The 57,671-nt window shown below is 56.7% G+C and carries 52 protein-coding genes (2 of these 52 cut by a window edge); 8 read left to right on the forward strand and 44 right to left on the reverse strand.

Going from position 1 to position 57,671, the window contains the following annotated elements:
• The 4 genes in view from B3K78_RS13845 to B3K78_RS13860 are tightly spaced (at most 50 nt apart) and all read right to left on the reverse strand, a layout consistent with a single transcriptional unit that may run on beyond the window.
• A protein-coding gene (locus B3K78_RS13845) for a TonB-dependent receptor (protein WP_286695898.1) crosses the window boundary here: on the reverse strand, window positions 1-266 show its 5' end (the start). It extends 2,062 nt beyond the left edge of the window; only the first 266 of its 2,328 coding nucleotides appear in the window; the start codon lies at window positions 264-266; its stop codon lies off the left edge, out of view.
• Window positions 267-316: 50 nt separating this feature from the next.
• Window positions 317-1,708, reverse strand: coding sequence for an FAD-linked oxidoreductase, L-gulonolactone oxidase family (locus tag B3K78_RS13850; RefSeq protein ID WP_286695899.1), 1,392 nt, complete (start codon window positions 1,706-1,708; stop codon window positions 317-319).
• Between the two features lie 2 nt (window positions 1,709-1,710).
• On the reverse strand, window positions 1,711-2,076 hold the full coding sequence (locus B3K78_RS13855) for a c-type cytochrome (RefSeq protein WP_286695900.1): 366 nt from the start codon (window positions 2,074-2,076) through the stop codon (window positions 1,711-1,713).
• A gap of 40 nt (window positions 2,077-2,116) precedes the next feature.
• A complete protein-coding gene (locus B3K78_RS13860; RefSeq protein WP_286695901.1) occupies window positions 2,117-3,400 on the reverse strand; it encodes a DSD1 family PLP-dependent enzyme in 1,284 nt (427 codons plus the stop codon).
• Between the two features lie 230 nt (window positions 3,401-3,630).
• Between B3K78_RS13860 and B3K78_RS13865 the strand changes: the two genes are divergently transcribed.
• Window positions 3,631-4,680, forward strand: coding sequence for an AraC family transcriptional regulator (locus B3K78_RS13865; protein ID WP_286695902.1), 1,050 nt, complete (start codon window positions 3,631-3,633; stop codon window positions 4,678-4,680).
• A gap of 20 nt (window positions 4,681-4,700) precedes the next feature.
• Here the strand turns inward: B3K78_RS13865 and B3K78_RS13870 are convergent, their stop codons facing one another.
• The 9 genes from B3K78_RS13870 to dapA form a co-directional block, all read right to left on the reverse strand.
• Window positions 4,701-6,017, reverse strand: a complete 1,317-nt coding sequence (locus tag B3K78_RS13870) for a dicarboxylate/amino acid:cation symporter (RefSeq protein ID WP_286695903.1) — start codon at window positions 6,015-6,017, stop codon at window positions 4,701-4,703.
• Window positions 6,014-9,070, reverse strand: a complete 3,057-nt coding sequence (locus tag B3K78_RS13875; protein ID WP_286695904.1) for an efflux RND transporter permease subunit — start codon at window positions 9,068-9,070, stop codon at window positions 6,014-6,016. Before B3K78_RS13875 ends, B3K78_RS13870 begins: the two co-directional genes overlap by 4 nt.
• Window positions 9,067-10,167, reverse strand: coding sequence for an efflux RND transporter periplasmic adaptor subunit (locus tag B3K78_RS13880; RefSeq protein WP_286695905.1), 1,101 nt, complete (start codon window positions 10,165-10,167; stop codon window positions 9,067-9,069). Before B3K78_RS13880 ends, B3K78_RS13875 begins: the two co-directional genes overlap by 4 nt.
• A gap of 67 nt (window positions 10,168-10,234) precedes the next feature.
• Window positions 10,235-10,933, reverse strand: a complete 699-nt coding sequence (locus B3K78_RS13885; RefSeq protein ID WP_204995976.1) for a VIT1/CCC1 transporter family protein — start codon at window positions 10,931-10,933, stop codon at window positions 10,235-10,237.
• Between the two features lie 96 nt (window positions 10,934-11,029).
• A complete protein-coding gene (locus tag B3K78_RS13890; protein ID WP_286695906.1) occupies window positions 11,030-11,422 on the reverse strand; it encodes a putative signal transducing protein in 393 nt (130 codons plus the stop codon).
• Window positions 11,423-11,581: 159 nt separating this feature from the next.
• Complete coding sequence (purC, locus tag B3K78_RS13895; RefSeq protein ID WP_204995978.1) at window positions 11,582-12,301, reverse strand: phosphoribosylaminoimidazolesuccinocarboxamide synthase; 720 nt, start codon at window positions 12,299-12,301, stop codon at window positions 11,582-11,584.
• Between the two features lie 18 nt (window positions 12,302-12,319).
• Window positions 12,320-13,078, reverse strand: a complete 759-nt coding sequence (locus B3K78_RS13900) for an MBL fold metallo-hydrolase (protein ID WP_286695907.1) — start codon at window positions 13,076-13,078, stop codon at window positions 12,320-12,322.
• Entirely contained in the window at window positions 13,078-14,085 is a 1,008-nt protein-coding gene (bamC, locus tag B3K78_RS13905; protein WP_286695908.1) for an NlpB/DapX family lipoprotein, read from the reverse strand. The genes B3K78_RS13900 and bamC overlap by 1 nt, the downstream gene beginning before the upstream one ends.
• Before the next feature lie 40 nt (window positions 14,086-14,125).
• The gene (gene dapA / locus B3K78_RS13910; protein ID WP_027873567.1) at window positions 14,126-15,001 is read right to left on the reverse strand and encodes a 4-hydroxy-tetrahydrodipicolinate synthase; all 876 of its coding nucleotides are present in this window, start codon (window positions 14,999-15,001) and stop codon (window positions 14,126-14,128) included.
• 184 nt (window positions 15,002-15,185) lie between these two features.
• On the opposite strand from dapA, the gene B3K78_RS13915 reads away from it, so the two are divergent.
• Together B3K78_RS13915 and B3K78_RS13920 are read left to right on the forward strand one after the other, a co-directional pair.
• On the forward strand, window positions 15,186-15,671 hold the full coding sequence (locus B3K78_RS13915) for a DUF3806 domain-containing protein (RefSeq protein ID WP_286695909.1): 486 nt from the start codon (window positions 15,186-15,188) through the stop codon (window positions 15,669-15,671).
• 118 nt (window positions 15,672-15,789) lie between these two features.
• Entirely contained in the window at window positions 15,790-16,575 is a 786-nt protein-coding gene (locus B3K78_RS13920; RefSeq protein ID WP_286695910.1) for an enoyl-CoA hydratase, read from the forward strand.
• A 34-nt stretch (window positions 16,576-16,609) separates the two neighbouring features.
• Here the strand turns inward: B3K78_RS13920 and B3K78_RS13925 are convergent, their stop codons facing one another.
• From B3K78_RS13925 to npdG, 7 genes are all read right to left on the reverse strand, one after another.
• Window positions 16,610-17,497 carry an AEC family transporter gene (locus B3K78_RS13925; protein ID WP_286695911.1) on the reverse strand — a complete coding sequence of 296 codons (888 nt, stop codon included), beginning with the start codon at window positions 17,495-17,497 and terminating at the stop codon, window positions 16,610-16,612.
• Window positions 17,498-17,580: 83 nt separating this feature from the next.
• Window positions 17,581-18,342: an SDR family oxidoreductase gene (locus B3K78_RS13930; protein ID WP_286695912.1), complete on the reverse strand. Its 762-nt coding sequence runs from the start codon at window positions 18,340-18,342 to the stop codon at window positions 17,581-17,583.
• A gap of 23 nt (window positions 18,343-18,365) precedes the next feature.
• On the reverse strand, window positions 18,366-20,816 hold the full coding sequence (cofH, locus tag B3K78_RS13935) for a 5-amino-6-(D-ribitylamino)uracil--L-tyrosine 4-hydroxyphenyl transferase CofH (RefSeq protein ID WP_286695913.1): 2,451 nt from the start codon (window positions 20,814-20,816) through the stop codon (window positions 18,366-18,368).
• Window positions 20,816-21,538, reverse strand: coding sequence for a 2-phospho-L-lactate guanylyltransferase (cofC, locus tag B3K78_RS13940; RefSeq protein WP_286695914.1), 723 nt, complete (start codon window positions 21,536-21,538; stop codon window positions 20,816-20,818). The genes cofH and cofC overlap by 1 nt, the downstream gene beginning before the upstream one ends.
• Before the next feature lie 3 nt (window positions 21,539-21,541).
• Window positions 21,542-22,498 carry a 2-phospho-L-lactate transferase gene (gene cofD, locus B3K78_RS13945; RefSeq protein WP_286695915.1) on the reverse strand — a complete coding sequence of 319 codons (957 nt, stop codon included), beginning with the start codon at window positions 22,496-22,498 and terminating at the stop codon, window positions 21,542-21,544.
• Window positions 22,498-23,268 (reverse strand): coenzyme F420-0:L-glutamate ligase, encoded by a 771-nt coding sequence (gene cofE, locus B3K78_RS13950; protein WP_027873559.1) that lies wholly within the window; start codon window positions 23,266-23,268, stop codon window positions 22,498-22,500. The genes cofD and cofE overlap by 1 nt, the downstream gene beginning before the upstream one ends.
• A gap of 9 nt (window positions 23,269-23,277) precedes the next feature.
• Window positions 23,278-23,952: an NADPH-dependent F420 reductase gene (npdG, locus tag B3K78_RS13955; protein WP_204995987.1), complete on the reverse strand. Its 675-nt coding sequence runs from the start codon at window positions 23,950-23,952 to the stop codon at window positions 23,278-23,280.
• Between the two features lie 279 nt (window positions 23,953-24,231).
• Here npdG and B3K78_RS13960 point away from each other — a divergent pair, with 279 nt between their 5' ends.
• A complete protein-coding gene (locus tag B3K78_RS13960; protein WP_286695916.1) occupies window positions 24,232-25,011 on the forward strand; it encodes an SDR family oxidoreductase in 780 nt (259 codons plus the stop codon).
• Window positions 25,012-25,048: 37 nt separating this feature from the next.
• On the opposite strand, the gene pyk is transcribed toward B3K78_RS13960, so the two are convergent.
• The 6 genes from pyk to B3K78_RS13990 all read right to left on the reverse strand — a co-directional run bounded on the left by pyk (window position 25,049) and on the right by B3K78_RS13990 (window position 31,678).
• Window positions 25,049-26,470, reverse strand: coding sequence for a pyruvate kinase (gene pyk / locus B3K78_RS13965; RefSeq protein ID WP_286695917.1), 1,422 nt, complete (start codon window positions 26,468-26,470; stop codon window positions 25,049-25,051).
• Window positions 26,471-26,568: 98 nt separating this feature from the next.
• Complete coding sequence (locus tag B3K78_RS13970) at window positions 26,569-27,426, reverse strand: flagellar motor protein MotB (RefSeq protein ID WP_204995990.1); 858 nt, start codon at window positions 27,424-27,426, stop codon at window positions 26,569-26,571.
• Entirely contained in the window at window positions 27,426-28,196 is a 771-nt protein-coding gene (gene pomA / locus B3K78_RS13975) for a flagellar motor protein PomA (protein WP_204995991.1), read from the reverse strand. Before pomA ends, B3K78_RS13970 begins: the two co-directional genes overlap by 1 nt.
• A 217-nt stretch (window positions 28,197-28,413) precedes the next feature.
• Window positions 28,414-29,562 (reverse strand): acyl-CoA dehydrogenase family protein, encoded by a 1,149-nt coding sequence (locus B3K78_RS13980; RefSeq protein WP_286695918.1) that lies wholly within the window; start codon window positions 29,560-29,562, stop codon window positions 28,414-28,416.
• Window positions 29,563-29,655: 93 nt separating this feature from the next.
• Entirely contained in the window at window positions 29,656-30,567 is a 912-nt protein-coding gene (locus B3K78_RS13985) for a VOC family protein (protein ID WP_286695919.1), read from the reverse strand.
• A 46-nt stretch (window positions 30,568-30,613) separates the two neighbouring features.
• The gene (locus B3K78_RS13990) at window positions 30,614-31,678 is read right to left on the reverse strand and encodes a 3-ketosteroid-9-alpha-monooxygenase, oxygenase component (RefSeq protein WP_027873552.1); all 1,065 of its coding nucleotides are present in this window, start codon (window positions 31,676-31,678) and stop codon (window positions 30,614-30,616) included.
• Window positions 31,679-31,961: 283 nt separating this feature from the next.
• Between B3K78_RS13990 and B3K78_RS13995 the strand changes: the two genes are divergently transcribed.
• Entirely contained in the window at window positions 31,962-32,897 is a 936-nt protein-coding gene (locus B3K78_RS13995) for a sensor domain-containing diguanylate cyclase (protein ID WP_286695920.1), read from the forward strand.
• A gap of 164 nt (window positions 32,898-33,061) precedes the next feature.
• Window positions 33,062-33,910 (forward strand): methylated-DNA--[protein]-cysteine S-methyltransferase, encoded by an 849-nt coding sequence (locus B3K78_RS14000; RefSeq protein ID WP_286695921.1) that lies wholly within the window; start codon window positions 33,062-33,064, stop codon window positions 33,908-33,910.
• Window positions 33,911-33,962: 52 nt separating this feature from the next.
• Here B3K78_RS14000 and B3K78_RS14005 read toward each other — a convergent pair whose 3' ends face one another.
• The 9 genes from B3K78_RS14005 to aceE all read right to left on the reverse strand — a co-directional run bounded on the left by B3K78_RS14005 (window position 33,963) and on the right by aceE (window position 44,783).
• Complete coding sequence (locus B3K78_RS14005; RefSeq protein ID WP_286695922.1) at window positions 33,963-34,343, reverse strand: hypothetical protein; 381 nt, start codon at window positions 34,341-34,343, stop codon at window positions 33,963-33,965.
• 33 nt (window positions 34,344-34,376) lie between these two features.
• A complete protein-coding gene (locus tag B3K78_RS14010) occupies window positions 34,377-35,501 on the reverse strand; it encodes a hypothetical protein (RefSeq protein WP_204995998.1) in 1,125 nt (374 codons plus the stop codon).
• A 190-nt stretch (window positions 35,502-35,691) separates the two neighbouring features.
• Window positions 35,692-36,720 (reverse strand): 4-hydroxy-2-oxovalerate aldolase, encoded by a 1,029-nt coding sequence (dmpG, locus tag B3K78_RS14015; protein ID WP_286695923.1) that lies wholly within the window; start codon window positions 36,718-36,720, stop codon window positions 35,692-35,694.
• Window positions 36,721-36,730: 10 nt separating this feature from the next.
• A complete protein-coding gene (locus B3K78_RS14020; protein WP_286695924.1) occupies window positions 36,731-37,639 on the reverse strand; it encodes an acetaldehyde dehydrogenase (acetylating) in 909 nt (302 codons plus the stop codon).
• A gap of 73 nt (window positions 37,640-37,712) precedes the next feature.
• The gene (locus B3K78_RS14025) at window positions 37,713-38,498 is read right to left on the reverse strand and encodes a fumarylacetoacetate hydrolase family protein (protein ID WP_204995999.1); all 786 of its coding nucleotides are present in this window, start codon (window positions 38,496-38,498) and stop codon (window positions 37,713-37,715) included.
• Between the two features lie 3 nt (window positions 38,499-38,501).
• Complete coding sequence (locus B3K78_RS14030) at window positions 38,502-39,335, reverse strand: alpha/beta fold hydrolase (RefSeq protein ID WP_286695925.1); 834 nt, start codon at window positions 39,333-39,335, stop codon at window positions 38,502-38,504.
• 148 nt (window positions 39,336-39,483) lie between these two features.
• Window positions 39,484-40,344: an SDR family NAD(P)-dependent oxidoreductase gene (locus tag B3K78_RS14035; protein ID WP_286695926.1), complete on the reverse strand. Its 861-nt coding sequence runs from the start codon at window positions 40,342-40,344 to the stop codon at window positions 39,484-39,486.
• Between the two features lie 92 nt (window positions 40,345-40,436).
• Window positions 40,437-42,122 carry a dihydrolipoyllysine-residue acetyltransferase gene (aceF, locus tag B3K78_RS14040; RefSeq protein ID WP_286695927.1) on the reverse strand — a complete coding sequence of 562 codons (1,686 nt, stop codon included), beginning with the start codon at window positions 42,120-42,122 and terminating at the stop codon, window positions 40,437-40,439.
• Window positions 42,123-42,137: 15 nt separating this feature from the next.
• On the reverse strand, window positions 42,138-44,783 hold the full coding sequence (aceE, locus tag B3K78_RS14045; protein ID WP_286696203.1) for a pyruvate dehydrogenase (acetyl-transferring), homodimeric type: 2,646 nt from the start codon (window positions 44,781-44,783) through the stop codon (window positions 42,138-42,140).
• A gap of 103 nt (window positions 44,784-44,886) precedes the next feature.
• Between aceE and B3K78_RS14050 the strand changes: the two genes are divergently transcribed.
• Window positions 44,887-45,066, forward strand: a complete 180-nt coding sequence (locus tag B3K78_RS14050; RefSeq protein WP_286695928.1) for a hypothetical protein — start codon at window positions 44,887-44,889, stop codon at window positions 45,064-45,066.
• Window positions 45,067-45,118: 52 nt separating this feature from the next.
• On the opposite strand, the gene B3K78_RS14055 is transcribed toward B3K78_RS14050, so the two are convergent.
• Genes B3K78_RS14055 through B3K78_RS14065 form a run of 3 tightly spaced genes read right to left on the reverse strand, consistent with a single transcriptional unit; the run spans window position 45,119 to window position 49,360 of the window.
• Complete coding sequence (locus B3K78_RS14055; protein WP_286695929.1) at window positions 45,119-47,962, reverse strand: insulinase family protein; 2,844 nt, start codon at window positions 47,960-47,962, stop codon at window positions 45,119-45,121.
• A gap of 22 nt (window positions 47,963-47,984) precedes the next feature.
• Window positions 47,985-49,076: an AI-2E family transporter gene (locus B3K78_RS14060; protein WP_286695930.1), complete on the reverse strand. Its 1,092-nt coding sequence runs from the start codon at window positions 49,074-49,076 to the stop codon at window positions 47,985-47,987.
• Window positions 49,077-49,129: 53 nt separating this feature from the next.
• Window positions 49,130-49,360: a sulfurtransferase TusA family protein gene (locus B3K78_RS14065; RefSeq protein ID WP_286695931.1), complete on the reverse strand. Its 231-nt coding sequence runs from the start codon at window positions 49,358-49,360 to the stop codon at window positions 49,130-49,132.
• A gap of 167 nt (window positions 49,361-49,527) precedes the next feature.
• On the opposite strand from B3K78_RS14065, the gene B3K78_RS14070 reads away from it, so the two are divergent.
• Window positions 49,528-50,979: a M48 family metalloprotease gene (locus B3K78_RS14070; RefSeq protein ID WP_286695932.1), complete on the forward strand. Its 1,452-nt coding sequence runs from the start codon at window positions 49,528-49,530 to the stop codon at window positions 50,977-50,979.
• A 67-nt stretch (window positions 50,980-51,046) separates the two neighbouring features.
• On the opposite strand, the gene nadA is transcribed toward B3K78_RS14070, so the two are convergent.
• From nadA to B3K78_RS14100, 6 genes are all read right to left on the reverse strand, one after another.
• Window positions 51,047-52,099, reverse strand: coding sequence for a quinolinate synthase NadA (nadA, locus tag B3K78_RS14075; protein ID WP_286695933.1), 1,053 nt, complete (start codon window positions 52,097-52,099; stop codon window positions 51,047-51,049).
• An 88-nt stretch (window positions 52,100-52,187) separates the two neighbouring features.
• Window positions 52,188-52,913, reverse strand: coding sequence for a 6-phosphogluconolactonase (gene pgl / locus B3K78_RS14080; protein WP_286695934.1), 726 nt, complete (start codon window positions 52,911-52,913; stop codon window positions 52,188-52,190).
• Complete coding sequence (zwf, locus tag B3K78_RS14085) at window positions 52,906-54,357, reverse strand: glucose-6-phosphate dehydrogenase (protein WP_286695935.1); 1,452 nt, start codon at window positions 54,355-54,357, stop codon at window positions 52,906-52,908. The genes pgl and zwf overlap by 8 nt, the downstream gene beginning before the upstream one ends.
• The gene (locus B3K78_RS14090) at window positions 54,347-55,009 is read right to left on the reverse strand and encodes a bifunctional 4-hydroxy-2-oxoglutarate aldolase/2-dehydro-3-deoxy-phosphogluconate aldolase (RefSeq protein WP_286695936.1); all 663 of its coding nucleotides are present in this window, start codon (window positions 55,007-55,009) and stop codon (window positions 54,347-54,349) included. Before B3K78_RS14090 ends, zwf begins: the two co-directional genes overlap by 11 nt.
• Window positions 55,002-56,840, reverse strand: coding sequence for a phosphogluconate dehydratase (gene edd, locus B3K78_RS14095; RefSeq protein WP_286695937.1), 1,839 nt, complete (start codon window positions 56,838-56,840; stop codon window positions 55,002-55,004). Before edd ends, B3K78_RS14090 begins: the two co-directional genes overlap by 8 nt.
• 168 nt (window positions 56,841-57,008) lie before the next feature.
• Window positions 57,009-57,671, reverse strand: partial view of a CaiB/BaiF CoA transferase family protein gene (locus B3K78_RS14100; RefSeq protein WP_286695938.1) — the 3' portion only. Its footprint extends 477 nt past the window's final position; 663 of the gene's 1,140 nt are visible here — the last part of the coding sequence; its start codon lies off the right edge, out of view; its stop codon occupies window positions 57,009-57,011.

Below are 57,671 nucleotides of genomic sequence, written 5' to 3' on the forward strand. Positions count from 1 at the left end.
ATAAAAATCTGCGGAGAACCGGGGTCGTTATCGTCCATGCGAACATTGGGAACAAAAACCGACAGCTCCTGCAAATCGCCGATTGCGGCATCCTGCATAAACTCGCCGTCGACAGCGGTCACCGAAATAGGCACGTCCTGCAGACTCTGCTCGGTTTTTTGCGCGGTGATAATCACCTCTTCCAAGACCCGCGGCTGAGCCTGCACGACGCCAGCCGAGGCAATACCAACCATACACAGCAGAGGGCGAATAAATGCGGATTTCATCAATAATTTCCTTATTAGCAGCAGCTAGCTAAGCGGTTTAGCACGCCGTATTAGTTGCGCATGCGCGTCCCAAAAACAGAGGCCAGGTGACCATTCAAAAAGCGCCCATCGGGATCGAGTTCTTCACGCAGCGCCGTAAAGTCCTGCCACTGGGGATACAGCTTGGAAAGCTGCGCCGCATTCAGGCTATGCAGTTTCCCCCAGTGCGGGCGGCCCTCATACTTCCAGAATATGGGCTCAACCGCGGCGAAGAAATTGTGGTAGTCCAGCTCGTAAGACTGGTGCACAGAGATCGCACAGCCGTCGCGACCGCTGAACATTGACAGCGGTATATCATCGGCCTTGATATAGCGGTACTCCAGCGGCAAAAAGCTGTTCAAGTTCTTCTTGCGCACCAGCGCCATGATCTCTCGCAAGCAATCCGGACCAGCCTCGGCGGGCACGGTGTACTCCATTTCGTTAAACCGCTGATCGCGCACATTGGCAAACACCTTGTATGACTGGTCGATCACGTCGGGAAAATCCATCTGCTTAGCCAGCGTATTCACCAGCGATGCCCGAGCATTCGGAAAGCCCCCTGCGTATTTATGCACATTGCGCAACAAGCTCACTTTGTCGCCATCACCACCGCCCTCTTTGGGCAGCGTGTTCGGATCGTTAGTTTCGTTCAGTGTCACGCACAGCGAAACATCCGAATGCAGTATGGGAATAAATTCAAAGCGATCATTCTCTTTGCGCAAGCGGTCTACATCTTCGAGCAGTTCGTTGGTGTCCTGCACCCAGGTTTGCTCATGTACGCGGAACGGTTGCCGGTTTTTCATGCGAATGCGGGTAATTACCCCCAAGGCGCCCAACGAAACGCGAGCGGCGGAAAAAATCTCGGGATTATTTTCCGCATCGCAATCGAGTACGTCACCACTGGCGGTAATTAAGCGCAGGCCGCTGACATACGCCGAATAGGAACCGTAGTCGATGCCGGTTCCATGGGTAGACGTTGCAATGGCTCCCGCCAGCGTTTGGTAATCAATATCCGCCATATTGACCAGCGCCTGCCCCGCCTCATGCAGCGGCTGCCCCATCTGCGACATGGGCGTTCCTGCCCAAAATTCCGCTTCTAGGGTGTCAGGGTTATGGCCGATCATGCCCGTTAATTGCGCCAGTGACACCAGCGTGCCATCGGTCGGAACCAACGCAGAGAAGGAGTGTGAGGCCCCAACCGGCCGCACCACGCCGCGGCTGTTTTCCAGCAAGTCGGCAATGGCCGCTTCGCTGGTGGGCGCGACCCGTTGCGCGGGAATACAGCGCTGGCCACCGGACCAGTTCGACCACGGAATCAGTCTTCGACGCCGCGCGGCCGCCGATACGGGGCTCCAACTTGTCACCGCACCCAGGGCGGCGGCCGTTGAGAGTTGCTTAAGAACGGTTCTGCGAGTAACAGCCACAACTATTCTCCCTGTACACCAGCCATCAGTTCGATCAGTGCGACAAAGTCATCCTCTGAGCACTGGGGACACATGCCCATCGGCGGCATGGAATTAAAACCATCTATGCTGTGATCCAACAGGGTGTCCATCCCCTTGGCCATTCGCGGCGCCCAGGCCTCGACATCACCACTGATCGGCGCGCCGGTACCGGCAACACCGTGGCAATTCATGCAGGAGCTTTCGTAGGTACGGCGCAACACATGGTCGTTAATTTGCAGCGCTGCAATCGGTGCGGCTGCCTCGGCGGCACTTTCACCCGTTTCTGAACTGCAGGCAACCAGGCCGGAAAAACCGGCAAGCAGCAGCAATGCGATACGTTTTTTCATTGTTTTTTCCTCTTAGTCCGCCGGGATGCTCGCCAGCGCGTCAAACGTTTTGCGACATTACCGGCCACTGGTCGATGATTTTGCCACCGCGCAGTACCAGTAGATCGCCAAATTCAAGTAGCACACTCTCACTAATCATCGGCCTTAAGAACACGTGGTCATCCACCTGCAAATTGGTTGCCGGGGAGCCATTGACGATTTCCTGGTTGGCGCTGTGGCCAAAGTTAGCGTTGAATTGCAGCCCCTGCGGCGCTTCGTAGTCTGCGCGCCAATAGCCGCCGTAAACGAAATACGTCTGACGCTGATTGACATCCCACCACGAGAAAATAGCCGACTTATCGTCCAGTGCAGGCAGGCGAATTGGCCCTTCTGCCTTGAGCACCGGCGTGGCAATAAACGCCGCGGGGCGATGCCCTTCCAGGGTGGCAAGATCATAGTGGCTGGGCTTGAGCAGCGCCGTTCCCACACTCACTTCGGTACTCAATGATTCTCGCTCGTGCAGGCGATAACTCGGACTGCCGCCAGTGTTTAAGGTAAGACTGCCCTGCCACATCGCCGGGTAGCGTTGCCGGGCGAGGTCAACATAGTGCTGATAGCTTGCCATGGCTTTATCGAGCAGCTCCTCGGGGCTCCCCAAAATACCCGGCACCCCCGCGCCAACATGGGCGTCGTAACCCATAAAGCCGCTAAAAGTCAGTTGCTCGGGGTGAGCGTGGATCAGGTCGAGAATAGCGATCAGCGCCTCATCACTATCAACACCACCGCGGTGAAGGCCAACGTCGATCTCAACGTTTACCAACATGGAGGTGCCCAAACGGTTTGCCAGCTCCAGATATTGTTGCAGCCGCTGTGGGGTATCTATTAACCACTGCAGCTGGCGAGAGGGGTCAAAACTACCGCGATGGCGCGCGTAAAATTCCTCGGCCGACTTAACCGGCAATGGCTTACCCAGCAGTAGATCAGCGTCGGGGATATTTCGTGCATCGTGATTTAAAAAGGGTTGGTGGAAACTCATGAATCGCTTACTCCCCGACTTGGCTGACACATAGTCAAGGAGCTTCATGCTGGGCAGTGACTTTTCTACAATGCGATAGTGCTTGCCGGTTTTGGCCAGACTGTCGGTGACCAAGGCCAGGTTATAGTCAATGCGATCCAGGTCTATCACCATCACCGGGCGCATAGGACCATTGCGCTGTAACTCGTCGTTAAGGCGGCGAAAATAGGCGTTATAAGGCTCGCCGTTGTCACCGGGGCGCAACCACAAGCCGCCCAGCCCTGCCGCCATTGTGGCGCCAGCGGCCGCTAATACCCGGCGGCGCTTCATAGCCTGCCTTCCTGAAATTGCCCGAACGTCCACACTGTATTCATTATTATCATTGCCTCTCCGTTGCTGGCTGCACAAGGGGTAGTTAGTGCATAGCATAGCTCGCTCTGACAAGGGCATCTTGACCTTAATGCCTGGAAATTGACCCAACTGTCCACGGTTGGCAGATGATCAGCGCGCCGGACTGTAGTACCTTAAGGCAACGATTCACAGTTCACACACGCCAAACCATGCACAAGGCCAGCCCAGACAACGATGCAATGCAGTACACCGTTGCGGTGCACTTCCTGCGATTGCTCACCGATTACTGCGACGCCAACGGTCTGCCTGCCTCAAAGCTACTGGAAAGCCACGGCCTGCCTGTTGAACTGCTGGAACAACCCGAAAAACGCATCCCCTACCTCTGTTATGCAAGCATGCTCGACAGTGCCGCAGCGCAGTTGCGCGACCCGCACTTAGGCTTGCATATGGGCCAGTTCGTGCGGCCAGGACATGTGGGGGTGGGCGCGCTGGCGCAGTTCGCCTGCGCCAATGTGGAACAGCAGGTACAGCGCTTAGTGCGTTACTCGGGTTTAGACTACGACGCTTTCCGGGACGAGGTGGTGCACGAAAACGGCGATATTGTGCTGCGCTGGCATTGTCTGTTGCCGCCGGAAATCGCCCTTAGCCACCACCATGCCGAGCTCAACTTCGCCGTTGTCAAAACCCTTGCTCCTCAGTTTACCGGCAGCGATATTCGCGCCACGTGGATCCGGTTTCGGCATCCAGCACCGGAAGACAGCGAAGAATTGCAACGCTTCTTCGGCTGCCCGGTATATTTCGATGCCGACGTCGACAGCCTCGCCTTCCCGGAGGCGGCACTGGATTTGCCGATACAAATGGCCAATGTTCAGGCGCTGGCCATGCTCGACGACATTTGTGAACAGCAACTGAAGCAGCTAAGCCGGGCGCAGCCGCCGCAATGGCTGAAAGATTGCAAACGCAGCATTGCCGAGCAACTGCATAATGGCACCCCGGACCTAAGCCACATCGCACAGAAACTGGAGGTCAGCCCACGCAAGCTGCGGCGCCTGCTGGCTGAGCAAGAGTTGAGCTTTCGGCAATTGATCGACGAACTGCGTCAAACCCTGGCCGAGCAGTATATGGCTGACCCGGAACTGAGCCTGGCGGATGTCGCAGCACTGCTGGGGTTCTCAGAACAAAGCTCATTCCAGCGCGCCTATCGCCGCTGGACAGGCGAGTCACCGGGGAAAAGTCGCCGCTCGGCGCGCAGTGAATAAGCCCGGGCGTGCTGGGCAATTCAGTCGCTGACCTTGTCATCGAGAAACCTTTCCATCACCACACAGGCCGTCAGGTCACCACTTACATTCACTGCCGTGCGACTCATATCTAAAATGCGATCCACGCCTAAGATCAGTGCCAGCCCCTCGGCCGGTACCCCCATTCCCTGAACGATTGTCGCCAATATCACAATACCGACGCCCGGCGTACTCGGCGAACCGATAGACGCACCCACGGTGGTCACCGACAACAACAGCAACTGGGCAATGCTCAGTTCAATGCCATATACCTGAGTAAGGAAAACCGCCGCTATGACTTGGTAAAGCGCTGTGCCGTCCATGTTCACCGTAGCGCCCAGGGGCACCACAAACTGTGACACCGCCGGTTTTACCCCCAGTGATTCTTCCGCTGTTTTCATCGACAGGGGCATTACCGCTGCCGAACTGGACGTGGAAAACGCCAACAGCTGAACATTGGATATTGACCGCAGGAACGCCAGGGGTGAGCGGCGCGCCAGCACGGTGACAATCAGCAGATAGAAGCCCAGCAATATCACCAAGCCCAACAGCACCGTTGCCACGTAGGTCGCCACGCCAATAATGGCATCGAAACCCACCTGCACACTGATTTGCGCCAGCAAGCCGAATACCGCAATCGGCGCCAATGCCATCGCCCAACTGACGATTTTCATCGACACATCCTGCACCGACACACATAAGTCCAGTAGGGGTTTTGCACGCCGCTCGCTGATCGACACCATCGCCACAGCGATAAAAATAGCCAGTACAACAATCTGGAACATTGATCGCGACAACAGCGCACTGGTCGGGTTAGCGGGGATAATTTCAATCAGTCGGTCTGGCAACGAGGCCACGGCAACGGCAGATTCAGGCGCCACAGCCGTGGCCAGCTCTGCGCCGACATCGATGTACTGACCAGGCTGTAACCACAGCGCCACAAGACAGCCAATGAAAACCGCCACGCTGGTCGTAAGAATAAAATACGGCGCAATGCGCAGGCCTATCTGCTTCAGAAATTTGGGGTCGCCACTACTGGTAATCCCCAAAATAATGGAGGACAGCACCAGTGGCACCACCACCATTTGAATCATGGCGAGGAAAAGCCGCCCCGGCAGGGCCAGCCATGCGGCGAGTAAGCTGGCGGTATCGCTGGCTACCAGCGCGCCACCGCTGGGTGACAGACACAAGCCGAGCGCCACGCCGAGCACCATTGCCAGCAGAATCTGCGCCCACAGTCGCCCCCGCAGCAAGTAGTCGAGCCGCGAAGCCAGGCGGCGCGGGCTGCTGGGTGTTAGTGCCGCAGGGAACAGACTCATGACAACGCTCCGTTGTTACCAGAGGGCGCGCTGACTGGCGGCTCAAGCAAGTAATATGACGCAGGCACAAATACCAAACTGAGCACCGACGACAAGGACAGCCCACCGATAATCACTGCCGCCAGCGGCGTCCACAGCGGCCCGCCAAAAAAGAACAATGGCAACAAGCCCACAACAGTGGTGACCGAGGTTAACAAAATCGGCCGAAAACGCTGCTGCGCCGCCTCGATAATCGCCATTTTCAGGTCGCTGTTCGCCCGCTCGATATCAATCTGATCGATCAGCACGATCGCATTGTTAATGATGATACCGGCCAAACTTATTAAGCCTAGTGTGCCCATAAAAGACAGCGGCTGCCCGCTGGCCATAAGGCCCAGAGGGGCACCGATAATCACCAGTGGCACCGTGGTAAATACGATTGCCGCACGGCGGAAAGAGTTAAACTGAAATACCACCAACAGCACCATTAAGGCAAAAGCCGCGGGCAAACCGGCAGCCAACTTTCCATAGATTTCATGGCTATCGGCAATTTCCCCGGCGATTGACAGGCTGTAGCCCTCGGGCAGGACGATGCTGTCCAAGTCATTTTGCACACGCTCCAGCAGCGCTTCGGCGGTGAAGGCCTCGCTCTTCGCTGTGATCGTAATCATGCGCTGTTGATCTTTTCGGCGCAGCTGTGAAAACTCGAGTTCGGGCCGGATAACCGCGAGCTGCCCCAACGGCACCACGGCTCCGCTGTCAGAGAGTACAGAGATATCGCGCAGATCGTCGATGCTATCGCGGTCCTTCTCGCTGGCACGCAGGACGATGGGCAGAGAACGGTCGTGGTCGTGAAACACAGAGATCGCACTGCCATCAAAGTAGGCGCTGAGTACCCGGCTCAACGACGCCGAGCTAACGCCTAAGCGCCGCGCTTTATTTTGGTCGACATCGATCATCACCTTGACGATTTTTTCGCCCCAGTCGTTTCGGTTGTCCACCATTGCGGGCACCGGGTAAAACACCGCTTCAACATCACGCGCCAATTCCAAAAGCCGGTCGGCGTCTGGGCCGGTCAACTCAAGCTGCAAAACCCCCGATTCCTTGGCCCCCATCGCCAGGCGTTTTACCGTAAAACGCGCTTCCGGAAAGTATTGATGAGCATGGCGGCGAACACGCTCCTGCACCGTCAGCGAACTCTGCATATCATCGGTATTCAGCAAAAAGAAGGCGCTGGTTGGCGAGCGCTCGGCGGGGTTGAGCGTAAGATAAAAACGCGGGCCGCCGTCGGCGATGTAAGCGGTATAGTTGCGCAACTCGGGGTTGGGCTCATCGTCAGCAAGCCAGTCGCCAAACGCCTTGGACAGCCGCAGTGTCTCGTTGATATTGCTACCCATTGGCAGCTCCATATATACCAGCACCTCACCGCGATCAGAGGGCGGAAACAACTGGCTCGGCAAACGAGAGAACAGTAGGGCTCCAGCAACGACAAGAAGTGCAGTAGCCGCCAATACCCAGGGCGCACGCGGCAGGCAGAATGCTAAAAGGCGCCGATAGTAATTCGCCCCCGCCGCGGGTTTATCCACGCGCGAGGTTTTAGGCTGCACGAAGCGCGCCGCAATCAACGGTAGAAAATACATCGCGCTCAGCCACGAGCCAAGCAAACTCAGCGCAACCACGCTGGCCAGTGAATAGGCGTACTCGCCCTCCGGCCCCTCCAGCAAAAAGAACGGCAGAAACGCCGCCGCGGTTGTACCCGAGGCGATCGCCAGTGGAATGGCAAACTGCTTGGCTGCGGCGCGCGCCGCCAGCGTCCGCGCCTGCCCTTGCTCGACCCGGCGCAACACGTCCTCGACGACGACCACGCCATTGTCGACAAGTAAGCCCAGCGAGATAATCACCGCCGCTATCGACACCTGCTCTAGCGCAATCCCCAGTACGCGCATCCCCATCAGCGCAAACAACACCGCAAAGGGGACAATCGCGGCAATAACCACCCCGGTTCTTAGCCCGAGAAAGACCATCACCACCAGCAAGACCACCACAAAGGTCTCGGCGACATTGAGCAAGGCACCGCGCACGGAACGGCGCACCTCATCGGGCTGAAAGCTGACAAAGTCAAAGGCGTAGCCTATCGGCTGCTGTTGCTCAAAGGCGGCAACCTCGTCGCGAATACGCTTACCCACCTCGAGGATATCTTCGCCGCTTTGCATTTCGACAGAGATAGCGATCGCCGGCTTGCCATTGGCGTATACCGGTCGCGTCAATGGGTCGGCAAAGCCTCGCCTCACGTGAACAATGTCGGCCAAACGCACAAAGTTGTCACCAATGCGCGTTTTGCTCAGTAACGTGGCAATATCCTGCTCACTGCGAAAATCGCCGCTGGTTTCCAGCAAAAGGCGTTTACCGCCGGCATTGAGCTGCCCTGAGGGCAGGATGATGTTTTGCTCTCGCAACTCATCTATAACAACAGCCAACTGCATGCCGACGGCAGCGAGACGGTTGGCATCGAACTCCAGCCATATCTTTTCTGCCTGCCGCCCGTAAAAGTTCACTTTGGAAATGCCGGCAATGGTGTACAAACGGCGCTGCAAATCCTCTGCCGTATCGAGCATTTCAGCGTAGTCAAAGCCCTCGGCAGTCATCGCGATCGTCGCAATGCTGACATCGCCGTAGTCGGTGTTCACGAACGGGCCAAGGGTATCCGGCGGCAGCTCGCGGGTGACTTCGCTCATTTTATCGCGCAGCGCCTGCCAAATATCTTCGAGGTCATCGTAGCGGTCGTAGAGCGTCACGCGAAAACTCACCTGGCCGGTAACCAGCAGCGTCTCTATTTCTTCCACCTCGGGGATAAGACGGATTTTGCGTTCGACTGGCTCAGCAATAAGCGTTTCCATTCTTGCTGGCGGCATACCGGGAAACAAAACGGTGACCATGGCGGTGCGAATGGTAATTTCAGGTTCTTCCCGTTTGGCCAGATCGGTGTAGGTCAGGCCACCGCTTAATAACAGTGCGAGCATCACAAATACGGTTAGGCGATTTCGCTCAAGCCCAAGGCGAATCAGCGACATCATAACTGCGGCTCCAGCAGTTTCACTTTCATACCATCGCGCAGATACGACACGCCCGCCGCGGCCACTCGATCACCCGCCGACAAACCTTTGCTGACTATCACTTCGTTACCGCGTACCTCGGATACCGTTACCGGGCGAGCGACAACGGACTGGCTGGCGGCGTCGTAAACATACACCAGCGCTTCGAAGTGCTTGGCGGTCAGTCGACTGGCATTGTCAAATACCAAACAATTCAATGGCAGCAGGAAACCGCGGTAATCGGCGGGCAAGGCGATATCGGCAATCACCTCAGCCGACATACCTACTCGGAGTGTTTGCGGGACAGCGTCCAGCACAGCAACGACCGGAAAGGCTGAGACACTCGCTGCACGGCTGCCCACTTCACTAATTTGCCCCTCGAACTGTACGTCGCCAAGCTCTGCCATTTGCACGGCAACCGCCTGCCCCACCGACATACTGTTAATCACTGACGATGGCACACTGAAGGCCACCTCAAAGGCATTTTCGGAGTACAAGGTCAGCAGTGTCTGTCCAGCCGCTACCGTTGCAAACGCCTTGGCACGCACGTTGGCAACAATGCCGTCAAACGGGGCGCGCAGTGCCGACTTGCGCAAGTTTTCCTCAGCCAAGGCCAGGCCCTGTTCGGCGCGCTCAAGCTGCGCCGCGGCGGTCGCCAGCGCCGCCTCTGCATCGTCGTAACGCGCACGCGGTATCACGCGTTGTTGCCACATGGCCTCGTGGCGAGTGAAATTACTGCGGGCATTCTGATAGCCTGCCTGCGCCTGGGCGAGCGCGGCTTTTGCATCCTGACGGTGCAATGCAATACGCGCTGTATCAAGCTGCAATAGCAACTCTCCACGCGCGACTCGCTGCCCTTCCTGAAGCTCGACCTGCCCCAGCTGACCGCCGATATCAAACGACAACTGCGTTTCATCGTGGGCCGCAAGAACACTGGGAAAGCGCCGCTGAACCATCTTCGCTGAATCCATAACCTGATATACCTTCAATCCCCGCGGCGGCATTTCGCGATTATCGGCAGGTTTCGCACAGCCAATCAGCAGCGCACTTATCACAACAGCAAAGAATAATTTAGGCATGAGTTAATATCTTAATCAGCGCGCTACAGAAGCGCAGGAGAGAATAAACAGCACGGCAAAAAGGCCGCTACAGCACCGTGCCAACGGCGCTGCCAACCGCAGCGGTTAGCAGCATGGCCAGCGCCCCCCAGAAGGTAACGCGCAAGGCCGCAGCACGAATTGGCGCGCCGCCCACATAGGCCGCACTGCCACCGAGCAGGGCCAGGAATAATAAAATTGCCACAGGCATCACGGTGAGCAACAGGGGCGGAGACAGCGCAATCGCCAAACCCAGCGGCAACGCGCCCCCCAAGGCAAAACTGGCTGCAGACGATACCGCCGCGAGCAGTGGTTTCGCCCGATGGTAAGGTGACAAGCCGAGCTCGTCGCGACTGTGCGCAGCCAGGGCATCGTGATCCATCATCTGCGAGGCAACTTGCTCTGCCAGTGCATCATCAAGGCCGCGCTGGATATATATCTGCGCCAACTCTTCATGCTCCTGCACTGGATTTTCCGCCAACTCGCGCCGCTCAATCTCGATGTCGGCGCGTTCTATATCGGCCTGAGAACTCACCGACACATACTCGCCAGCGGCCATCGACATCGCGCCGGAAACCACGCCAGCCAAGCCGGTAAGCAACAGGGTATGACTGCTCGCTCCAGCGGCAGCGACACCCAACAGTAAACTGGCGGTGGAGACTATGCCGTCGTTTGCACCAAGCACCGCCGCGCGCAGCCATGCGATACGGCCCATTCGATGCTGCTCGTAGTGGTGTCGATGCTCCATATCTACCCTTAGCAAAGCGTGCACAAGACTATCGTTAACCAGTCAGAGCGGCGTTGATCTAACGCAAAAGCTCTGTCTCAAATTCTACCGCATTACTCAGCTCGGTTGTTCATAACCACAGCGGCCACAGCGCAATATTTTTCGCGTGGGGAACAGGGGGAAATCAATGCCCAGGAACACGAGAAAGGCCCAGCGACGACCTCGCCGCTCAGATTGCATTTCAGCACAACACACTGGGCACAGCGGCACATCACTGCCCTGTGACGTTTCCAGATCTGCACTTCGATCTTCGCTTAGTAACTCTCGGGCACGTTCTTCGCAGGCGGACGGCACCTGCAAGCGCACGCCCCCCAAGGCATCGGAGTAGAGCCACTGCATATTGATGGTCTGTTCATCGGCGACAAAAGCGGGAATGCCCTCAGCTTCCAGCCGAGCGCGATTTATCTGGGCTTCCCAGGGAAAGGAATAGCGGGCAACTGTGACCAACACAGGCAACACTCCTCAATTTACTGGTTGCATCGCTTCAGAGTGAAACTCAACCGCCGGTATAGGGGAACGACGTTATCGCTAACAGTCTAGCGCGCCTGTGCTGAATGCCAAAATCGGGGGCTTGGCCTGCCCGAGGCAGGCCAGAAAGGTGGGGGGTAATTAATCGTCGAAATTCATGCCCAAACGGCGGCCTACCAGCTCGTAAGACTCTACGACATTACCAAGGTCTTGACGGAAGCGGTCCTTGTCGAGTTTTTCGCGGGTGTCTTTGTCCCAGATACGGCAGCCATCGGGTGAAAACTCATCACCCAGGTAAATCTCACCGTCGCTAAACACGCCGAACTCAAGCTTGTAATCGACCAGTAGCATACCGGCATCCAGGAACAATGCCTTGAGAATATCGTTTACCTGATAGGTCAACTCACGCATCCGCGCCATCTGCTCGTCGGTCGCCCAGCCAAAACTGCGGATATGTGACTCATTGATCATCGGGTCGTGCAGGGCGTCGTCTTTCAAAAACGTTTCAAAGGTCGGTGGCGTCAGTTCCAAGCCTTCCTTAACGCCCAGACGTTTAACGATTGAACCCGCAGCGATATTGCGCACCACGCACTCAATGGGGAACATATCAAGGCGCTTTACTAACGCCTCACTGTCATTGAGAAGACCTTCAAAATGCGTCGGCACGCCCGCCTGCTGCAGCTTTTCCATGATGAACGCATTGAACTTGTTATTGACCATGCCCTTGCGGTCAAGCTGCTCAACCTTCACGCCATCGAACGCCGAGGTGTCATTTCTGAAGGTGAGAATGAAGCGATCCGGATCGTCGGTTTTATATACCGACTTTGCTTTACCCGAATACAATTCCTCGCGTTTTTCCATGGTTTGCCTCTTTCGCTATTATGCGATTTCTAACCAGTCGAAACCGGCTTGTTGATCTGCAGACAGCAATGCTTCGCTGTTCACTAAAATAGGTTCCACCGCTGACCTCGCCAGGTCAGGAGTGTTGTTCTGTTCACTCAGGTGCGCCATCACTACGTGCTGCAAGCGCGCAACATCAACACGGCTTAACAGCTGCGCCGCCTGTATGTTGTTGAGATGCCCCCAATCGCCGCCCACTCGCCGCTTTAGTGATGGCGGATACGGCCCCTGCTGTAGCATCGGCATGTCGTGGTTGCACTCTAACAACAGGGCATCGCACAGCGCGTACTGCTCCTGCACGACGGGCGTAATACTACCCAAGTCCGTGAGTAAGCCGAAGGTCTTTTTTTGGTAACGAAACACAAATTGACAGGGCTCACGGGCGTCGTGCGGCACCGCGACCGGGGAAACATCAATGCCGGCAATGTCCGCTGGCTTGCCAAGGGACAATTGCTGCCAGCGTTTATAGGCTCTCATTTGCTTGTATTCTGCGGTGCCAAAACTGCTGTACACCGGCAGGTCGTACTTTCGCGCCAGGGGCAGCACGCCCTTGATATGATCACTGTGCTCGTGAGTGACTAAGATTGCGCTCAATTCGCTGGGCGAACGCCCGAGACGGGCCATGCGTTTTTCAGTCTCAGCAATGGTGAAGCCGCAATCCACCAGCAGGCAGGCCCCGTCAGACTCGATCAGTGTGGCGTTGCCCTTACTGCCACTACCGAGCGAGGCAAAGCGCATTAGTGCAGGTATCCCATAATCCGATTGAGCAGGATCTCCCGTTCTTCACTGCGCAAACGACGTCCCTTTTGATAATTCAAAATGATGACAGACTGTCCTTCAGCGACTGGCTTCAACTCCACCACGTAACGACTGCGCTTGGCACGATTGGCACCGAAGAAGCCGCTCAGCCAACCGTCGTCTTTGTCTTCGGGGTCGATATAACTGAGCCAGTATTTGTTGACCGCCGGCGCTTCGTCTTCAATTTCAAAACCCGCTTTGTTCAGCGCCAGTCCCAACGCTGCCCACGCCCGATCATAGGGCAGGAAAAGCCGCAGGTAGCGATTGTTACCCTCGCCTTCGATAAAGATCTTTCCTTTGCTCTTGCTGCCGCGTTTGGCAAGGATAGAAACAGCCCCCTGATTTTCACTATCCGCCAAAAACTGCGCGAGTACCCGCGCCAATTGCCGCTCACGCTGAGGGTCGGTGGACTGTGCGGGCCAGGGCTGGCTGGCAATCCCCTGTTGCACCAATAAATGAATTTCGCTGGTCCCTACTTGAACGCCGTGCTCCAAACGCAGGCGAAAACGCTCCTGGGGCGCACCCTGTTCAATGTCGCGCCACTGCGTTTCGAGTATGCCCTGCTCGTTATCGATTGTGGCCAATTGCACGCCCGCGCGATCCAGGAAAACGCGCACTCGCGGCCACACTTGGCCGGGCTCTCCGTCTAACAGAATCCAGTGGTCATCATCCAGGCGCTGAATTTTGACCTCAGCTGTACCGACGTTCTTGGTGAGCTGTTCCGGGCGCGGCGCTTCGAACTCGCCCGGCAGGGGTTGGTGGTCGCGGATACCGGGAACCACATAGAGGTCGTCGAGCGCTTCATCGCTCACCCCGGTGGGCAGAACCAGCGCTTCACTAAGTTGAGCGCGACGATAATCGTGGGAGCGGTCGCGGAACGCACTGCAGGCGCTGACCGCGACAAGGCTCAAAATAATAACGGCATAACGGACGGAGCTAAAACGCATTCGTTTCTTCACTTATTAGTTAGCGCCCTTGTGGGGCGGATTACAGTAGCCCGGCGTGTTCCAAGGCCTCGCGGACCTGAGGCTGAGCCCCCTCGCTTAACGGGGTCAACGGCAGGCGAATGCCCTCTTCCATTTTGCCCATGGCATACAAGGCCCATTTAACAGGAATAGGATTGGATTCAACAAACAGTCGCTCGTGCAATGCCAGCAGTGGCGCATTCGCGGCTTCAGCCGCTGCGCGATCTCCGGCCATCGCGGCGTCACACACCGCCTTCATGGCCGCTGGCGCAACATTCGCGGTAACTGAAATATTGCCTTTACCCCCTTGCAGCATCAGCTCCATAGCGGTGGCATCATCTCCGGACAACACGTCTATTTTGTCGCCCACAGCGTCAATCAGTTCCCGGCCGCGTGCAATATCGCCGGTCGCATCTTTAATGGCAATAATATTCGGGTGATCGGCCAGTCGAACCGTGGTCGCATTTTGCATATCGCAGGCGGTGCGGCCCGGCACGTTGTATAAAATTTGCGGGATATCAACAGCATCGGCGATCGCCATATAGTGACGATACAGCCCTTCCTGAGTGGGCTTATTGTAGTAAGGCGTTACCAACAGGCAGGCATCGGCCCCGACTTCACGCGCCACTTCCGTAAGCTCAATCGCCTCGCTGGTGGAGTTCGCGCCCGTGCCAGCAACCACTTTGACACGTCCGGCAACTTGATCGACACAGGCTTTGATGAACATTTTGTGCTCATCCATACCCAGGGTCGCTGACTCACCGCTGGTCCCCACAGCCACAATGCCATCGGTACCCTGATCAATGTGCCATTCAATCAAGCGAGACAGCGCCTGCCAGTCGATGCTGCCGTCGCTGTGCATTGGGGTAACTAGGGCGACAATGCTGCCGGTAATCATGCCTGAATCTCCAGAATTTTCTGCAAGCCGCCAATGGTACTGGCCAGAGAGGCCCAGCTCAAGGGAGATTTCGCGGCCTCGGCACATTCTCTACCCGCGACAGAAACATTGCCGCAATCGGTCGGTCCAAAGCCGTATAATGCCGACAAGCCATCACTGATTAACAAAGTCAGGAGAACCGACAATGAAAATGCTCATGCCCATTCTGCTGGCGCTTGTCACCACCGTTGCCAGCGCCGCGCAGTGGCGCACCGACCCACTGACACCACTGGACCAGCGCTATATGGAAGAGCGCCGCCAAGAGCTCAACAGTCTGGTGCAAATTTCCATGGGACGTAGCTTTGGCCACGGCCGCGACAGCGACCTCCGTCTGATTCAAGACATTCTCAACCGCAAGCTGGTGAAACCCGATGAAACTGCACAACTGCAGGCAATGGGTATTATTATGGGCGAGCACCTGCGCCGGGAAAATGGCCTGAGGTGGGTAATCTACAGCGATGCCAAAGGTCGCAGCCGCGCGTTAGAGGTGCCCGCGAAAGATGAGTTTTTGTTTCCTGTCACGCAAATTTCCAGTCGCGTACGGGTGGGTGCCGAGGTTGATGTTCAAGCGATCTACCAGCGCTTAGAACAGGAAATTAAGCGCATTAAGAAGAAAATTATCGTCCGCTAAGGGCTGAGCCGGTGCCCGACCACCGGCCTCCTCCACACGGGTAACCAAGCGCTATCTTGGCCCTTTGCCGGCAGTACACTTAGCTCAACGGAACAACATAAATAATAAGGATCAGCCCATGAGCGATACAGTATTACTCGAGCGCCATGACAGCGGCGTTGCCGTTGTCACACTCAACCGCCCCGATGCGATGAATGCGCTCAGCGCCGAGCTGCGCAGCGCCCTATGTAAGCAGATGCAGTGCATCCGAGACGACGATACAGTGCGCGCGGTGGTGCTTACTGGCGCGGGCAACAAGGCCTTCACTGCTGGTCTAGACCTGAAAGAACTCGGCGCCGGAGACGACCTCAGTGCGGCAAACGACCAAGACCCGATTTCCAACCCGGTAACCGCCATTGCCGAATGCGGCAAGCCCGTTATCGGCGCGATTAATGGCGTTGCCATTACTGGCGGTTTCGAGCTCGCCCTGGCCTGCGATATTTTGCTCGCCTCCGAGCAGGCACGCTTTGCCGACACCCACGCGCTGGTGGGCATCATGCCAGGCTGGGGACTGTCGCAGAAATTACCGAGGATTATCGGCCTGTCCCGCGCAAAAGAGATGTCGCTGAGCGGTCGCTTTATCAGCGCTGACACCGCCGCCGAATGGGGCCTTGTGAACCGAGTGTATCCCGAGGACGCGCTGCTTAGCGAAGCGATCGCCCTGGCCGAAGATATTGCCTTTATAGAGCCCGGCATGCTTAGCCGCTATCGCAACTTGATCGACGACGGTGCGAAGCAAACATTGGCATCGGCATTAACGCAGGAGCATCGCGTATCCAGTGAGTGGAACCAGCAGGTGAGTAGCGAGGATGTCGAAGCCCGACGCTTGCAGGTTATGGCCCGCGGCCGCGCCCAACAGCGCTAGCGTGCTTTCCCGCTGCCCTAGCAGATCACTGACCTCAAACGTTTAAGTAAAGCAGCAGCACCGGAATACTGATAAAACTTATCAGCGTTGAGCTAACCACCATGCCCGCCACCGTGGCTGGCTCACGCTGATATTGCACCGCCAGCAGGTAGTTAAACACCGCCGCAGGCATTGCCGACTGTAACAACACAACCTCGCGTACCAGCCCATCGAGTTCCAGCGACCACACTGTAAGAAAACCCGCACTTAAGCCCAGCGCCAAGCGAGCAACGCCGAGAATCACCGCGCGCCCGGCCACAGCAACCCGCAATGAGCCTAAGGAAACACCCAGTGTTATCAGCATTAAGGGAATCGACATGCCACCGAGAATGCTCAGGGTATTGCTTGCCGTCGCTGGCAGCGTCCAATCACAAAACACCAGTAACGCCGCCAGGGCACCTGCGTAAATGATTGGGGAGCGCAGCACCGCGCACAGTGCATTTGAGCCATTTAGCACCGCAACGCCAAGTGAAAAATGGCAAACCATCGTGGCTAAAAATACCCCCAAGGCCAACGCCAGTCCCTGCTGACCAAAGGCGAACAGGCATATCGGCAAGCCCATATTCCCGAAATTACCAAAGGTCAGCGGCACCAGGAAGTTGCGTATGGAAAGCCCCGCAAGGGCGCAAAATGCCGCACCGAGCAGCGCCGTCCAGGCCAGCATTAAAAGACTTGCGGCCAGCACTTCAGACAGCACAGCCGGCGCAATCTCCACGCTGCCGAGCGTTGACACAATCAACGCGGGCGCACCGACCCACATCACCATGCGACGCACAAATTCCTGGTCGAAGGGCTGTTTGCAGCGCCCCCAAACAACGCCCAAGGCGGCGCACAGCAGCACCGGCAACATTATCGGCAGTAAGGGAGATACAACAGAAAGCATGGCGGCCCTAGCAGCAGGTATGGCGGTTCAGTAAAAGTGCTCGGGCCGCATTATGCGCGCTGCCAAGGGTAAATGGCAAAAAGCTAGAAGCCGTCGGGGCGCAGCATGGCATCGTGTCCGCCATCGACAAAAATAATAGCGCCAGTCATGTAGTCGGCACCCGGCCCAAGTAAAAAACTCACCACATCGGCAATTTGCTGAGGCTGACCAATACACCCCAGCGGCACACTGTCACCGAAATCTCGCATTGCCTGACCAAGCTCGGCATCGGCCAGTACCTTTTCGCTAAGAGGCGTTTGCACGATACCCGGCGCAACCGCATTGATGCGAATACCGCGTCGCGCCAACTCGCCACTGCGGCGACGCAGCCAACAGCAGATGGCGTGCTTGGAACCGGCATAGGCGGAATGGGTATCGCGACTATCGGCCAGTTCGCAAGCCGCTTCCTCCTCGCCGTCGAGCAGCAATTCCACGTAATCGTTCAGAGGCACCATCGGCGCGGAGTTCGAGGCAATCATCACCACGCGGCCGCCACGTGCTTCCAGCAAGTCCAGCACGCCTTCGGTCACGGCGACCGCCGCAAAATAATTGATGCGCGCAATCAGCGACGGCGGTTTCACCGATGGCCCGACACCCGCGCAAGGGATAAAACCATCTATACCTTCCGGACAAAGCTGGCGAATACCGTCGATCGCTCTCTGACGGCCATTGTAGTCGCTCAGGTCCGCACAGATATCGGCATCGCGTAAATCCACCGACACAACGCGATGCCCCGCGTCGCAGAGCTGCTCGCGAATCGCTGCCCCGATGCCAGTGGCACCGCCTGTCATTGCATAGACTGCCATGATGTTATTCCTATTTTTTATTATTAGCCGCTGGCGATTAATTGACGCTTACTGCGCTCATACTTGCTCGCCGGCGTATTGACCGCAACCGCCAAGCGCTCGGCATGCCGGGCCCGTTCCATCTGCGTCGTATCGGCCTCGCCGTAGAGGGTGTTGCGTTGACGCGCAACGCGCCCCATCGCCGCGATGCGCTGCTCCATTTCCTGAGGCGATGTCTCTTCGCCATGGCTAGCACCAGCAGCCCGGGTGATGGTTTCATTCATCAGCGTCCCGCCGAGGTCGTTAACCCCGGCATTCAAACAGGCCATGACCCCTTCCGCGCCCATTTTCACCCAGGACGCCTGAATATTGTCGATCAAGCCATTAAAGACCAAGCGTGCGACCGCATGCATCAACAGCGATTCGCGGAACGTTGGCCCGCGACGAGCGCGCCCTTTCAAATAGATTGGCGATTCTGCGGCGACAAATGGCAGCGGCACGAATTCAGTAAAACCGCCTGTTTTCAGCTGTAACGTGCGTATTGCCAGCAGGTGATTGGCCCAGTGCTCGTAGCCGTCAACGTGACCGAACATAATCGTTGCGGTTGTTGGCAGACCAACCCCATGAGCAACTTCCATGACCTGAAGCCACTGCTCGGTATTAATTTTATCGGGGCACAACACTGCCCTGACCCGGTCATCCAACACTTCTGCTGCCGTTCCTGGCAGACTGTGCAACCCCGCCGCCTTTAATTGCCGCAGGTAATCCTCCAGCGGCATACCGAGCGTCTGAGCACCCTGCCAGACTTCCAGTGGCGAGAAGGCGTGGATGTGCATTGCCGGCGCCGCCTCGCGCAGCGTCGCCAATATATCCAGATAGGTCTGCCCGGTATATTCAGGATGAATGCCACCCTGCATACACACTTCGGTGGCACCGCGCTGCCAGGCCTCTTTAGCGCGCCGGGCGATTTCGTCGGCACTCAGATCATAGGGTCGGCCACGCAAATTCTCACTGAGCTTGCCCTTAGAGAAAGCGCAAAACTGGCACTTGAAATAACAGACATTGGTGTAATTGATGTTGCGATTGACAACATAACTAACGGTATCGCCACAGCGCCGCTCGCGCAGGCGGTCCGCTGCTTGGCACACGGCGGCAAAGTCTTCACCGCGCGCTTCAAACAAGCTGACAATATCCTGTTGAGTTAACCGCTGCTCAGCCTCTGCTCGCTGTAAAATATCGGCAACAGCGGCACTTGCAACAGGCCGGCGCTTAGCAAGCAATGCAAGCTCCGCCGCGGGCGCATCAGCGGCCTGCCCGGTCAGCCATTCGTCCACCCTCGGCAGACCCTGGCCATCCACGCGACTAAGTAGGCGCGGCACCAATGCGGGGTCCAGCCAATGCTGCGCCCGTCGGACATAAGAGGGGTAGATTGTAAGGCGCTCGTGCAGGTATTTACCACTTAGCGCCGTTTCCTTGGCCAAGCGCTCCACGTGTGGCCACGGCGCTTCGGGATTCACAAAGTCGGGCGTCACTGGCGACACGCCGCCCCAGTCATTGATCCCGGCAGCAACGATCTGCGGTAGCACACCGGGGCTGAGGTTTGGCGGCGCTTGAATGCTCATTTCCGCCCCAAATATCAACCGAGCGACGGCGATCGTCCATAGCAAGTCATCGAGATCGGGCTCCGGTGCCGACGCCATTTTAGTGCCTTCCTTGGCGCGAAAATTCTGCACAATCACTTCTTGCAAATGGCCAAACTCGCGGTGAACGTCTCGCAGGGCAAGCAGAGAATCAATGCGCTCAGCACGGGTCTCGCCAATACCGATTAAGATGCCCGAGGTAAACGGCACCATCGCTTGGCCAGCGCGGCGCAGGGTTTGCAATCTCGCCTCAGGGGTTTTATCGGGCGAACCGTAGTGAGGCATACCCTTTTCACACAGGCGCTCCGATGCCGACTCCAACATAATGCCCATAGACGCAGAGACCGGACGCAGCAGAGCAATCTCATCTTCGCTCATGCAGCCCGCATTGATATGAGGTAGAACCGATGTTTCCGCCAAGACCCGCCCCGCAACATGGGCGAGATATTCCAGGGTGCTTGCAAATCCCATCTGCGCGAGCGCTTCACGCGCGGCCTTATAACGCAGCTCAGGGCGCTCACCCAGGGTAAACAAGGCTTCTTTGCAACCCAGTTTTTCGGCCTGACGCACCTGCTCAATCACGTGCTCGACCGGCATATACGCCTGCTCGATACGCTTGGGAGTTTTGGCGAAGGTGCAGTAGTGGCAAACGTCGCGACACAACTGGGTAAGGGGAATAAAGACTTTGCGGGAATAACTCACACCGCTCCCGAAGCCCCGGTCTCGCAAGGTCGCTGCCGCTGTCGCCAGCGTGGCGGTGTCTTCGCAGCGACTGAGTTGTCGAGCCTGCTCATCGCTGAGCGAGCCGTGCAAGGCCGTCTCTAGAAGGGCGTCAATCGACATAGAATTCATCATCAGCTTCTCACTACTCGCGGCGGCTCAACCGCCGCGCACTCACGAGGATTCATCTGCAATAAGCGGCGCGCAATACCACTTTCACTCAGGTAGCGCATCGTTTGCGGGGCGCGACTGGAGGTGCCTGCACTCACCAGCGCTAGCAGGTCCTCACGGGTGTCGATATCGTTGGCCAGGCCAGGCGCGTGGAACACTTGAAGCGACAGATTGCGCGCCGCCGCCTCTGCGGTGTGGGCAGTTAAACTGCCCTCTCCATAGCGCAAGCGGATTCGGCTTGCTAAGGGCATCAACACAACATTACTGCCACCGCCGTGGCGATCCGTGGCGATAACCACTTGTTCGCTTGCCCCGCCTTGCACCGCAATAAGGTCACGCAGCTCAGCCGCGCTCAATAAAGGCAAATCACCGTGTACAATCATGACGTGCTGCGGAGGCTTATCCAAGCAGGAGATTCGATCCAGGGTCGCCTCCAACACCGCATTCAAACCGCTGCCCAGCTGCGATTCCGGCCAGCAAAGTGCGTGAAAGTGCTCGGCAAGCAGATGCGCCGCTGGGTCGTCAGACACAATCAACAGCTGATCCACTTCATCGACCGCCGATAGCTGGGCCAATACATCTTCCACCATGTGCTGAAACAAGGCCCGCCGCTCCGATATGCTCAAACACCCGGACAAGCGCTGTTTCGCTTTAACAAAATCCTTCAGTGGGAGTATTAACCACATGCCCTACACCAATTCCTCAATCAACGACAGCGTCTCCTCGGCCAAGCGCCGTTTGCTATCAAGAGTGGTCATCATACTTGGCACAGCTCGGCAGGCGACCCCCGTCTGGGCGATGTCATCGCACTGCTGAGCATCGGCACTGTCGATGATAAAGCCGTCCAGCAGGTCGCCATAGTACTCAGCCACCGCCGCCGCCCTGCGGGGTATATCGAGCTCGTGCATCATTTTTGCAGCAGGGCCCTTCACCGCCGCGCCGGACACAATCGGCGAAATAGCGACCACCGGCACGTTCACTTGCATGAGCGCCTCGCGACACCCCGGCAAGGATAAAATCGGATCGACGCTCAGAAATGGGTTAGATGGACAAATAATGATGCCGCGCAAGGCAGGGTCGGCAAGCGCTGAGATAATCGCCGGGTTGAGCTGAGCCGTATCGAGGCCGTCGAAAACGACCTTCTCCACTCGGGGCTCACAGCGCTCGCGAACAAAATATTCCTGGAAGGCGAGTTCACCCATATCAGTAAACACTCGCGTTGCTACGCGCTGTTCGGTCATGGGCAGCAGCGCCGCGGGACAGCCCAGGCGCTCGCCCAACTGACGAGTGACATCCGTTAACGACTGCCCCGCCGCCAGCGCTTGAGTGCGGTACAAATGCGTCGCCAAATCGCGATCGCCCAACTGGAACCACTGGCCGTCGTCGAGTCGACGCATCGCTTCCAGCGTTACCCAGCTTTCATCGCGCAATCCCCAGCCGCGCTGTTCGTCATTCAGGTCTGCCAGGGCGTAGAGATTGGAGTCGAGGTCGGGGCAAATTCGTAAGCCCCAGTAGTCGAAGTCATCGGCCGTATTCACCACCACTTGCAGCTGCGATGGTGGCAGGCACTCGGCCAAGCCCCTCACTAATTTGGCGCCGCCAACGCCCCCGCTCAGTGCGAGAAATTTTCCCGATAACGTCGCCATTAGCGAAACATATCCCGGTCTCGGTCGCGCAATAAACCCTGCGAGCCCTCGTCAGAGGGGCGCAAGTTAGCACCACGCAGCAGCACCACCGGACAGCCCTCATCAGCCTGCCCCATCAGGTAAGACGCCGCCGCAGCGAGCTCGTCGGCAACGGCAATTTCAGTGACTTCGAGAGTGCGGCCGAACAGGTCGGCATCGCCTATGCGGTTTTCAACAACCTCGAAGCCGGCAGTGCCGAGCGCAAAGCCCACCGTGCCATTGCGCCAGGCCCGCCCCGCACTGTCGTTAATGATCACCGCAATATTTGCCGAAAAACGTGCGTCCAGCGCCGCCTTTAAACGCCGCGCACTGGCATCGGGGTCAATGGGTAACAGCAGCAACTGGGGGTCGTCTTCAGTATTGGGGATATTCGACTTGTCGATGCCAGCATTTGCGTGAACCACCCCGAGGCGATGCTCCACAATCACCACACCCGGACGTGCCCGCAGCACCTCCCGTGACTCCTGAAGCACGCATTCCATTTGCCGCGGGTCCTTGTCGCAGCGCTGCGCCAGTGCCAGCGCTTCTTCACTGGGTGAGACGTCAGACAAACGAACATAGCGCCCTTCCGCCTTGGAGAAGATCTTCTGCGCAAGCACCAGCACATCGCCATCTTGCAGGCTTAGCTGATTGCCGAGCAGCGAATCAGCCACCATGGCGCTCAAATCGTCTCCTGGCTCCACCAGCGGGAAATTCTGTAAGGCAACTAGCTGTAATTGCGAACTGGCCATCTGTGCAACTTACTCGTCGACACCCGTGAGTTTAATGCCCGCATGACACTGGTATTGTTTGTTTATAAATATCAGCAGAGAGGTCATCGCCTCCACTGCCGCCGCATTGGCGATACTGCCGGCATGGAAACCGCGCAGCCCGGCGGCTTCAACCAGGTTAATAACCGTTGCCCGCGCCTCTTTATTGTTACCGCAAACCAAGACATCGCAATCGAGCTCGGAGCCCTCCTGCAGATGTACGGCCGCCACATTCTGAAAGGCCGACACCACCTTGACGTCGTCGCCGAGAATCTCCTGCGCGATCTGTCCAGCAGAGCCTTCCTCTGGCAGTTGCACCCGCGCTACCTTGGGCGGCACCAGGGGAACCGTCACATCGATCAGGATCTTGCCCTGCAGCGCGCCGCGCAGCGACTCCAGTGTGCTGCGGTGGTGGGCAAAAGGTACGGTCAATGCGGCAATATCTGCCGCCTCAGCCGCCGATTGATTATCCATCGCCTCGACTGCGACGGCGTCGACCCCGCGCTCATCCATCAATGCCTTTAGCTCAGCAACCGCTTGCTCGGCCTTCTCTTGGGTGCGAGAACCGATGATCACGCGGTAACCCGCCTGGGCCCAGCGTCTGGCTAAGCCCGTACCCAAATTACCGGTACCGCCTAAAATCGCAATTACTGCACTGTTGGACATATCACATACCTTTATCTTTATGTTGAAACTCACGACTGGACGCTATCGCCGACGAACACAGCGGCAGGCTCCCAGCACATCAAACCGATCGCCAGTATAACGTGGGCACTATAACTGGCACTGACAAAACAAGTCATTTACGCATAAAAATACGGTCATATTAAATCGTGGGCTAAAGCGATAAACTGTCGCCCAAAAATTTCGCGGCGATTATTGGCTCGCAAGAAGCCAAGCCGCTGCAAACACTAACATGACAGGACACAAGGTAGGTAAAAAGGAATGCAAAACGCACTGGATTTTACGGGTAAAGTCGTCATCGTTACCGGCGGCGGAAAAGGTGTTGGCCGCGGTATCAGCGAACGTTTTTTGGCTGCCGGGGCAGACGTAGCGATCTGCGGTCGCAGTGAGCCTGACAGCCTACCCAGTGCTGAGGGTCGGGAAGCGTGGTTCAGCGCGCTGGATGTTCGCGACCCGGACGCTGTCCAGGCCTTTGTCGACAGCGTGAAAGAGAAATTTGGTCGCATCGACGTTCTGATCAACAACGCCGGCGGCGCCCCCTATGCCGATGCGGCCACCGCCTCGCCACGGTTTTCTGAATCCATCGTGCGTCTCAATCTGCTCGCGCCACTCTTCTTTGCCCAGGCCTGCAATGCGGTGATGCAGCAGCAGGAAGGCGGCAGCATCGTCAATATTGCCTCAGTGAGCGCCCAACGCCCGTCGCCGGGTACCGCCGCCTATGGCGCAGCGAAAGCCGGCCTGTTAAACCTGAGCAGCTCCCTAGCCGTGGAATGGGCGCCCAAGGTGCGTAGCAACACGATTATTGCCGGCCTGATTCGCACCGAACAGTCCCATTTGCACTACGGCGACGAAGCCGGTATTGCGGCAGTGGGCGAAACGATCCCACTGGGACGAATGGCGGTTCCCAACGATATTGCCGAGGCCTGTTTATTCCTGGCCAGTGACATGGCCAGCTACGTGAGCGGTGCAGCGCTCACCGTGCACGGCGGAGGTGAAAAGCCCGCGTTTTTGGACGCCGCTAACGCCGACAACGAAAAATAAATGATGCCTTGAATGGGGCCAGCAGACTGGCCCCTGCTTACAGTACGCGAACGATCTTCATGGTATTGGTGTGGTTATCCACGCCAACCTGGTCACCCATGGTCATAATGATCAAATCACCGGCATCGACATGGCCACCCGCTTTCAGCGTTTCAATACAGTCGTGCACCGCGGGCGACGGTCCTGCGCTAGATACCGCAAACACCCCGCGATAGAGGCTCACCCGGCGGCAGGTTGCAGCATTGCGACTAAACGCAAAAATCGGAATGCCCGAGGTCAGTCGCGACATTAACAACACCGTTCGCCCGGTTTCGGTTAAGGACACAATGGCCTTCACCCCAACTTGATGGTTGGCGGCGAACACGGCACTCATTGCCAGGGTTTCTTCAACGGACTCAAAGCTGCGCTCGATCCGGTAACTGGATTTTCGCGCCGAGGGATAGCGCTCCGCCCCCATACAGTTTCTCGACATGGCCTTAACGGTTTCCAGCGGATACTGGCCCGCAGCCGTTTCGGCAGACAGCATCACCGCGTCGGTACCATCGAGCACCGCATTGGCGACATCAAACACCTCTGCGCGAGTGGGAATGGGATTGCTGATCATCGATTCCATCATCTGGGTGGCAGTGATCACCGGCCGGTTGAGCACCCGCGCCCGCTTGATAATATGCTTCTGCAAGCCGATCAGGCTGGCGTCACCAATTTCAACCCCCAAGTCGCCACGTGCCACCATCACGCCATCGCAAGCGCGAATGAGCGCATCGAGATGTTCGTCCTCGGCAACCGCTTCGGCGCGTTCAATCTTGCCGATGATCTGCGCGTGGCAACCCGCGCTCTGAAGCTTGTCCCGCGCATCATTGATATCAGCCGCACTGCTGGGAAAAGAAATGGCAATGAAATCCAGATCCATTTCCGCTGCGTGCTTGATATCGGCTAAGTCTTTGTCTGTCAGTGCCGGCGCCGAAAGGCCACCCCCCAGGCGATTGATTCCCTTTCGCGAGCGCAATATACCGATGCTCTCCGCTCGGCAATGCACCGCTTCGCCCTCCACACTTACCACTGATAATTGCAGCCGGCCGTCGTCGATAAGCAAGGTATCACCAGCCGCCACCGAACGGGCAAGCGGTTGGTAATCGACCCCGATATGACGCTCATCGCCCTCACCATCCGCTAAGCGAGTATCGAGAATAAGCTCGTCGCCCGGCGCGACATCAACGGCATCGACGGCAAGTGTGCGCAGACGGATTTTTGGCCCCTGCAGATCGCCAAGCACTGCGACGTAGCGGTCTTCTTCGGCAGAGATTTCCCGAATCATCTGACAGCGCGCCTTGTGCTCCTCGGCACTGCCATGGGAAAAATTTAAGCGGAACACGTTCACGCCCGCGGATATCATTGCTCGCAAGAGCGCTTCTGAATCGCAGGCGGGACCGACAGTGGCTACGATTTTGGTACGACGCATGGTGATCTCTTTACACTCCCTGAAACGGCTAAGTTGCCGCTCACCATGTTACACCGCCGAAGATTGCGGTTCGACGTCAGGAGAGAATATTTCTGGCACTACTCAAGCACCGATGCTTCGCGACCACCATAGACCGGACCAACAGCGGAGTCATGGACACCCCCTCTCAGCAAAATAACCTCAACACGGCGGTTGCGCGCTCGCCCTTCCGCTGTGCTGTTGGTATCTAAGGGTCGGGTATCAGCGTGCCCGGCTAAGCGGAAATGCTCGGCTGGCTGGCCACTGCGCTCTGCGATACTCTCCAGCACCGTTGCGGCTCGCGCGGAAGACAGATCCCAATTTGAGCGGAAGCGCGAGGTGCTAATTGGCAGATTATCGGTGTGGCCAGCAATCACCACGTGGCCGCCAATATCCCCCACCAACTCCGCGATTTTATTGATCACCGGTTTAAAGTCATTGTTGAGCTCGGCACTGCCAGAGGGAAACGAGCCCATCTCCTTGATGCGGATCGTAATAACCCGCTCCCCATCATCATCAACCTCTACAAAGCCATCGCGAATCTCGATATCCAAGTGGCGTTTTACCTTTTGCAGATCAGCCTCCAGCTCCTCTTTGCTAATCCGCTCGGATTCGTCAATTGCCATTTCAGCGTAGATGCGCATTTCATTGACGGCTTGTTGGCGAACTTGGTTTTCGACGGTTGGCGTTGGCCGACCGGGGCTAAAGTCTCGCGCGATAATACTGGTACCAATCGGTGGCTTAAAGGCGGGAACCTCCCGCTGTACCCCGAAGGCATCGCGCATAGAGCCCGACAGCTCCTTGAATTTCTGCTTGTCCATCTCGGAGAATGAGAACAACAGAACGAAAAAAGCCAGCAGCAAGGACATTAAGTCTGCAAAGGTTAGTACCCAGGCAGGCGCTCCGGCCGCCGCTTTTTTCTCGGGGACGTCTTCCACTAGGCTTCCTCAGCCTTTTCTTCTTTATCGCGGGCATTGTCGGGCAGATAGGTCGACAGCAGTGATTCGAGCACCCGCGGGTTCAAGCCCTCTTGTATGCCGTCAACCGCCTCCAGTATCAGGTGGCGATTGCGACGCTCTTCCTGGGTACGGAAATTCAGCTTGTCCGCCATTGGCAGCGCAACAGCATTTGCCAGCACAGCGCCATACAGGGTAGTAAGCAGCGCAACCGCCATCGCCGGCCCGATCGCCTTGGGGTCAGACATATTGGACATCATCTGCACCAAGCCGACGAGGGTACCAATCATGCCCATTGCCGGCGCGGAATCACCAAAACCACGAAATACCGCCTCACCCATTTCCTGGCGTTCGATCGTCAGATTGATTTCTTTATTTAATAAACGCTTAACAAATGCGGGGTCGTGACCATCAATGGCCATCTGCACACCTTTATTGAGGAATTCATTGGTAATTTCCTGCGACTCCAGACCCAGCAGCCCCTCTTTGCGCGCGATACCCGCCAGTTCAACGCACTCGTTAATTAGCTGTGATGAGCTGGTTGGCTTGTGAAAGAAGGCGCGCGAGGCAACCTTGAAGGCGCCGAGGGTTTGATCCAGCGGAAATTTCACCAGATTGGCAAATGTTCCGCCGCCCACTACGATCAACAGGCTGGGGATATCGACGAAGCCACCGGCACTGCCGCCAAAAACAATGGCCGCAATAATCACGCCCAATGCGCCAAACATTCCCAGCAGGGTTGCTATATCCAAGATATTTCTCCGCTATACAGACTCTGCCAATTCGACCTGACAGCTGGCCCCTTAATGCATATATCGGCGGCAGCCAGAAGACCTTTAGAGGTTTTGCACAGCTTGCGACTGCAGGCGGAGATTTTCTATACGGGTTTGCCCTTGCCAAATTAAGGGCCAGAAAACAGAAAGCCCGGCGAATGCCGGGCTTGTCGGTAGGAGTAAAACTTTGCGACGCTTAAATGAAGAAGTCCCCGTTTTCCATACCCAGAGCAACGCCGCCGAAGTTACGGCCAAAGCCGGTGGGGTTGTTAGCAACGTGGGCACGGGCGGTGTGCACATCACGGAAACGCTGCTGAATTTCACTGTTATTAAATACTGAGTGACCACCGGCCACTTCAAACAGTGAATCGACAATATCGATGCTCTTGCTGATAACCAGAGACGCCTGGTAGCGATAGCGAACACGGTCTTCCAGAGGAATCTCTTCGCCGCGCTCAAGTTGCGCCAACATCACATCGAAGTTACGGAAGAGAATGGTCTCCATCTCGTCGATACCGTTTAGGGCCGCCGCAATACGCTCTACCACCTGGGTATCGCCCGCGAGTTTAGTGGGGTCACCACTGGCTTTGTTCAACACCGCGTGCTTGTAGAGCTCCACGGTCGCCTTACAGGCACCGATAGCCGGGGTCGAGACGACGCGAATAAAGCTCTGCGCCCAAGGCAGGCGGTATAAGAGCGCGTCGTTCACAGCCAAACCGGGGTTTGTTCCCGCGAAGCCGTCGCTTTGCTTGTGGGTCATGTAGTCAGGCACGAATACGTCGTCTACCACGATGTCGTTGCTGCCGGTGCCTTCCAAGCCCATCGACTGCCAAGTATCGATAATTTCGTAGTCGCTGCGCGGCACCAAGAAAGTACGGTAGCCCTCGCCCGGTACGATTGCGCCCAGCAGCACCCAGGTGCAGTGGTCGCTACCACTTGACCAGCCCCAACGACCGCTGAGTTTAAAACCGCCTTCAGTGGGCGTCACTTTACCCATTGGCGCATAGGAGGAAGAAATACGTGTATGGATCGAATCGTTCCACACGGCCTGCTGCGCGCGGTCATCCATCATCGCCAGCTGCACGGCGTGAACCGCGATAATGCCACTGGCCCACGCCGTAGACATACACGCCTCGGCAATGGCGATTTGCAGTTTAAAGAATTCTTGCGGCTTCATTTCCAAGCCGCCGTAGCGCTTGGGCTGCAAGCTCAGGAAAAAGCCCGCATCTTGCAGGGCATCAATCGAGGCCTGAGGCACTTTACGTTCTTGGCGCGTTTGCGGTGCACGCTCACGAAATACTGGCTGCAATTCTTTGATTGCAGCCATCATGGTTTCAAAATTCATCACCGCTCTCCTGTTGTATTCTGTCTTTGGTCTTATGATTTACCGCCCACTACCCCATTACGCGGTGCAGCGGGCAAAGGATTTTACCGGGCTTTAGGCGTCAGGCATGTTGAACTTGTGCCCCCAGAGGCTGGGCAGCGATGTCACGGTTGGCGTGAAATCGTCCCAATCCACCTGCAAACCACCGGTGCCAAACTCCATGGCAAAGCCTGTTGGTGTTGCCATGTAGAACGACAGCATCCGGTCATTGGTATGGCGTCCCAGGGTCGAAACAATGGGAATTCCCGCTGCTTCAACGCGATCCAGGCAGTAACCCACTTCATCGGTGTCTTTCACTTCCAGCATAAGGTGAACACAGCCCACCGGGTTGCTGCTGTCTTCGTATAACGCAAGGCTGTGGTGACGCGGGTTATTCACGTGCATAAAGTTCAAGCCCTGACCGGGGTCATTGGGATCTGGCGAGAAGTGAAAGTGCATGTAGTCACTGTCACCAAAGCCGAGCACGTCTTTGTAGAACGTGTGCGTTTCGCTGAGCTTAGCTGCTGGCAGCACGGCATGCCCCAGGCCCATGTCGCCATTGAAACCCGTTTCAAAGCCACTGATACCCAGTGGTGAAACAAATTTAGCAAAGTCCAGTTCGCCGCCCCAATAAAGCTCCAGCTCGTTACCCGAGGGGTCTTTCAATACGATCAATTCGCGCACGCGCCGCGCCTTGGCATCGTCGCTGCTACCCTCTTCAAAGGCGACTCCCGCCTCGGTCAAGCGCTGCTTGGCATCGGCAAAGTCTTGCGCATCACGCAGTTCCCAGCCGCAGCGGCTCAGTCGCTCCGCGTCACCTTTGACAATGGCAAAGCGAAACGGACGCTCATCTATTTTCAAGTAAACATTGCCGTCGTCCGGCATATTCGGCGCAGGCATCAGGCCGAGAATGTCCCGACCGTACTCCAACCACTTCGACGGCTCTGCCGACTCGATTACGACGTAGCCTAAACTGCGTACATCCATGCGTTTATCCTGTGTTATCGATTATTAAATTCGCTGCACAATGCCATTAGCCATTGCGAATGGCGTAATCCACTGTGTACTCACGGCGCTCGTTAAAGACCTCAGGTACATCCGCACGATCCACGTAGAACTGGTTGTACCACTGACGCAGGCGGTTGATTGGGCCGTCGCCATCACACAATACCGGGTTATCAACACGGGTTTTGGTATGCCAGATATGTACATCCTGGAAGAACGCTGTCCGGTTCTGCTCCGTGTACTGACGCGCCATCTCGTTGTTCTGCTCGTCACTCATACCCGGGATTTTCTTAACCGCCACACCAAACCGCAGGTCAAAGCTATTTTGGTCGATGGGAACATGGGTCACCAGCAAGCGCGACTCCACGTCCATACCCTCTACCTGGCCAGTCATGTATGTGTTCATGTATGCCGGACCGAAGTATTTGGCACTGGAGGTTAGCTCGCCATCTTCCGCCAACAGCTCGCTGCCGCCGACCAAGACTTGTTCGTAGGTATGCTTGTGAACAATGTTCTTGAACTCTTTGATAGGCGCGCCGTGAATCGGCCCAAAATGCGCCACATCCGCCATGTTATCCACCAGCTCGCGGCTGTTGGTATTGATGGTCATCAGATCCATTTGCCAGATCGTCCAGTCCGGGCTGAACAGGTCATCGATGCGCGGCGGGCGCTGGTCTTCGATAGGAGGCAGGCCCTCTGGGTCGTACCACATGAATAACAGGTGATTCTCTTCCAGCGTTGGATAGCTGCGGATAACCGCTTTCGGGGGAATGCGCTTGGCGTAGGGGATCTCATCGCACACACCATCGGCGCCCCAGCGCCAGGAGTGGAATGGGCAACGAATGGAGTTACCCTCCACGCAGCCTTCACTCAAGTCTGCCCCCATGTGAGGGCAGTAGCCGTCGAGAATATGGACTTGACCATCTTCCCCGCGATACGCAACCATGCGGGTGCCAAAGTAGTTTAGCTTGACCGGCTTTTCATCGTATTCGCTGGCCAGCCCCAAACAATACCATCCCCGCCCATAGCGGTCTGGCAATTCCTTAGCTTCGATAATATGGGGCTGACGCGGTGCCTGCGCGGGCTCGCTCATTTTTCTCTCCTCGGTTATTCGGCAGACCCTCTGGCCGGGGCCCTGCTATCACGGTGAAAATTCTCACACAGCCAAGGCAAGCCTTCTATAATCCGTTTAGACGACCAAAAAAATATCACAACACACTGTTTTTATTAGATTTTTCTCCATTTTTCAGTATTGTTTAACCACCGTTTAACAACGCCACAAGATGGTGCATCAGGCTAGGTTAAAACCCTTACTGGAATTCTCGCCCGACGCGCTACAATATTGCCATTCTGTTTCTGTGCAGCGGGAATCTCTGATGAAAGCGCCCGGAAAACCCCACAACGAAGAGAAGCGTTTGGCCGCGCTCTCATTGCTCAATATCCTCGACACACCAGCGGAAGAGCGCTTTGATCGCCTGACCCGACTGGCGTGCAAAATGCTTAACACCCCCGCTGCTCTGGTCAGCCTGGTCGCCGACGACCGACAGTGGTTCAAATCTAGCGCCGGACTCGAGGGCGTTGAGGAAACACCCCGCGATATTTCGTTTTGTGGTCACACCATTTTGCAAGATGGCGTGTTCATCGTTAACGACACCCTCAAAGACGAGCGCTTTGTCGATAACCCGCTGGTGGTACACGCACCCAATATCCGCTTTTATGCCGCCTTCCCCCTGTACGCGGTAACTGGCGAGCGGCTGGGCGCTTTCTGCGTCGTCGATCAACAGCCTCGGGACTTGTCCAGCGATGAAATTGAAACCCTCGAGGACCTTGCCCGAATTGCCGAGCGCGAACTTTGCGCAAGCTACCTGGCGACAACGGATGAAACGACCGGGCTGTGCAACCGCTCGGGGTTTGAATTGCTCGCTGATAAACTGATGCACGCCTGTGCCCGCAGCGACGTGCCGATCAGCGCCGTCTTTTTCCGCCTAACCGCCCCCATCGACAGCGATGACGGCACGCTGACACCCGACGTCATTTCCCTGTTTTCGCAAAAACTGGCTGCGGCCTGTCGCGAAGCGGACTTGGTTGCTCGCATCGACGATCAGCACTTTGGCTGCCTTCTCAACGATTGCCCCTACGAGCAGGTGGCGCACTTCATGCGACGCATCGAATACGACGTGGAGCAACTGAATCGCGAACAACTCGATAAACCCATGGCGATGCAAAGCAGTTGGCTTGCCTATAATCCGGTCGCCCACCACTCTGTGGGTACGCTGGTGCAGCAGGGCACAGAGTTGCTGGACGTCGCGTAGGCCCGCTGAACCAGACTCCTCTTGGCCGCGTAGCGTCCCCTTGAGCGGCGATTCTTTATCCGCGTTGCCTATGTGCCTAGGGCCGCCAATAAGCGCAAGAATCAGCTCGACCGGTACGATAGAAGCGTTATGCTTGTCTCAAGCTCGCATAAAGGAAACCCATCGTGCCCTCTGACTACCAGCGCATTGAACACGCTCTTCATATTTTGGACAGCCAGCAGGGCATGCTCAGCCTGGACGAGCTTGCCAACAAATTGGACATTAGCGCCGGACATTTTCAGCGCATGTTTAGCCGCTGGGTTGGCATTAGCCCTAAGCGCTTTTCTCAGCTCATCACCGTTGAGCGGGCGAAACAGCTGCTATCTGCCGGCCAACCTCTACTGAATGTCAGCGAGGATTTGTCGTTAAGCAGCAGCTCTCGGCTCTACGACCACTTTATTCGAATCGAAGCAATGACGCCGGGAGACTATCGCTCGCGCGGAGAGAACCTGCGCATTCGTTGGGGAAACGGCGACTCGCCTTTCGGCGAGGTGTTTATCGCACAAACTCAGCGCGGCATCTGTGCGCTTGCCTTCGGGGATGGGCGCGAGGAGCTGATGGCGATGCAACAGCGCTGGCCAGCGGCACAGTTCTCAGAGGAGCATGAAGACTCTCAGGAACTGCTGCGTCGCGCATTCAGTCACAGCCATGGTGAGCCGCTTTCGCTACATCTGCTAGCCAGTGATTTTCAGTTACAGGTGTGGCGGGCGCTGCTGGCGATCCGGCCTGGACAGTTGAGTACCTATGGCCAGCTGGGGCAGCGCATCGGTCAAGCCAAAGCCGCTCGTGCGGTTGGCCGCGCCGTTGGCAGCAACCCCGTCGCCCTGCTCATTCCCTGCCACCGTGTGGTCAGGCAGACAGGTGCGCTCGGCGGCTATCGCTGGGGTGTCACGCGCAAACGCGCAATCCTGCTGCACGAAGCAGCCTGTAACAGCATTACGAGAGAGGATGGCAGTGACGATCGCCGGCAATAATCAGCGCTCAGATACGGGCGCCCGGTAGAGGCCCATCGGGCCGATTACTTTGTTAGATTTGATTGCGGCCAACGAGATTGATCACCCCTGCAGCAATGAGTGCAACGGCAGCGATAACGTCCGCGATGACGACCTTGCGAACGAGCTCATTGTAACCGCCAACCGACCACGCAATAGCGATGAAGGACACAACGCTGACTAAGCCTGCGACGATGGCCAATGTTTGCAGCGATGGCTGGAAAGCGGCGTACACTAAAAAAAGGCCAAGAAGTCCAAACAAAATGGCTCGGTGGCGCATCAGGATTTCGATATTGGACTCACTCAGGGCAATGCCATACAAAGCGGCAAGGCGATCCACGCCCAACACCCCGGCAACGGGCAAGAGATGAATAATACCGACGAGCACCAGCATGCCTGTGGCAACTTTCTCCATCTTTGCCCCTCTTTTTTGAATCGAACCGCAGGTTTAATCTGCCAGCTGAGCGACGCTCTTTAAAATCAGGCGCACCAGCAAGGTCTGCCGACTAACGCCGGTTTTGGAGAAAATTGAGCGCAAGTGGGTGCGTGCAGTATTGCGGCTCATCCCCAGTGCTTCCGACGCTTCATCCAGACTCAAGCCATCCGCCAGCAATAACGACAGCTGCGCCTCAGTTGGGGTAAAGCCGAACAGTTGGATGATGATATTGACCGGCGCCTCTGCCCCATATTCCGGATCGCTAATAAAAATTGCCACCGTCGGTACAGACTGCCCCTCCGACCATTCGGTCAATGGCACGGGGCGAACAATCACCCCCAGGTCGGCGAAGTCGCCGTCGCGGGGAACCCGCATCGCCTCAACCACTGCGGGCTCGTGTTGATCCCGGTGATCAAGAATGCGGTTAATCAGCCCCTGCAACTTCTTGGTTGTGGCCTGATCACCCAGCATCAGATAGCCGTCCTCGATTTTCACCTCGGGCTCACGTGCGACCAGATTTTTCGCCATTTTGTTGCAGTTTAGCAAGCGGCCATTTTCATCGAGGATGATCGTCGCCAGCGATAGGCTCTCCACCGCACCGGCGTAGAGGTCGCGCTCTGACTCAATAATATTGAGCCGTACATGCAGGCGCAGGGCTCTTTCCAAATGGGGCATCAGCGCGTGAATCAAGTCCCTGTCGTGCTGATCAAAAACCGGCGCAGACTCACTGCGCGCCACGCGCAAGCCGGCATTCATTTCACCCGGAACATGGATATCGACACCGAGGGTATCGTAGAGCCCGCAGGGCTTCATACACATCAGGTACAGCTCGCTGGTCAACCAGTCATCTACTGACACCAGCTCCATCAAGCTTTTGACCTCGCCCGGCTTAAGCGACAGGAAGGGATCCATAGCAAATAGCCGTTTTTGGTACTGATCCATACCCTCTACGGTGCTGCCACCCAGCACCCGTAGCACGCCGCGGCCCTGCTCCGACGGGGGGTTTAACACCAGCGTGACCGACACCGCCTGCATGACCTGAGACAACTCAGACAAGAAGCCTTCCCAGGGTTCCTCTTCCAACGGCCCTTGATAAACACTAGCCAGGAGGCGGTCAAACTTTGGATCGATCAACATCGTAACGTCTGTATGCCTTGTTATTTTTTACATGCAGTGAGTATAACCGAGATGGGTATGCGATACAGGCCTTTAACACCTGACCGCTGCTGCGCGAACGCCGCACTTACCTGGAACGAACAGCCAGACACGAAAACGGCCCCAGCAGGGGCCGTTTCATCTTGCCGGACTGGCGTCTGGCGATCAGGGCTTAGAGCAAGCCGCGTTCCTTAGCCATGTCGAGCGCCAAGTCTTCAATCATATCTTCCTGTCCACCAACGGTGCGGCGGCGGCCAAGCTCAACCAGTATATCCCGGGCCGACACGCCGTACTTCGCTTCGGCGCGTTTCGCGAACAACAAGAAAGACGAGTATACGCCCGCGTAGCCCAGAGTCAGGGAATCCCGATCGATACGAATGGGGTGATCCATAATGGGAGTCACGCGGTCTTCGGCAACATCCATAATCTGATACAGATCAATACCGTGATCCGCGCCCATACGATCAAGCACAGCCACCAATACCTCCAGCGGCGTATTGCCTGCACCGGCGCCCAGACCGGCCACAGAGCCATCGATACGGTTAGCACCGTGCTCGATTGCCACCAGCGAGTTTGTGACGCCCAGGCTCAGGTTGTGGTGAGCGTGGAAGCCCAGCTCGGTTTCTGGCTTCAGCTCGCTGCGCAACAGCGCAATGCGCTCTTGCACCTGATCGGGCAGCATATAGCCAGCGGAATCGGTGCAGTAAATACAGTTAGCACCGTATGACTCCATCAATTTGGCTTGCTCGACGATTTCCTCAGCGCCAATCATATGGGTCATCATCAAGAAGCCCACGGTATCCAAGCCCATCTCGCTGGCCATGCCAATGTGCTGCTCTGATACATCCGCTTCGGTGCAATGAGTCGCCACGCGGATGGTTGATACGCCGAGATCAGCGGCCATTTTCAAATGGTCGACCGTACCAATACCGGGCAGCAACAGCGCCGAAATTTTTGCATTCTTGACCGCGCCGATTACGGCCTTCAGGTATTCTTCATCGCTGTGCGCAGGGAAACCATAGTTAACAGAACTACCACCCAAACCGTCACCGTGAGTCACTTCGATCAGTGGCATGCCCGCCTCATCGAGGCCACTGGCAATGCTGACCATTTCATCCAGAGAAATCTGGTGACGCTTGGCGTGCATACCATCGCGCAAACACATGTCGTGCAGAACGACTTTCTTACCTTGAATATCCATGACTATCCCCTCAGGCGGCCGATGGTGAAAAACGGCCTGCCAGAATCTCTTCGGCAAACATCTCTGCGGTGCGCAGGCCCGCGGCGGTCATAATATCGAGGTTACCCGCATACTTGGGCAGGAAGTCCCCGAGCCCCTCTACTTCCATAAACATGGAAACGCGATTGCCATCGAAAACGGGACCATTTTTCAAACGGTAACCCGGCACGTATTTTTGAACCTCGGCAACCATGTCATCCACCGATTTGCGAATCGCCTCTTGATCCGGCTCGTCGTCCGTCAAACAGTGAATGGTGTCGCGCATAATCAGCGGTGGCTCTGCCGGGTTAATCACGATAATCGCCTTACCCTGACGAGCGCCGCCCACTTTCTCTACCGCGCCCGCCGTTGTGCGGGTGAATTCGTCGATATTTTTACGTGTGCCGGGCCCCACTGACTTGGAGCTTACCGTGGCAACAATTTCGCCGTAGCTCACCGGCTGCACGCGCGACACGGCTGCAACCATTGGAATGGTTGCCTGTCCGCCACAGGTCACCATATTCACATTCATGCACTTTTCGGCCACTGCATCGCTGAGGTTGACCGGTGGGATACAAAATGGGCCGATCGCCGCCGGCGTCAGATCGATCATCAACGCACCCTGCTCGTTCACTTTGCGCGAGTTCTCGGCGTGAACATAGGCTGAGGTTGCATCAAAACAGATTTGCACACCGTCCTCACGCATGGTCGGCAACATACCATCCACGCCTTCCGAGGTGACCTTCATGCCCATTTCTTTGGCGCGGGCCAAGCCGGGTGATTCGGGGTCAACACCGACCATCCAAACGGGTTCAATCAGCTCCGAGCGCATTGCCTTCATCAGCAGGTCAGTCCCAATATTGCCCGGCCCGATGATGGCCGCGCGAATTTTTTCAGCCATAAGATTTCTCACTGTCAGTAGAGCACCGCTGGGTGCTCCGAATAGGTAGATGTTGTTGTTCTAGATCTAGCAATTAGACGAAATGCACTTCTGCATCGCCGATGCCTTCCAGCTCCATGCGCAGGCTGTCACCTGCTTGCACCGGCTCCAGCGGTACCAGAGAACCAGAGAGAATCACCTCTCCCGCTTTGAACGGAATACCGAAGCGCCCTAGCGTATTTGCCAGCCACGCCACCGCGGTTAGTGGGTTGCCCTGCACCGCACTGCCCAAGCCTTCACTGAGAATTTCACCGTTTTTCCATACGCGAATTTTCAATGCGGGCAGGTCGAAGTCTTTGGGGTCTGCCTCTTGCTCACCCAGCACGTACACACCGCAGGAGGCGTTGTCCGCCACGGTGTCCTGAATGGCAATTTTCCAATTGTCGATACGCGAATCAACAATCTCAAAACAGGGCATAATGGCGTCGGTTGCGGCCAATACATCCGCCTCCGTAACGCCGGGGCCTTGCAGGTCTTTCTTCAACCGAAAACCGATCTCCGCCTCGGCACGGGGGGAAATCAAATGACCGGCTACCGGCACTTTTGCACCGTTGGCAAAGGTCATGGCGTCGGTTAAAAAACCAAAGTCCGGCTGGTGTACGCCGAGCATTTCCTGCACCACTTTACTGGTAACACCGATTTTTTTTCCGACCACCTTCTCCCCGTCTTCTTGACGGCGGTTAAGCATGCGCAGGGAGATGTAGTAGGCATCGTCAATGGTAATGTCCGGCTCACGCTCGGTCAGCGGGGCAATGCTTTGCTGGCTGCGCAGGGCGTTGTAGAGCTCATCACCCAATGCATTGATTTTGGCGCTATCCATAATTTATCCGTTCTGCAAAAAGTCGAGGGTTTGGCGATTGAAAAGCTCGCGGTGCTCAACCATTACCCAATGCCCGCAGCGAGACACCAACGTAAGGCGAATATCAGCGATGCCCTTCGCCAATTTCATAATGCCGGTCTCGGGCATCATTTGCTCATTGACGCCCCAGAATGCCAGGGTTGGACAGGTGATTTCACCTAGCCTCTCCGTCATATCGGGCACCGTCATGGTGTTGATAACCTGGCTGTTCTGTTGCTGAAAGATTCCCCAGCGCTCATTGACCAACTGCTCGTCGACCACGGCATCATCAAACACCAGGCCGCGACGAATAAAGTCCTCCAAGCGCTCTGGCGCCATCGGCCCAGAGGTAAAAACCTCTTTCATAATCTGCATGCCGGGCATATGAAAGTAGTCGGCCTGTTGCTCTATTCCGCCGGGCGCCATCAGCACCAGCTTACTAACCCGCTCTGGGTAGTCGAGGGTGTATTTCAGCGCAATGGCTCCACCCAAGGAATTACCGATCAGGCAGTATTGCTCCACGCCAATGTGGCGCAGCGTTTGGTGAACACACTCGACGAAAAAGTCCAGCGGGTATTCAACGTCATCAGGCTTATCGGAATACCCATAACCTATCAGGTCGGGCACCACCACTCGGAAGCCCTGCTCAACAAACCACGGGTAGTTGTATTTGAAGTTGCTGTGCCCACTGGCGCCGCTGCCGCTGCCGTGCAGAAATACCACGACAGGCCCGTCACCATGATCCAGGTAGTGAATGCGGTGGCCATTGTCGAGGGTGACATACTGCTCCTCGGGTAATCCCGCTACGATTTGACTCATGGCTGCCCGCCCCCAGGTAAACAGAAAAACATGATGTGCCCGAGCAGGCGCAGAGAAAGCGCCTGCCGAGAGCTATTTTTGTGGTGTAAATTTTATAGAAGGGCCTTCGAGACACTAATCCCCCAAACGGATGACAGCTTTTTCCGGCTCACTCCACGATCGCGTCATTAAATTTGGGGGGCTTACCCAACATGGCACGCGGCGACGGGGGCAGCTTGCCGTCAATGTCCACCAGCCCGTATTCCTCGGCCAGCTCTGCCGCGTAGAAGACTTTGCCGCTGCGCGACATCAATGCTGCATCGCGGTACAGCGCGTCTATCACCAAACCGGGAAACTCTGGCGATTCGGCCGCCGCCACCGCATCGGCGTAGAGTTCGGGTTGCGCATCGAAGACCTGCATACTGCGCTCGGTTTTCAGCAACCCCATCCACAGCGACACAACGGCGACGCCATGTGAGCGAAAATCCACGGCCATGTCATGGGCCATTTTATCCACACCCGCCTTCCCGGCACCGTAGGCCGGACCGTGCATATAGCAGCGCCCTCCCGCTGAGGAGGTATTCACCACCAGCCCTTTTGCACTCTTTAGCAGCAGTGGCGCCGCGTAGTACGACGACACATAGCTAGAGCGCAGCCCAACATTGAGAATATCCTGCAACGCCAGCGGCTTTTCCCAAAACGGCCCCGGCAGGGTCAAACCCTCGGGCACCAGCAAGGCATTGTTGACGAGAATATCCAAACGTCCCTGCTCGGCTTCAATCACAGCCAGCGCTTTTCGCACCTGCTCATCGTCCCGGTGGTCACAAATTAAGGGGATGGCCTTTGCACCTCTCTCCTCTATGGCTTCGACAGTGGCGTAGACGGTGCCCGGCAAGGCTGCATCGCCCTCGGACTGAGTGCGGCCAGTCACGTAGATTGTCGACCCCGGCTTGGCCAGCGCCAGCGCAATGCCCTTGCCCGCGCCGCGACTGGCGCCAGTAACGAGAATGATGCGTTTATCCTGCTTCACAATGGATTCCTATTATTGTGTCTACCAACGGCCGCATAGGCTGACAGACCGCGGCGGCAGATGCATCCTCCGAAATGACTAGAGCGAGCGTGTCACAGCAGCAGCCGCCGAATATCGGCCAGCATTTGCGCCAGTTCGGTAAAGAACTTACCGGCATCCGCGCCGTTTATCACCCGGTGGTCATACGACAGGGACAGCGGCAGCATTTTGCGCGGCTGGAAACTATCACCATCCCAAACGGGTTTTACGGCCAACTTGGAAACCCCCAGGATCGCGACTTCCGGCGCATTGATAATGGGAGTAAAACCAGTACCGCCGATATTGCCCAGGCTGGAAATGGTGAAGCAGCCGCCCTGCATTTCCGCAGGTTTAAGCTTCCGCTCCCGGGCTTTCTTGGCCAGCTCAGCGGTTTCTTCAGCCAGCTCCCAAAGCGACTTTTTATCGACATCGCGAATCACCGGCACAACAAGCCCTGCTGGCGTGTCCACGGCCATACCAATATGAACATAGTGCTTGTAGACAATGCTCTCACCATCGGCACTGAGGGAGGCGTTGAACTTGGCATTGCCGCGCAACGCAGCCGCCGCCGCTTTTAACAAAAAGGGCAGAGGCGTTAACTTCACACCGCGCTGCTCAGCCTCTTTTTTCATCTCGCGACGGAAGTCCTCAAGCTCAGTGATATCTGCATCATCAAACTGCGTCACATGAGGAAGATTCAACCAGCTGCGGTGCATATTGGCGGCGGTCAGTTTATCCAGCTTGCTTAAGGGCTGAATATCCACCTCGCCAAACTTGGCAAAATCCACATCAGGAATCGGCGCAATGCCGCCGCCAGCTGCCGCTGCGGGCGCTTTCGCCAACTGCTTAACATAGGCATGCAGGTCTTCCTTAACAATGCGCTTGCGCGGGCCGCTGCCGGACACTTTACTCAGATCAATACCAAACTCGCGCGCCAATTTACGCACCGCGGGGCCAGCATATACTTGCTCTCCTGGTGCAGCCGGCGCAGGCGACGTTGAGCTGGTTATGGCGCTGGTGCTCTCGCGCGCAGCGGCCGAGGCTTCGTGTTTTGGCTCGGGCTCGGCACTCACTGGTGCATCGGCCTTTTCCGCTTGCTGGGCGGTTTGCTCAGCCTTCGCGTCGCTCGCTGAGCTCGCCCCTGCGACACGCATTTCTGCGATCGCCGTACCTTCACTGGCAGCGTCACCGACCTTGATCAACATCGCGCTGACCACACCCGTGAACGGTGCGGGAACCTCCATGGAGGCCTTGTCTGACTCCAGCACGATCAGTGAATCACCTTCATTCACCTCATCGCCTTCGGCAACGCACAGTTCGATAACTTCGATACCTTCACCACCGCCAACATCTGGCACCTTAACGGTTTCGGTGCGCTCCGCTGTCGACGCAGGCTGCGCAGCACCAGCAGTATCGTTACCACCGTCAGTGTCGTCGTCAGCGGCTGGCGTTTGCTCGGCTGCAGCGTCGGGCTCGGGCGCAGACTCGGCCGCTGATTCCGAAGCAGGCTCATCGCTGCCCTCAGCCACTTCCAGCTCGAGAATGGCATCCCCCTCGGAAACGCTATCGCCTACCGACATAGCAATCGACACGACTTTGCCAGACTTTGGCGCAGGCACTTCCATCGACGCCTTGTCAGATTCTAAAACCAGCAGGGAGTCTTCCTGCTCGACAACATCGCCAACAGCAACGCAGACTTCTATCACCTCAACGCCTTCACCACCGCCGAGGTCTGGAATTTTGATCGTTTCTTTTGTCACAGAAAACTCCTCGTATTAGCGGTGCATCGGGCTAATTTTTTCAGCATCCAGGCCGTAGTCTGCAATGGCCTTGCTCACGACAGAGGCAGCAATTTTGCCCTCATCACTCAGCGCCTTTAGGGCCGCGACCGTCACGTAATAACGGTCCACCTCAAAGTGCTCGCGCAATTTCGCTCGCGTGTCAGAGCGACCATAGCCGTCGGTACCCAGCACCACATAGCGGCCATCAATATATGGGCGCAGCTGTTCACCGTAGGCTTTAATATAATCCGTTGCACAAATAACAGGCGTGGACTGCGCATTGAGCTGCTGACTAACATACGCACTGCGTGGCGACTCTTCAGGATGAAGCAAATTCCATCGGTCACACTCCATGCCGTCGCGATACAGCTGGTTAATGCTGGTGGCGCTCCAGATATCCGCTTCCACTTTGTGATCGGATTTCAGCAGCTCAGCGGCCGCTTCAACTTCACGCAAGATGGTGCCACTGCCCAATAACTGAACCTTTAGCTTGGGCTTCTTAACAGTGCTGCCTTTGAGTTTGTAGATTCCCTTGATAATGCCCTCTTCACTGCCTTCGGGCATATCGGGGTGGTAGTAGTTTTCGTTCATCGTGGTGATGTAATAGAAAACATTTTCCTTCTCGGCATACATGCGCCGCATGCCGTCCTGAATAATCACCGCCAACTCGTAAGAATACGTTGGATCGTAGGACACACAGTTAGGGATCATATTGGCCATTAAGTGGCTGTGGCCATCCTGGTGCTGCAAGCCTTCACCATTGAGGGTGGTACGCCCCGATGTTGCACCGATCAGGAAACCGCGAGCCTGAGAGTCACCGGCAGCCCAAGCCAAATCCATAATGCGCTGAAAGCCGAACATGGAGTAAAAAATGTAAAACGGCACCATAGGATAGCGGTGATTCGCATAGGAGGTTGCCGCCGCCAACCACGCAGAGAAGGCGCCGGCCTCAGTGATGCCCTCCTCCAAAATCTGCCCGTCCTTGGACTCTTTGTAATACATAATTTGGTCGGCATCGTGGGGAGTGTAGCGCTGCCCCTGAGAAGAATATATTCCCAGCTGACGGAACATACCCTCCATACCGAAGGTGCGCGCTTCGTCTGGCACAATTGGCACAATACGCTCGCCCACGGCCTTGTCCTTAACCAGGGTCGATAGCATGCGAACAAAGGCCATTGTCGACGACACTTCTCGCTTGCCGGTGTTTTTCAGCTGCGCCGAAAATTTCTCCAGCGACGGTACATCCAAGGCATCGAAGTCAGCCTGTCGCGCCGGCAAATACCCCCCCAGCTCCTCGCGGCGCTTGTGCATATACACCATTTCCGGGCTGTCTTCCGGCGGCCGATAGTAGGGGACATTTTTCAGTTCATCGTCGGGAATCGGCACGGCAAAGCGGTCGCGGAATTTTTTCAGCTCATCCAAGTCGAGCTTCTTCACTGAATGCGCTTCGTTTTGCGCTTCGCCGCCGCTACCCAGGCCGTAGCCTTTAACCGTCATTGCCAGTACCACGGTAGGCTGGCCTTTGGTTTCTCGGGCATTGGCGTAGGCGGCGTAGACTTTATATGGGTCGTGGCCACCGCGATTCAGGTACATAATTTCGTCGTCAGAAAGGTCTTCAACCAGCTCCAGCAACTCAGGATACTTCCCGAAGAAGTGCTTGCGAGTATAGGCCCCGCCGTTGGCTTTGTAGTTCTGCAACTCACCATCACACACTTCATTCATGCGACGACGCAACAGGCCGGTTTTGTCTTTTTCCAGCAGCTGATCCCAGTGGCGCCCCCAAATGACCTTGACGACATTCCAGCCCGCGCCGCGGAACACCCCTTCCAGTTCCTGGATAATTTTGCCATTGCCGCGCACTGGGCCGTCCAGGCGCTGAAGGTTACAGTTGATCACAAAGCACAAATTATCGAGCTGCTCGCGCCCCGCCAGAGCAATTGCGCCGAGAGACTCAGGCTCGTCGCACTCGCCATCGCCCATAAAACACCACACTTTCCGATCGCCGTGATCGACCAGCCCTCGGCTCTGTTGGTACTTCATTACGTGGGCTTGGTAGATTGCCTGAATGGGACCCAGGCCCATGCTAACGGTGGGGAATTGCCAGTAGTCCGGCATTAACCAGGGGTGCGGATACGATGACAAGCCATCGCCGTCGACCTCGCGGCGGAAGCTGTCGAGCTGCTGCTCCGAGAGGCGCCCTTCCAGGAATGAGCGCGCATACATACCCGGCGAACTATGGCCCTGATAATAGATCAGATCGGCCTTATCACCGCCGCGGAAAAAGTAGTTAAAGCCCACATCGTAAAGGGTCGCGGAAGAGGAAAAGCTGGAGATGTGGCCACCCAAGCCCTCATCGTTGTCGTTGGCTCGCATTACCATTGCCAGCGCATTCCAGCGTATTAACGAGCGAATTTTACGCTCCATAAACAAGTCGCCGGGCATACGTTTTTCATCGCGAGGCTCGATGGTATTGCGAAATGAGGTGGTGATGGCCGCTGGGAGTTGGGTTCCCTGGCGCGCAGCATGCTTTGCCAAATATTTCAGGAGAAAAGCGGCGCGTGCTCTACCCGCATGGCTAAGCACGCCATCCAGTGCTTCCAGCCATTCTTGGGTTTCCTGTGGATCGAGATCTTCACGCAAATCAGGGTCTTGGTACATATCACAGTCCTTATCAATACCGTGGGCTGCCTAGACCAGCAAGCGATTTGCTCGAATGTGTTCCGCGTCAACGGGCGCACCGACCATGGTCAATAATCGGGGTGTGCCTGCCGTTGGTGACGGTGATCACCTGGCCTATCTGGCGCTGCCCCACCTTGTGGGTCGGGCAGAACTGCCGATGAGAATTCGGGCCTCTGAAAGCCTATGCACTTTCAGAGCCGCGGAAATCATCGCAGCCCTGTCGCCATTAATCAAGAAAATCTAGGTATTTTTATTATGAATAAATAGTTTCACCTCTATAAAAACAAGTACTTATACTAGTCGAAGGAATAGACTCCCACCCTATCAAGCACTGCGCGCGACTCCCCAGCAGGCAATGCCGACGGCCACTGCCCTAGCACCGTCACTAGCAAGCTGCGACGGTTTGCATCGTGCAGGGTTTGACGCATAAGCGACCACCACTGCGTATACTCCAGCCCCCTCAGCGCAGCGATTAACTGGTCTCGACTGTCAAAACCCGAATACCCTTCCAACAGATCCCGCCAATGGCGGTCTGCCGCCTCCCGCAGGTTTTCCGGCTGCTCCGCTAACTTACTTATCAACGTCGCCCGGAACTGCTCGTAAGTTTGTTCATCAACGCCATTTTCAATCCAGGCGTCGATATACCCGTCGATCTCCTTGGCCAGCATCGCCGCGTCAGCAACCGGTGACTGCACCAGGAAGAATAAGCCACCCACATTTCGCTGGGGGTATACACCCGCATTAACAATGTAGCCGAGCTGTTTCTCGGTGCGCAGTTGATGATAAAAGTCAGCACTCATGATCTGCGCCGCCAAGCCCAAAGCAACCCTGGCCATTTTTCCCTGATCAGGCGCCTGCACATACTGAAGTAGCGCAGCATCGTTGTGCTCGGCGGGCACAATCGCCAGCGCATTCCCCGCAGGTAGCTTAACAATCTGTTGCTGCGGCCGTGTGCTCAGCGACGTTTGCGGGAGCGCTCGCATCATTTGCGCAACCGTGTCCAGCGCGTCCGCCTGGGTGAAGTTACCGTGGAGCAACACCTGATAGCGGAAGGCCGCCAGCACCCGCTCAGCCTGGCGCGCAACATCGGCAAGCCCCAGCGCTTCGGTCTCTGATAGCAGAGACTCGAGGGCGGGCTCCTGCCGCTGCTGCAAGCGCGGCAGTTCGGCAAAAAGTTGCTGATAGGGTGAACGGCGCCGAACATTTTGCAACTCGCGCAGGCGCTGCTGCTTAATGCGGGCAAAACGCTGCTCATCCCAGTCGACGTGACGCAGGGTATTCAGCACCTGAGACAGCAGCTCTGCCTGCTTCTGATCAAACCCTCCCAAGCGCAACTCAACACCGCGCCAACTGCTCGACAAGCTGTAATCTAAGCCCGCCAATTGCGCGGCATAGGCCTCTTCGTTCAGCTGATCACTGACCATGCGCAACCACAGTTCGGTGGCGGCAGCTGCCGAGGACGAGTCTCGCGTTGCAGGCGTCTCCAGCAAGAGATAACTGCGGCCTTTAGGCACATCAAACTGATCGTCGTTGTACAACCACACGTCGTCGATAGGCGCATTGTCCACCAACCTTGGCTGGTCGTTTGCAGCAGCATCGCCCTTCAGAGTAAAGGTATCAGCAATGTAGGGGTTACTGGCTGGCAAATGCAGCCCCGCTGGCTCGGCCTCACGCCAGCGCTGTTGTTGCTGCGCATCAATGTCGCGCGCACTCCAGGGCACGTCATAACGCTGCTCGCGGCGGTCGGTATCGACACCCGGCGCAACAAGCGTAATAAACGCCTTGTCCGGGGTCATACTGCGCAGGTATTCCCGTATCAATTCCGGCCGGAAGGACGTCATTACATAGGCCGCCCGCAACACCTCCGCGGGCGGGTACTGCTGAAGCGCCGAGGAAAATTGCACCAATTCCTCTGTCAAATTTCGACGGTTGCGAAAACGAAATTGTTGCGCTGCGAGCTGGCTTTGCTCTCGGTACCGCCAGGCCTGAATACCCTGTTCATCAATCAACCGCACATAGGAAAAAACCTGTTGGACAATACTATCGAGGTGTTCCATTCCGGCTTCGGTCAACGCAATATTGACACCAAACATTGCCTGGCCCTGCATATCCAGGCTCTGACCGGCGCTCAAGCCATCGGCCCAGCCTGCGCGCTTAAGCGCCGATAACAGACTGCCCTTGCCCTCGTGACCGAGCAGGTTCGCAATATACGACAGCGGCTTATCACGCCAGTGTGGGCTGGCATCAACCACCGGAAACTGAATAGACAGCCGCCGCTCCGTTTGCACTGGCTGTATCGTCACCCAGCGTGGCAGCGCCTGCGGTTCGAACAGCGGCTGAGTAATTGGCTCGATGTTCACCTCGCGATTCTCAATCGCACTAAACCGCGCACGCACCATCGACTCCAGCTCTGCCAGAGACTCTCGCCCCACCACCGTCAGGCTCATGATATTCGCTGAGTAGTAACGCTGGTAAAACGCCAGCAATTGCTCTCGCAATGCCGCCTCGCGATCCGCCTGCAAGGTTTGCAAATTGCCTACTGAAAATTTGCTAAATGGATGCTGCGGCGCTAACTGCTCTTTAAACACCGCCAGCTCCCGGCGGCGATCGTTGCGCAGTCTGGCGCGATATTCAGACTCCACCGCATTGACTTCACGCTGCACGTAATTAGCGTTGAACAGCGGTGCGACAAAGAACTGGGAAAACTGATCCAGGGCGCCTTCAAGCGCATCCGCCTTAACATCGAAGAAATAGTTGGTGTGCTCAAAACTGGTGAAGGCGTTGTGACTGCCTCCGTTTGCCGTAATGTAGGCTTGGTAGTCCCCCGCCTTTGGGTAAGCACGCGTGCCCAGAAACAGCATATGCTCCAAGAAATGCGCCAAGCCCTGGTAGTCACGAGGGTCTTGGCGGCTGCCGACATTCACATCCAGCGACGCACCCGCTTTATCTGCGCCCGGATCAGACACCAATAATACTTTGAGACCGTTATCCAACCGCAGATAGCGAAAGCTGCGCTGCTCGGTATCGGGCTTGATGATGCTTTCGCCCTGACCAGACAGCGAGGCGTCGCGGGTAAGTGCCGCGCAGGCAGAAATAACAATAAGTAGAATAGCGACGGTGACATGTTGCAGAACGCGCACAAATATTTCCTTACAGAGTCAATTACAACGATGCTTGCTCGCTGGGGGCTTCCGCTTCGTTACTCACGGCGTGAGGTCGCGGCCAGGAATACAGAATCGCCTTCACTAAAGTCGCCAGTGGGATCGCAAAAAACACTCCCCACATTCCCCAAATTCCGCCGAATACCAGCACGGCAACAATAATCGCCACGGGGTGCATATTCACCGCTTCGGAAAACAGCAGCGGCACCAGCACATTGCCATCGAGCGCTTGAATGATTCCATAGACAATGCACAGGGTAAAAAACTCCCCGCCCCATCCCCACTGCAAATACCCCACTAATACGACGGGCAATGTCACCACGGCCGCACCGATATAGGGAATCACTACCGACAAGCCCACCGCCAACGCCAGCAGCGCGGCATAGTTTAACGACATCAGCGAGAACGAAATGTAAGAAGCCACACCGACGATCACGATCTCAATTGCCTTACCGCGTACGTAATTGGCGACTTGATCGTTCATTTCCAACCAAACGGCGCGAAGTAAAGGTCGGCGACGCGGCAGAAAACCCGACAACCACTCAAGGATCAGCTGTTTATCCTTGAGGAAGAAAAACACCAGAATGGGAATCAGCACTATATTGATCATCAAACCAACAACATTGGGCAGCTGCGCAAGAGAAAAAGACACCAAGTACTGCCCCAGCGAACCAATCTCCGTGGTTGCCAGCGTCATCCACTCCCGAATTTGCGCCTCGGTAAACACCTCCGAGCGCTCAGGCAATACCATCAGCGCCTGCTGCAGCTTTCGCAGCATCGACGGCAGCTCTTGTATCAGCGTAACCAGCTGCTGCCATACCAACGGCAACAGCAGCATAAGCACACCAAAAAACACCGTTAGGAAAATACCGTACGCGACGGCAATCGCGAGCCACCGCCGGGCGCCCAGCGCCGACATTCGGGCGATCACGCCCTGCATCATAAAGGCCAGCACGACACTGGCAATAATGGGGATCAGGACATTGCCGATGCTGAGGATCAACAACAGAATCGCGGCAAGAATAATCAGCAACACTACCGTTTCTTCTTCGGCAAAGATGCGATTAAACCAATTGCGAACCATTCCAAGCATGTGGTTGTCCTTTTTTTCGTAAACCTAGATCATCCGACCGGTGCGCTCAGCGGCTATTTCTTCTGGAGTAGGTACCTAAACTCCCCATGATGCTCTTCATCGAGCAACAGCGTATTGCCGCTCTGGGCAGCGAACACGGCAAAATCCCGCTGTGAACCGACGTCAGTTGCCAGCACCTCTACGACCTCGCCGCTCGCCATCCGGTTCAATGCTTGTTTGGCTTTTAGCAGCGGCAGCGGGCAGTCCAACTGACGCGCATCCACTCGACAGTGTATCTCGCTCATAGCATACCTCTTTCTGAAAATGCCGGCAGTATAGCGCCCCAGCCGGGGGCGACAGAATGCCACTGACGCACTTTTTGCGCTTTAATAGGTCTGAGCCTTTATCACTTGTATGATCTATATCGGCGAACCCGGCTACCTATACGGTGGCACCAAACAAGGACACCATTGTGGTACGAACATTATTACACGCCCTTATCGCCATCCTACTGTGCAGCGCGGCAGTGGCCCAGTCGATGAGGGACACCAGTAGCCAGCTTCCAGAGCTGGGCGAAGTCGATGCCTCACCGTATTCGGCTAAGCAGGAATACCAGCTGGGCAGAATGTGGTTGAGAATGTTCCGCACACAAGTGAAAACCCTCGGCGACCCACAACTGCAAAGCTATGTTGAGTCCTTGCTTTACACGCTGGCCGCCAATAGCGAACTGAAACAGCGCGACTTAGAAACCGTTGTTGTCGACAATAGCACCATCAACGCTTTTGCCGTGCCTGGCGGCGTTATCGGCGTGCATACCGGTCTTTTCCTGTTCAGTGATAACGAGGCCCAATTTGCCGGCGTACTCGCCCACGAGATTGCCCACTTGAGCCAACGCCATTTCAGCCGCTCCATCGACAAGGCCCGCGAAGCGAGTATTCCCAGCATGGCTGGCATGTTAGCGGGGATCATTCTAGCGGCGACAACCGGCTCCGATGCGGGCATTGCCGCCATTGCGGCGAGTCAGGCAGCGGCGCTTGAAAACCAGCTGCGTTTTAGCCGCCAGCACGAGCAAGAGGCCGACCGCGTCGGCATGGAAACCCTCGCCCGAGCCAACATGGACCCCAATGGCATTCCCTCAATGTTTGAGAACATGAATGCCAACTTGCGCTTTGCGCGGGCCAAGCCGCCCGAATTTCTGCTGACTCACCCACTGACAGAGAACCGAATTAGCGATAGCAAAAACCGTGCTCGCAACTACCCTCGGCAGGTCTACACCGACAACTTAAATTTCCAGCTTATGAAAATGCGGGCAACCGTCCATCACACTGAAAAAATGGAGAGCCTGCTGCAGCGATGGAAGGATGAACAAGGCGCCAATGGCGAAGCGCGCCGCTACGGCATCGTGCTCGCGCTTACTGAGATGGAGCGCTGGCAGGAAGCCAGCGACCAGCTCGACGACTTGATTGACGACGACCCCCAGCGCATTGCCTATATCCTTGCCCGTGCAGACATCTTGCTTGGGCAGAAAGCCTACGACCCCGCCATCGATTTATTGCGCAGCGCACTGGCGCTCAATCCGGACAACTACCCACTGAGCTTTCATCTGGCTGATGCCTTGGAGCAAGCACAGCGCTTTCGCCAAGCCGACGACGTGCTTACCGCATTGAGCTCAAGGCGGCAGAACGATCCAAAAATCTGGTACCGATTGGCGGAAGTCAGAGGCCTGGCGGGGAATATTCTCGGCGTGCATCTGGCAAGGGCAGAGTATTTTATCCTCACCGCCCAGCTCGAGCGCGCTGCCAGCCAATTACATTACGCGCACAAGCAGAGCGGAAGCAATCAAATACTTCAGGGGAAAATCACCGAGCGACTGCGCGATATTGACGAGCTGAAGAAACAGCTCAAAGAATTTCAGGGGCGCTAGGGCCTGTTAGCAACAGTGTGGATGGCCTTATCCCTTGACGGGGTAACCTTAGCCTCGGCCAGTGAGCTCAGGGCTTGTTTGCAGCGGCAAAGTCCAACATACGGGTCAGCGGTTTCATGGCTTTCTCACCGAGCGACGGCTCGACAAATACTTCATTGCCGCCGTTCTCCAGCACCTCAGCCAGATTTTCCAGTGCGTTCATCGCCATCCAAGGGCAATTTGCACAGCTGCGACAGGTAGCGCCGCTGCCAGCCGTTGGTGCGATCACAAACTCCTTGTCCGGCACCAACTGCTGGAGCTTGTAGAAAATACCTTGATCCGTCGCCACGATCATTTGCGGGTTGGGCAAGTCACGCGCCGCATTGATGATCTGCGTCGTTGAACCGACCACGTCAGCCAGCGCGACAACGCTTGCCGGAGACTCCGGATGCACCAATACCGCCGCATCGGGATACACCTGTTTCAGGTCGAGAATACCCTGCGCTTTAAACTCTTCATGGACAATACATGCGCCATCCCAGAGCAACACATCTGCGCCGGTCTCACGCTGCACATAATCACCGAGATGTTTATCCGGCGCCCAGAGAATTTTCTCTCCCTGGCTGTCCAGGTGGTCCACAACGTCCAGCGCAATACTGGAGGTGACGACCCAGTCTGCTCGGGCCTTCACCGCCGCAGAGGTATTGGCGTAGACCACAACAGTGCGATCGGGGTGGGCGTCGCAAAAAGCGGAAAACTCATCTGCCGGGCAGCCAATATCCAGCGAGCAGGTTGCCTCCAGAGTCGGCATCAATACCGTTTTCTCGGGTGACAGAATTTTCGCCGTTTCCCCCATGAACTTCACGCCAGCGACGATCAACATCGACGCCGGATGGTCGCGACCGAAACGCGCCATCTCCAGCGAGTCCGACACGCAGCCACCGGTTTCTTCTGCCAGCGACTGCAGTTCGGGGTCGGTGTAATAGTGAGCGACCAACACCGCGTCTCTCGCCTTGAGCAGCGCTTTAATACGCGCCCGCAGAGCATCGCGCTCCGCTGCAGGACGCGTCGAGGGCTCGTTGAGCCGGGCCAGATGTTCGCGCACCAACTCTTGTGCTATTGCCTGTTCCGCCAATGTCATTTCCCCATGCTGAGGACGAAAAGCGCCAGATTTTAACAAGAAAACAAACGGCTAAGCCAGAGATCAAGCTATTTAGCCTAACCGACCATCAAGGTGCCCAGTACACGCTGATCGGTACATTCTGCCCGAACAGGGCGGCAACCGGGGCAGCGTGATCAGCATACAGTGCCCGCTCCAGTACGTGCCGCTTCTCCTCACCGCAGATTTGCAGCACCAACTCGCTGCAATTGAGTAAACGCGGCAGTGTCAAACTCAAGCGCGGGTAGGGGCTCGCGGCGGTTTCCAGCGCCATACACGGCAGTGCAGAAGCCATATCCAAAGCCGCGTCGAGCTGCGGGCTGTCGGGAAACAATGAGGCGCAGTGTCCGTCACTGCCCATGCCCAATACGACGCGATCAAAGCTGGGCATGGCGCCTAAGGTTAGGCTCGCAAGGGCAGCGTCTTGTTCGGCTGACTCAGTGTGCGGCGACTTAAGTGGTACGAAGTGCGCCGCAGCCGCTGGCCCGCGAAACAGCCGCTCTCTCAACAGTCGTTCATTACTATCGCGGTTATCACTATCAACCCAGCGCTCATCGGAGAGCGTCACGGTCACTTTCGACCAATCCACAGCCTCATCGGCCAGCAGTTCCAGCAGACGCTCGGGCGTGGTGCCTCCGGGCAGGACGAGGCTCGCCGCACCGCTCACGCGAATACCCGCCGCCAGCGCCAGACTGAGGTCGTCACACAAAGCCGCGGCCTGCGACTCACGGCAGCTGAAGCTCAACAGCCTTGCCCCTACTTGATTGAGGCGCCGCTCTAACAGGTGCTCATTCATGCCAGCTCCGTCCATCTCTCTCGATCAGCAGCTCGGCCTTAGCCGGCCCCCACGACCCAGCATGGTAGTGCGATACCGGCATGGCCTGGCTCTGCCACGCCTGGATCAGTGCATCACACCACTGCCAGGCCTCCTCAACCTCTTCGCGGCCGACAAAAAGCGAAGGGTCGCCATTAATGACATCCAAAAACAGCCGCTCGTAGGCATCGGGGATACGGTTCATGCCCGACGACCCGAGGAAATCCAAGTTTAAATTTTGGCGAGCCAGGGCCATTTTATTCTTGAGGCTATGCATCTTGGATACCATCTGCATTTCAATCCCTTCATTCGGCTGAAGGCGGATCACCAGTCGATTGGGGATATTTTCGCCAGTGGAAAAGATATTGTGCGGCAGGCTTTTGTAGGTAATCACGATCTCCGTCAATTTTTCCGGCATCCGTTTACCCGTGCGCAGATAAAATGGCACCCCGGCCCATCGCCAATTATCGATATGCGCTTTAATTGCTACGAAGGTTTCGGTATCGCTTTCCGCCCCGTCACTATCGGCTTCCTCCATGTAGGCGGGCACCGCCTCTCCACGGCACCAGCCCTGAGCATACTGGCCACGCACCGCATGCGCGCCGACGCTGGCAGCATCGATGCGGCGCAATGCACGCATAATTTTGACCTTTTCGTCGCGGATGCTCTCCGCCGTCATGGCATTTGGCGGCTCCATCGCCACTAAACAGAGCAATTGCATCAAATGGTTTTGCACCATATCGCGCAGCTGCCCGACACCGTCGTAGTAGGACCAACGCCCCTCTATGCCGACGGTTTCCGCCACCGTAATCTGGATATGATCGATACAGCTTTGGTCCCACTGGGCATTGATAAAACGGTTCGCAAAGCGCAGCACCAGCAGGTTCTGCACCGTTTCTTTGCCGAGGTAATGATCAATGCGATAGATATTCTCTTCACTGAAAAACTGCGCAACCGTCTCGTTTACGGCCTGGCAACTGGCAAGGTCCTGGCCAACGGGCTTTTCAAGTACCAGACGGCTTTGCGGGTCGATAAGCGCATTGGCGCCGAGCTTCTCGCATATCGGGCCAAACAAACTGGGTGGCGTTGCCAGATAAAATATGGCGCGCCGCCCCGGCGACAGGAGCGCCGCCAACTGCTGGTATTCCTCGCACTTGCCGAAGTCAATACAACAGTAGTCCAAGCGCTGACAAAAGCGCGCCCACTGTTCGGCGGCAGGATCGCCCTCACTGGCCTGGGCCACACGATGTTTGATCGCCTCCAGAAATTGCTGCCGATCCTGGTGGCGCCTCGCTAAACCGATAATGCGCATATCAGCAGGCAACAGATCGGCGCAGTGCAGCTGAAAAAGTGCTGGATAGAGCTTACGCCCCGAGAGGTCGCCAGCGGCACCGAATATCAGCAAGTCGCAATCATTACTCACCATTCACCCCCATCGACGCCCGCAAGGTCTGTGCACGCTTGGCTGCCACAGTCGCTCGCTCGCGAATGGCCGGCCAGTTTTCCTCTGCCTGAAGCGCTGGCGGCGCGATCCACGACCCTCCCATACAGGCCACTGATGGCAGGGCCAGGTAGTCCGCCATATTGTCCAGACTGACACCGCCCGTCGGACAAAAACGCATCATTGGCAGCGGCCCGGCAAGCGCCTGCAAAACCTTCGCTCCGCCCATCGCCTCGGCGGGGAAAAACTTCACAAGATCTATGCCCTGCTCCAGACAGCGTATCGCCTCCGTCGCGGTGGCGACCCCAGGCATATAGGGCAAGTCGCTGTCGGCACAGCAAGCCATCAACGCCTCGGTCGCGCCGGGCGTAACAAGAAACTCACTCCCCGCCGCGCGCGCCCGCTTTACATCGTGCGCGTTCAACAGCGTTCCGGCACCAACGCACACGCCGTCGACCCGCTGTCGAATCACATCTATCGCTTCCAGCGCCGCCGATGTTCGCAGCGTCACTTCTAGCACCGGCAGGCCACCATCACGCAAGGCGATAGCCAACGGCTCTGCGTATTCCGGGCGGGCCACGCTCAATACCGGAATAATCGGCGCGCGGCTGACAATCTGCATCATAGTGTTACTCATGGCTACGCCCCTCTTCGCTTGTAAATAGCACCGAGGCTCCCATTTCCGCGCTGGTCACCTGCTGGCGTACCCCGGCAAACATTTCCCGGCCAACCCCGTCCGTCGCCACCGTAGATGCCAGCGGCGTACGCGAGGCCCACTCGTGCTCGTCGACCAGGCAATTCAATTCGCCTGCGTCGGCATCGATGACGACCTCATCGCCATCGCGCAGCCGCGCAATCGCTCCACCGGCTGCCGCTTCGGGCGAAAGGTGAATCGCAGCTGGCACCTTGCCCGAGGCGCCAGACATCCTGCCGTCGGTAAGCAACGCCACGCGATGACCGCGGTCCTGCAAAACGCCAAGCAGCGGCGTGAGTTTGTGCAATTCAGGCATACCATTGGAACGTGGCCCTTGATAAGGCAGCACGACCACACAGTCTTTGTCTAATTCCCCGGCACGAAAGCGGCTTTGCAAGTCATCCTGGCTTTGAATAACCAGCGCGGGCGCGCGAATCTTGCGCCGTGAAGAGGGTACCGCTGACACTTTGATTAACGCGCGCCCGAGATTCCCTGTTACCAGCCTGAGCCCGCCCTCGGCATCGAATGGCGAACTCATCGACGCAATAACGTCGGTGTCCAAGCTTTTCTCGGCAGCCTGCCGCCAGCGCAGCTCGCCCTGTTCCAGGTAGGGCTCACATACATAATCGCTCAGCGTCTCCGCCCACATCGTTCTGGCATCGCCATGCAATAAGCCGGCGCTTAACAGCTCAGAGAACAGCAGCCCGCTGCCCCCCGCGGCGTGAAAATGATTGATATCCGCCTCACCGTTTGGGTAGGCGCGCACCAACAGCGGGACAAGCCGCGACAGCGCATCCAAGTCATCCCAATTCACTAACACGCCGGCAGCTCGCGCTATCGCCGGTATATGTATGCCGTGATTGGTCGATCCACCAGAGGCGAGTAAAACCACCATGGCATTAACGATCGAGCGCTCATCAATCACCTCGGCCAGCGGGCGGCATCGCGGGCCAGCGCGGCTTATTTTGCAGATATGCTGAGCGGCCTCGCCGGTAAGCGCTTCGCGCAGCGCCGACCCCGGGTTGACGAAAGACCCGCCCGGCAATTGCAAGCCAAGGGCCTCAAGTATTAGCTGGTTACTATTGGCAGTACCGTAAAAGGTGCAGGTGCCGGCGCTGTGATAAGACGCAGCCTCGGCGTCGAGCAGGGCCTCGCGATCTATTTTGCCCTCGGCAAATAACTGGCGAACGCGCTGCTTCTCGCTATTTGGAATACCGCTGGGCATCGGGCCAGCCGGAATAAACAGGGTCGGCAAATGGCCAAAATGCAAGGCACCGATAAGCATACCGGGGACAATTTTGTCGCAAATGCCCAGGCACAATACGGCGTCAAACATCTGATGGGAAAGCGCCACCGCCGTTGCCTGGGCGATCACATCACGACTGAACAAGCTCAGTTCCATGCCCGCCTGCCCCTGGGTCACACCGTCACACATCGCCGGCACACCGCCGGCCACCTGGGCGGTGCAACCGAGCTCTCGGACGTAGTTTTTTATGCGCTCTGGGTAATCGCGAAAGGGTTGGTGAGCCGACAACATATCGTTGTAGGCCGTGACAATACCGACATTGGCCGACTCCATCAGCCGAATGCGCGCTTTGTCAGTACTGTCGCAGGCGGCAAAACCGTGGGCAAGGTTGCCACAACTGAGCTGCTGGCGATCGGGCTGTTGCCCCCCCGCCCGACGCTGACGACTCAGGTACGCTGCACGGCAGTCGCGACTGCGGTGTGCAATCGCATTCGTAATGCGCAGCAATTCCGGGTGTATGGAAACCATTGCGGCCTCTCCTGTGGCGCTGGCAAGCGCCCGGCACAGCGTATCAAAAGCCCGTTGATACGGGCCGAACAGCCAGCTGTCTATTCACTATAGATGCCATGCGAGAAGCATACCAGCCCCAATATTCGGGCCTGCAGGAGAGCAGCAATACCTATGACTACGGCGTGCTTAGGTCAATACGCCTTCCGCTCGCAACGCTGCCAATTGCGCCTGATCATAACCGGCCTCGGCCAGTACTTGGTCGGTGTGCTGCCCTTGGCGCGGCGCTGGCTGGGGGACCTCAGGGCAGGAGCGGCTAAACTTCGGTGCAGGACCGGGCTGAACATGGCCGCCGACCTCGACAAAACTTTCCCTGGCTTTATTGTGAGGGTGCAGCGGGGCCTCGCGCATTGATAATACCGGCGCGACACAGGCATCTGTGCCCTCCAATAGTTCACACCAGGCATCGCGCGTACGCGTCTTGAACACCGCCGCCAGTTTTTTCTTCAGTTCCGGCCAGCGGGCCACATCAAACTGACCGCCAAAGGTATCCTCGTCCAGGCCGATCTTTTCTTTGAACAGTTGATAGAACTGTGGCTCGATGGGCCCCACCGACAGATATTTACCATCTTGGGTTTCATACACCTCATAGAAATGCGCCCCGGTGTCCAGCACATTCACGCCGCGCTCGTCCTGCCAATTGAAGGCCTCGGTATTCAAATAGCTGTACATCATATGCATCAGCGCCGCGGAGCCCTCAACCATCGACACATCCACCACTTGGCCAGCACCGCTGCGCTGTGCTTCGAGCATGGCCGACACCACGCCAAACGCCAAAAACATGCCGCCGCC

Source organism: Spongiibacter sp. UBA1325 (genome assembly GCF_002306875.1).
Classification (GTDB): domain Bacteria; phylum Pseudomonadota; class Gammaproteobacteria; order Pseudomonadales; family Spongiibacteraceae; genus Spongiibacter; species Spongiibacter marinus.

Excerpts from the sequence above, each read along its gene's own strand:
- B3K78_RS14050 (WP_286695928.1), top strand. The coding sequence starts at position 44,887 with ATGGTCAATAATCGGGGTGTGCCTGCCGTTGGTGACGGTGATCACCTG.
- B3K78_RS13960 (WP_286695916.1), top strand. The coding sequence starts at position 24,232 with ATGCAAAACGCACTGGATTTTACGGGTAAAGTCGTCATCGTTACCGGC.
- cofD (WP_286695915.1), bottom strand. The coding sequence starts at position 22,498 with ATGGCGACGTTATCGGGAAAATTTCTCGCACTGAGCGGGGGCGTTGGC.
- B3K78_RS14020 (WP_286695924.1), bottom strand. The coding sequence starts at position 37,639 with ATGGCTGAAAAAATTCGCGCGGCCATCATCGGGCCGGGCAATATTGGG.
- B3K78_RS13860 (WP_286695901.1), bottom strand. The coding sequence starts at position 3,400 with ATGAAGCGCCGCCGGGTATTAGCGGCCGCTGGCGCCACAATGGCGGCA.
- B3K78_RS14025 (WP_204995999.1), bottom strand. The coding sequence starts at position 38,498 with ATGGATAGCGCCAAAATCAATGCATTGGGTGATGAGCTCTACAACGCC.
- dmpG (WP_286695923.1), bottom strand. The coding sequence starts at position 36,720 with ATGGATATTCAAGGTAAGAAAGTCGTTCTGCACGACATGTGTTTGCGC.
- B3K78_RS13880 (WP_286695905.1), bottom strand. The coding sequence starts at position 10,167 with ATGCCTAAATTATTCTTTGCTGTTGTGATAAGTGCGCTGCTGATTGGC.
- bamC (WP_286695908.1), bottom strand. The coding sequence starts at position 14,085 with ATGCGTTTTAGCTCCGTCCGTTATGCCGTTATTATTTTGAGCCTTGTC.
- B3K78_RS13865 (WP_286695902.1), top strand. The coding sequence starts at position 3,631 with ATGCACAAGGCCAGCCCAGACAACGATGCAATGCAGTACACCGTTGCG.
- B3K78_RS14065 (WP_286695931.1), bottom strand. The coding sequence starts at position 49,360 with ATGAGCGAGATACACTGTCGAGTGGATGCGCGTCAGTTGGACTGCCCG.
- B3K78_RS13980 (WP_286695918.1), bottom strand. The coding sequence starts at position 29,562 with ATGAATTTTGAAACCATGATGGCTGCAATCAAAGAATTGCAGCCAGTA.
- zwf (WP_286695935.1), bottom strand. The coding sequence starts at position 54,357 with ATGGTGAGTAATGATTGCGACTTGCTGATATTCGGTGCCGCTGGCGAC.
- pyk (WP_286695917.1), bottom strand. The coding sequence starts at position 26,470 with ATGCGTCGTACCAAAATCGTAGCCACTGTCGGTCCCGCCTGCGATTCA.
- cofC (WP_286695914.1), bottom strand. The coding sequence starts at position 21,538 with ATGTGGTTAATACTCCCACTGAAGGATTTTGTTAAAGCGAAACAGCGC.
- B3K78_RS13995 (WP_286695920.1), top strand. The coding sequence starts at position 31,962 with ATGAAAGCGCCCGGAAAACCCCACAACGAAGAGAAGCGTTTGGCCGCG.
- B3K78_RS14005 (WP_286695922.1), bottom strand. The coding sequence starts at position 34,343 with ATGGAGAAAGTTGCCACAGGCATGCTGGTGCTCGTCGGTATTATTCAT.
- dapA (WP_027873567.1), bottom strand. The coding sequence starts at position 15,001 with ATGATTACCGGCAGCATTGTCGCCCTAGTTACCCCAATGCACAGCGAC.
- npdG (WP_204995987.1), bottom strand. The coding sequence starts at position 23,952 with ATGTCCAACAGTGCAGTAATTGCGATTTTAGGCGGTACCGGTAATTTG.
- cofE (WP_027873559.1), bottom strand. The coding sequence starts at position 23,268 with ATGGCCAGTTCGCAATTACAGCTAGTTGCCTTACAGAATTTCCCGCTG.
- edd (WP_286695937.1), bottom strand. The coding sequence starts at position 56,840 with ATGGTTTCCATACACCCGGAATTGCTGCGCATTACGAATGCGATTGCA.
- B3K78_RS13915 (WP_286695909.1), top strand. The coding sequence starts at position 15,186 with ATGAAAATGCTCATGCCCATTCTGCTGGCGCTTGTCACCACCGTTGCC.
- B3K78_RS13920 (WP_286695910.1), top strand. The coding sequence starts at position 15,790 with ATGAGCGATACAGTATTACTCGAGCGCCATGACAGCGGCGTTGCCGTT.
- pgl (WP_286695934.1), bottom strand. The coding sequence starts at position 52,913 with ATGAATGAGCACCTGTTAGAGCGGCGCCTCAATCAAGTAGGGGCAAGG.
- purC (WP_204995978.1), bottom strand. The coding sequence starts at position 12,301 with ATGGAAAAACGCGAGGAATTGTATTCGGGTAAAGCAAAGTCGGTATAT.
- B3K78_RS14030 (WP_286695925.1), bottom strand. The coding sequence starts at position 39,335 with ATGAGTCAAATCGTAGCGGGATTACCCGAGGAGCAGTATGTCACCCTC.
- B3K78_RS13925 (WP_286695911.1), bottom strand. The coding sequence starts at position 17,497 with ATGCTTTCTGTTGTATCTCCCTTACTGCCGATAATGTTGCCGGTGCTG.
- B3K78_RS13930 (WP_286695912.1), bottom strand. The coding sequence starts at position 18,342 with ATGGCAGTCTATGCAATGACAGGCGGTGCCACTGGCATCGGGGCAGCG.
- B3K78_RS14010 (WP_204995998.1), bottom strand. The coding sequence starts at position 35,501 with ATGTTGATCGATCCAAAGTTTGACCGCCTCCTGGCTAGTGTTTATCAA.
- B3K78_RS13990 (WP_027873552.1), bottom strand. The coding sequence starts at position 31,678 with ATGAGCGAGCCCGCGCAGGCACCGCGTCAGCCCCATATTATCGAAGCT.
- B3K78_RS14060 (WP_286695930.1), bottom strand. The coding sequence starts at position 49,076 with ATGCTTGGAATGGTTCGCAATTGGTTTAATCGCATCTTTGCCGAAGAA.
- cofH (WP_286695913.1), bottom strand. The coding sequence starts at position 20,816 with ATGATGAATTCTATGTCGATTGACGCCCTTCTAGAGACGGCCTTGCAC.
- B3K78_RS13885 (WP_204995976.1), bottom strand. The coding sequence starts at position 10,933 with ATGGAGCATCGACACCACTACGAGCAGCATCGAATGGGCCGTATCGCA.
- B3K78_RS13855 (WP_286695900.1), bottom strand. The coding sequence starts at position 2,076 with ATGAAAAAACGTATCGCATTGCTGCTGCTTGCCGGTTTTTCCGGCCTG.
- B3K78_RS13985 (WP_286695919.1), bottom strand. The coding sequence starts at position 30,567 with ATGGATGTACGCAGTTTAGGCTACGTCGTAATCGAGTCGGCAGAGCCG.
- B3K78_RS13870 (WP_286695903.1), bottom strand. The coding sequence starts at position 6,017 with ATGAGTCTGTTCCCTGCGGCACTAACACCCAGCAGCCCGCGCCGCCTG.
- nadA (WP_286695933.1), bottom strand. The coding sequence starts at position 52,099 with ATGACATTGGCGGAACAGGCAATAGCACAAGAGTTGGTGCGCGAACAT.
- B3K78_RS13875 (WP_286695904.1), bottom strand. The coding sequence starts at position 9,070 with ATGATGTCGCTGATTCGCCTTGGGCTTGAGCGAAATCGCCTAACCGTA.
- B3K78_RS14090 (WP_286695936.1), bottom strand. The coding sequence starts at position 55,009 with ATGAGTAACACTATGATGCAGATTGTCAGCCGCGCGCCGATTATTCCG.
- B3K78_RS13900 (WP_286695907.1), bottom strand. The coding sequence starts at position 13,078 with ATGCGCTTTGCCTCGCTCGGTAGTGGCAGTAAGGGCAACGCCACACTG.